The organism is Natronogracilivirga saccharolytica, from assembly GCF_017921895.1.
GTDB classification, from domain to species: Bacteria; Bacteroidota; Rhodothermia; order Balneolales; family Natronogracilivirgulaceae; genus Natronogracilivirga; species Natronogracilivirga saccharolytica.
In genome coordinates this window covers 1-57,671 of record NZ_JAFIDN010000001.1, presented here as the reverse complement: position 1 = coordinate 57,671, position 57,671 = coordinate 1, and the positions used below count along the sequence as shown (strand labels likewise).

Below are 57,671 nucleotides of genomic sequence, written 5' to 3'. Positions count from 1 at the left end.
CATGGTAGTGATCTTCTGTTACCGGCCCGTCTCCTTCATGAAGAAACAGTTCTACAAAACGGGTTCGGGGAGCATAACGGCCCATGTCGCTGCTCAGCTGAAAGGCAACGGCATTACGGATCAGGGTACGATCATCCCAGGGGGCATGCATGATCCAGTTGTTTTCAGACGGCAGGCCCAGAATGGGTTCGTTCCGGTTTTCATCCTGCTCATCGATCAGCCGCACTCCGAATTGTTTTTTGGGGAAGGTGAGTGAGCTTGTACCCCGGTAGTTGGATTCTGAGCGACTGTGAAGGTGGAGTTCGTCCGACAGCAGCCGGGCTCTTCCATCATCATCGAGGTCTATAACGGAAAAATAGATGGTACTCCGGTGCAAACCTTCCGGATGCATGACGTCATCGAACTGATTGACGACAACCAGCGGTAAATTGGAATCGAAATCTGCGATATTCTGATGTAGCTGTGTGAACACTTTGGTTACAGGTTTGCTTGGATCATAACCTTCACGAAAGGCCCGGGCACGCACCATCACCGATCCCGATATATGGACGGGATCTCCGGGCTGGAATTCATTGGAGGTCTCCGTTGGCACTTCACCGTTTGTAGTGTAATAAACCGTGGCATCCTCATGGGCGGAAAGTTCAAGTCCGAAAGGGTTTTCATAGGTGCCTGCAGGATGTGAAAACTCCGGTGGATTCGTAGGAGTTTCAGCCTTGCTATTAAATGGAATGAATACCGATAAAAGTAAAAGAGGCAAAATTTGCAGTCGCATAATAATAGTATTCTTAAGCGAATTTACTGAAGTTTCTGTGGCTGATGAGGGTGCTTTAATTACATCTGTTTATAATTTTTTTGGATTTACATCGACAAATGCTCGGTGAATCGCTTAAGCAAAATGCCATGTCCAGATGTAATTATGCACTTGTGTGTCCGGTCACATGCCCGGTTATGGGCATTTTATATGTTATAATCGCCAGTTCAAAGGCAACACGGTGTATAGTCATTACACAAGAAGGAATAAAAGTCGAATCGACTTTTATCAGTGATACTGACTACTTGATCAACTGCATCGTGCGTGACTGCTGATAAGAGTCGGTAACTATTCGGTAAATGTAGGTGCCGGAACTCAGAGAACTTGCATCAAATGAAATGGTGTGATTACCCGCCTGGAAATTGTCATTAGCAGCTACGGCTACCTGACGTCCAAGCATATCATAGACCCGGATATTCACATGTTCGGCTTCAGGAAGATCAAACGAAATATTGGTCGTCGGGTTGAATGGATTAGGATGATTTTGGTGCAATGCAAAACGTGAGGGTATATCCTGCAGGTCATCAGCTTCTGATGATGTCAACTCGGCATCCTGATACACACGAATCCAATCAACAATCATTTCCTGGGGAAACTCGGTTGTTCCGTCGGGGCTGCCAGGCCATATTCCGCCGACCGCCACATTCAACAAGAGATGGAATTTCTCATCAAATGGCCAGTTATGGGGTTCTAAATTGCTTGGTGTCACAAACGTGAAGAAATTATCATCCACGTACCAGGTGATTCGATCCGGCATCCACTCAATAGTAAAAACGTGAAAATCATCACTGAACTTTCCCTCACTCAGGGTATAGTAATGACCTCTGCTTTGATTGTCGGGCCAAGGAGGACCGTAATGAACAGTACCATGAACAACATCAGGTTCGTGACCAATCAGTTCCATTATATCGATCTCTCCGCTTTGAGGCCACTCACCATAAACTTCTTCTGTTGGCAGCATCCAGATGGCAGGCCACAGTCCTTGACCCTCCGGTAGTTTTGCCCGGATTTCAAACTTTCCATATCGAAAATCGGCCTTGCCCTTGCTCCGGATTCGAGCTGAGGTATAATTCATCCCACCACGGTTTTCCTCACGGGCAACAATATGAAGGTTACCATCTTCAACAAAGATGTTCTCTTCACGGTCGGTGTAATACTGTTCTTCGTAATTACCCCATCTGTTTAGACCGTACATGGAACCTGTTCCGTACATGTATTCCCATTTTGTTGTGTCAAGATCCTGGGTTTCAAATTCATCAGTCCAGACCAACTGCCAGTCCTGTGCTAATGACGATAAGGGAGTCAGAAAAAACAATGCTACGATCACAAGAAGTGGAGATGAAGAAGTTTTATTATTGCTCATGCTGTCGAGTCTGGCTAAATGAGAGATTCTATTTTATGATTCTATTTTATAAAGAGTTACTAGAAATAAGTTAACGCTTTATAAAAGCAACTTATGTTTTGTTTGAAAGGAAATATGCTCATTATAAAAACTTTTTGCAATAAATTTGCCCTATTTTCTTCTGAAAAAGAAATGTGAGTCTTTCCCGTTGTATGTTACAGGGAGTGTGATTTACATTGGTTGATATTTCTTTTCTGGCAGTAAAATTCAACAAAAATGATAGGTTAAAGAGGAATTGAGGCAATCCAGGATTTATTCCTGCTGTATTTGAAAAGCAGTGTTCTACCGCTGATATAGAAACGCAATACAGGTGAAAATTTGTTGTTTTTTTAAGAAAAAAAATTGCTTTTTAAGCTGAACGTTTGTACACTTCATTAGTGAATGATGCTAATATGCCAGTATGGTTGTGAGCACATTTGACAAACTACCCAACGAAAACATTGAATTGATGAAATAATGAGGTTGCTATGAGTAAAATAAATACTGTTCTATTTAAGTGCCTGTTTATCGGGTTGCTTATACCGATGTATATGTTCAGTAATGCAGGTGCGCAGGTGATACCAGCACCGGAAGAAGAAGAAGAATTTCACCTTATCACTTTCCCGTATACTTTCAATATGGATGATGATTTCCCATGGGGCGAACGGGACGCGGACGACACGCTGCAGGTTACATTTATGCCTTTTGAAGGTGCCGCACTGGAAAGAATTGAGAACCCGGACAAGTCAGGTGTGAATGAGTCTGATTATGTTTTGCAATATGAAAGAACGGATGGTGGACAGCCATGGGCTGGATTCTGGTATGACCTTGACGAACCTATGGAAGTAGGCGAGGTGCAGGACTATATCTTCAGAGCAAAAGTCTGGTCACCGCGGGAAGACGTACAAATTACGGTGAAGCTTGAGGGTGACGGTTTTGATACCGGTGATTTGCACATTCCCATACCCGGAGGAGTAAGCGAAGAATGGGTAGAAGCGGAATGGAACCTGGAAGAATTAGGAGTTGAGGAAGCTCCCTATTTTAAAGTTGTTTTATTTGTTGACTTTGTAGATGAAGATGGTGAAATGCTAACACCTGGTGGTGGACCAGACCATACGTTTTTCCTGGATGATTTCCAACTGGTGAAGGTTGACGACACCAGCAGCGAACTGGTTGGTTCAGAAAAGCCTGAAACACTTCAACTGAGCCAGAACTATCCGAACCCGTTCAACCCGACAACACAAATTGATTTTGCGTTGCCGGAAGCATCCCAAGTTACACTGGAAGTATACAATATGCTTGGTCAGCAGGTTGCAACTTTGGAAGACGGTCATATGTCAGCCGGTCAGCACACGGTTACGTTTGATGCGTCCAATCTCAGCAGTGGTGTATACATTTACAGACTCCAGGTTGGAGATAAAGTGTTGACTCGCAACCTTACACTTGTCAAATAACCTCTCCTGTTATAGTTTGGCAATTGAGTACGGGGCGTAAGTGGTAATACTGCTTGCGCCCCATTTTTTTGGTGCGCCCGGCAGGGCGCATCCATATTACCTCTTTGCCTCCTGGCGGGGTACACCAATCAATCGGCAGCAATGATTATGCACGGGAGAGGCAAACTTGAAATGAGCAGCATTTATATTCAGTATAAATGTGCAGCTTGCTTAATCACAGAAAGATTATTACTAGCTGTACCGGAAAAAAAGGTTACAACAGTTCTAACGGCAGTTCTCGGATTTTCTCACACTTCAATTTTAGTTGAAATAGATTCTCTTTCAACAATTGATACCGGTATGAGGCTCAGAACTCCATGCTGCTGACCTTCTTTTGGATGCCGGTTTTTTAAAGACCGGATACTGGCAGTACCCAATTGTTTAAAATCAGTGCGGACAGAGGAAATAGTCGGGTTATTATTCCGGCACATGGGCAGATCATCGTAGCCCAGAATGGCAATGTCATCCGGGATACGGACATTATTGGCCACCGCGGTATCGATAAATGCGGAAGCCATCAAATCGTTGCAAATAAAAATTGCTTCCGGTTTATTTCCGCTCTCCACCAGGTCATAAAAGCTTTGGACACCGGAGTTGAATTCAAAATTTCCGTCGCATTCCCAGACCAGATTCATCTCAGGAACGCTTGAGACGAAATCATTGAATCCGTTGTACCGGAACCTGCTTTCTGCTTTCCTTGCAGGGCCTTTAACAATGCCAACATTTTGATAACCGGCTTCATGAAAAAGTCTGGCAGCCTGGTGTCCGCCGCTGTATCCGTCAAAGGTGATGGTTGCAAGCAAGGGATTTTCGATCATTGCATTGGAAACCACGTGAAAATGGTCCGGGATTATTTTCATAAGATCCTCATAATCCTGACGGATCAATTCCGGTATGAAAATGATCGCTCCATCAAAATATTTTTCGGCAATAAGATCCGACATGAACTTCTTAATATTCTTGCGAGGCTCGGCTACATTCAGCAAGGCAATACGAACCTTTTCTTCCGCAGCAGCTCTGTCGATTCCGTAATAGTAGGAAGCATAAAACTCGCCTTCATGAAAATCCGTTACCAAAGCAATATTCTGCTGTTTCCCCGGAATATCTTGCCCTGCGATACGCGATACGGGATAGTTTAATCTCTTGGCAGCCTGAATTATTTCATCCCTTGCTTTTGGACTTATTTTGCCAACATTGCTTAAAACCCGTGAGATTGTTGATATGGAATAGCCCGTTTCCCGGGCAATGTCTTTTAAGGTTACTTTCATTTATTCTTCTGTGTGTGGCTGGCTGAAATAAATTTCAAATGCTATGCAATATTATTGCATAATAAGACTCAATTGCAATGGAATCAAGTATATTTTGTGACAATATTGTTAATAATTTAAAAGGTTAATCCCCGCACGTGATTTAATAAAATGCTCTGTTCAAAATCAAAGGACATTACCAGAACCATATTACAACACCTGTAGTCAGTATCATCAGAACAGCAGCATAAAAACGATAATCCATGTAAGCGGATCCTGAAACGCTGGTATCAGTTTTGATGTCTGTGGTTTTGTTTTCTTCATCAGAACTGGGAGTCTGTGATGATTCTTCTTCGGTCTGCGCACGGAACTGATCTGCAAAGCTTTCACTTAATCCCGGATGTTTGTCAATCAGGCTTGTAATAATCATGGTCAGGGAACTGAGGCCAAACAGAATGGCAGCTACATACAGAAAATGAATGTAAGGTATCAGCGCCAGAGCATGAAGCAACATGATAATTAAAGCGGATAAGCCGCCGACAATCAGGGACATGAAGGCTGCCAAAGGTGTGGCACGTTTCCAGTACAATCCGAACAGGAAACAAACCACAACAGGCGGGATCAGGTAGGAAAGTGCCGCCTGCAAATATTCCCACAATGTCGGGAAACGGTCAATATAAGGTGCCCATAAAGAGGCAATAAGAACAAACAGCAATGTAAAAATCCTGCCAATCCGGACCAGTTCTTTTTGGTCTGACCTGGGCCGGATTTTTTTATAAAAATCCATTGTAAGCAGTGTTGAAGCGGAGTTCAGTGCAGAATCGATGCTGGACATCAACGCGGCAAGAAATCCTGCAAGAACCAAACCGAGAATGCCGGCAGGAAGAAAATCCAGCATCAACTGAGGCATCACCATATTGGGATTGTCAAGCTCAGGATAAATGGACAAGGCCATGATGCCGGGAAAAATCATGATAAAAAGCACGGGAACTTTAAGAAATCCTGCAAATATGGCTCCTTTTCGGCCGTCATCTATGGAACGCGCTCCCAGGACACGCTGTACTATGTGCTGATTGGTGCACCAGAAATAAAAACTCAAGAGGGGTAATCCCAGAATCAGCGCCGGCCAGGGAAGCACCTTATCGTCCCGGCTTCTGATGAGGTTAAATGAATCCGGATGAGCTGCTTCTTTAATGGCCTCCCATGAGCCGATATGGTTAAAAAGAATTATGGTAAGTATCAGTGAACCGACAGTAAGCAGTATACCTTGCAGTACATCAGTGAAAACAACGGCTCTGAGTCCGCCGGCAATGGTGTACATCCCTGCAGAGATGGCAATAATCAGAATAGCGGTTCCCATATCCACCACGGGAAACAAGATTTGAATGAGGATTCCTCCTGCGTAAAGCGCTCCGGCAGTGTCAATGCCAATATTAACCAGTATGCTCAGGGTTGAGAAATAATAACGGGACCTGAAATCAAACCGCTTCTCCAGAAGCTCAGGCATGGTATACAGTTTTGCCCTTAAGTAGAGTGGGACAAAATAAATGGCAAAAATGACCAGCAGGATGATCCCCATCCACTCGTAATTGTAAACGTAGATCCCGTTTTCATAGCCACTGCTGGACAGTCCTATCAGACTGCTGCTGGACATGTTCGATGCGTAAAGAGAAATACCGATAAGGGGCCAGGTCAGGGATCTGCTGGCAAGAAAAAAGTCCGCAGGTGATTTCTGATTCCTGGAGGCAGTGAATCCACGCCAGCAAATATAGCCAACAAAGGCAAGTACAATAATCAGATCAAGAATGCCTATTTGAGAAGCCACGGATAATACACGGATTTGTAGTTGCCATGATGGTCACTCTGCGAAGAAAACATTAACCAATAGCACTTAAAGTAACTGATAAATGTTGATCATACCTGTACAGCAGTGCAATCATACAATGAATGCCTGTCAGGAAGACATAAAATATTCAATATGCCTGTCCAAACAAATATATTTGGAATGGCTTCAGACCTTTGCCGCTCATTTGTCTCCGACAAAAAAAGGAATATTTGCGACAGCCGCCCTGTTTTCTTCAGTGACAAGATATGTGAAAAGGCGGTATGGGCCTTGTTTTTCAGGAGCTTGAAAAACAATGGTGTTACCATGTTGTTCTTTTATCAGTCCGTGAATCGTCTCCGGCCGTTCTTCCGGATCACCTCCGGCTCCGATATCTGTACTTTCGGGCAAAAACTCCCAGCTAATCTCAAAGGATGCATCATGCGGATGGGTTCCCTCAACAGTTGCCTCATACGTTTCTCCGGGAGCAAGGTAGACATTATCGTGCGCTGACATGCCTTCGATTGTAAAGGAAAGTATAGAAGGTGCACGTTCCTCAGGCCATTCACCGGTCCAATTATAGTGCATGGCATCCACCACTTCGGTTATTTCGCCGGTTTCAAGGAAAAGACCGTACCATGTGGGGGTGGTTTCCTGTTTTTGCCCCCAGAGAAAAGTGTAGGATCCTATGCACTGCTCAGGGTCGGCCATAATACCTTCCCGGTATCGTGAACGGTAGACTTCCGATTTCTCTGTACTGGTTTGTTCAACAGGAACCTCCCATTCGGTCTGATCAATTTCCCAGTGTCCGGTGGGACCCCATTCGGTCACTGCATAGGCACCATCCCAGCCGATTTCCCGGATACGTTCCGGAAGATCATCGAGTCCTCCATACGTATTAATGCTCAAAAAATCGATTGAAGGTACTTTTTCCATGATCAATGCTGCCTTTTCCTTGTCGATGCCGGCTGTGACAGTGGTGACAAGATGATTTGGATCCAGTTCTTTAACCATCCGGGCGATATCCTCAACGGCATGCCATACCCTGGTGTTGGTGTACATCAGATCCACCTCGTTTCCCAGTCCCCAGGCAAGAAGGGCAGGATGGTCCTTGTACCGCAATATTTTTTTACGCACTTCTTCTTTTTGACGTGCCACTGATTCCTCATCATCGTAGTCAAACCCATGCCGTTCATGTTCAAGCCAGATTCCAAGCATTACGGTTAATCCCCGTTTATGGGCTTCATCAAGGATGCTGTCTGCATCAGATGTACTCCAGGTCCGGATGGAGTTTCCTCCTGATTCCACCAGCAAATCAAGCCGCGAAGATCCGCCGGCTCCTTTTATGAAGTAGGGTTCTCCGTCCCGAACGACTTTGTAATTGCCTTCTTCATCCTGTTCCAGTGTAACCGGTATGGGTTCTGGCGGATGTGATAAACCTGCGCCTGATACCGGCTCAGTTGTGAGAAATGTAAATATGATTGCAATTGTAAGTATTCGGGTCAAATAGAATAGATTCATGAGTTTAATATTTTTTGGTCACATTGGTCACATTGGTCACATGAGCTGCAATGAGAAACTGTCGTCAAGCGCTGTTCCCGGAATATACACTCTGAGAGGCGTATTTCATATTTCATCAGTTCCCGGTTCATTTGTTGCATTATATGAGTGACTATTGCCGAATGGTCCGTTAAATGTGCAGTGTAGTGCCTGATGCAAAATTTTGCGCTTTTTGTTTGCTGTGGCCAGCCACAGAGGATGCTATAAAATAGAATAAAATATGCAATAAATCGATATTTTTTGGATGCCTGATGTAATTTGATGATTTGTTCTGATTGGTTTTGGGGAGTAACTAAATTGCACTGGAATGAAAATTTTGCTTTGAAATAAATTGCAATCAGTGTATTCTGCAGGTAGAGAGGCTATGTGAATCTTAAATAATAAAGGATCCCGTGCAGACAATTACAGATGGTTAGCCAAGAAAGGCATTAAATCATGAAAATATTTATTTATTTCAGGCATGTGTGGATAGTAGCCCTCTTCATGATTTTGGGATTTACCACCATTCCTGCTGAAGGAAAAGGAATTAATCCGGAAACGTCTGAAAAAGCTGTTCAAAGCCGAGAACTAAATCTTTGGAGCGGGAATCGCACCACCGTCAGAAGGGATTACGAACGTGAGGTTTTGAAGGAGGTGCTCAGGGTAACAAATGATGAATACGGTGAGTGGGAGCTGATTGAGTGTGCCGAAGATCTTCACGGTGATGACGAGTCTCTGGTTTTCAGAGAATTTGGGCATGATTTGACTGTGACTACAGCTGGCAATCCCAAGTTTGAGCATGAACGAAAGATTATGGTGCACAAATCTGTGATGATGGGCATTCTGGGCTACCGCGTCCTGATTGTCAGGGAAGAAGAAGCAGAGCTGTTCGCAAATATTGAAAGTGAGGAGGAGCTTCAAAAGCTGCGTTTTGGCGTCCCTTATACATGGACCGATGCCGGGTTGTTCAGAGAAAACGGGTACAACGTGGTTGAAGGGGGAAGCTATGAAGATCTTTTTGAACGTCTTCATAATCATGAGTTTGACTTCACTGCGCTGGGCGCAAATGAGGTTGAGAACGTATTCGATTACAGAAAGGAAGAGACAGAGGGCCTGGTCATGGTTGACCACCTCCTGATTTACTATCCGTTTCCGATGCTGTTTTATGTGAATCCGGATGAGCCTGAGGTGGCGGAGAGAATCAGAAAAGGGATGAAAATATTAGCTGAAAGAAGTACTCTGGATGAGATATTTCTGAAGTACAATGGTGAGCTGATTGATCGGTTGAATTTGTCTGATCGAACCGTGATACAACTGAGAAATCCCCTGCTTCCCGAAGAAATGGCTGATTTTGAGAGCAGCCTGACGAACTGATTACTTCAACAAGTGCATCAAAGGCACCGCCGGCTGGTTTTCAGAAAGCCCGATACTGAATTCAACCCCGGGCAGGACCTTTGTCTGTTAATAAATTGGCAGGCCGGCATCTCTGAACAGTGTATCCAGCAATGTTATGCTGATGAATATGACCAGGAATAAAACGGACAGAAGAAGAACGATGGAGTTGAATCTGGTGTCCCAGTAAAGGTTCATAAAAAACATGGCAACCAGTGCTGCTTTGACTATGGCAATTGCCATAGCAGCAATCACATCAAATGGTGCAGGAATGTCGAACCAGGTTACTGCCACGGTGAAGAATGTCAGCACGAGCAAAGCTGCTGCAACACTCATGAGTGTTGCTAAAGTAGAAATGTGGTGTGTACTCATGATCAGGAATTTGCTTTTCGTTTTGCCATTTCTGTTTGACTGTTAATCATTTTATGCAAACCGGAAAATTTTGAAGAATAGCAGACGGAATCATTCGATGAGGTACAGAAGGGGAAAGAGAAAGATCCAGATGATATCAACCAGGTGCCAGAATAAGCCCGTGTTTTCTACCGGGGTGTAGTAGCCACTGTGAACCGATCCCTTTTTAGCCTTGATAATCATCCATCCGATCAGTCCCATTCCAATAACCACGTGAATTCCGTGAAGTCCGGTCATCATGTAATAAATGCTGAAAAAATTCACAGCCATTTCATGACTGATCCCGTCATATGAGTATGCACTACCCGGGAAAATTCCTTTTTCAAACTTCTCCATGTATTCAAAATACTTGATCACCATAAAGGTGGCGGCAAGTGCAATGGTGGCGGCAAGATAGTTGATGCATGCCTTGATCTTGTCAAGCTGAACCGCTCTGATGGCAAGGGCAATGGTAAGGCTGCTTGCGATCAGCACCACGGTGTTTGTTGCACCCAGAGCAACATCAAGTTCATGAGCCGCCTGATAAAAAAGGTCAGGATGCCATGACCTGTATACGATGTATGCGACAAACAGACCGCCAAACATCAGGATCTCCGTAGCAAGAAATATCCACATACCCAGCTTGGATGATTCAAACTGTTGATCTTCATCCACAAAATGATGCTGCAAATGCGATTTTTTTTCAGTCGCTATACTCTGATTCCCCATACATTTTCCAAGTTGATACTGACTGTTATTGTTCGGACTGGTTTTGGTTACAGATTACCTTCGGCGGTCGTGTTTACGTTAGCTATCATCACGGAGTTTTTTCAGCAGTCACCTGTTCCTCATGTGTTTCATCTTCCCTGGCAACTCCCATGCGGAATTCACGCATGGGTTTGTGGTGGTCATACGGACCATGAAGGATTACGGGTGTGTATTCAAAATTGTGATGCGCCGGGGGTGACGATGCCATCCATTCCAGCGACCGTGACTTCCATGGATTGGAAGTGGCCCGGGGCCCTTTGAACAATGACCAGGCCAGGTACACAGCCATGATGACAAAGCCCAGGCCAAGAATGTAGGAGCCGATGGTTGAGAACTGATGCAAACCCTGAAACTGATCGACATAATTGAAATACCTGCGGGGCATACCCTGGCTCCCCATAATGAATTGGGGCAGGAAGGTCATATTGAAGGATACGAAGATGATTCCGCAGGTGATTTTTCCCCAGAATTCATTGTACATTCTGCCCGTCATTTTGGGCCACCAGTAATGCAATCCTCCAAGCAGGGCAATTACAGTTCCTCCCATCATCACATAATGAAAATGAGCCACAATATAGTAGGTATCATGCAGGTGTACGTTGACGGACAATGCTCCGATCATGATTCCGGTAAGTCCGCCTATGGTAAACAGGAAAAGGAAGGCAAGTGCATAAAGCATGGGAGTCTTGAGGTCAATAGACCCTTTGTACATTGTTGCCACCCAGTTGAAAATTTTGATTCCGGTGGGTACGCCAACGAAGAAGGTCAGGAAAGAAAAGACCACTGATGACAGTTCAGACTGACCCGAAACAAACATATGATGCCCCCAGACCAGAAAACCGATAAATGCAATGGCAAGACTGGAGAGCGCGATGGCCCAGTATCCGAATATGGTTTTGCGGGAAAAGGTGGATATCAGTTCGGAAATGATACCGAAAGCGGGCACAATCATGATATATACAGCGGGGTGGGAGTAGAACCAGAAGAAATGCTGATAAAGTACGGGATCACCGCCCATTGTAGGATCAAAAATGCCGATACCAAATATCCGTTCCATAGCAAGCAGGAGAACGGTTATAGCAAGAACAGGGGTGGCAAGGATCTGTATGATGGCCGTTGCATAGAGCGACCAGAGAAACAGGGGCATTTTACTCCAGCTCAGGCCCGGACTTCTGAGCTTGTGCAGCGTAACAATGAAGTTGATACCAGTCAGAATGGAGGAGAAACCCAGTATGAAAATGGCCATTGTCATGGACACCACAGCCATATCCGTTTGAGTGCTGTAGGGAGTATAGAAAGTCCATCCTGTATCAACAGCACCACTGATAATCGAATACAGGGCAAAAACGGCACCGATCACATATATCCAGTAGCTGGCAAGGTTGAGCCTCGGGAAGGCAACATCCTTGGCACCGATCATCATAGGCAGGAAGAAATTCCCAAGGGCTGCCGGAATGGAAGGGATGATGAATAAAAAGATCATAATGGCCCCGTGAAGGGTAAAGATCTGATTGTAGGTATCCGCATCAATTATGCTTTCTGCCGGAGTGAGCAGTTCGGTTCTGAGCAGAAGGGCAAGAACCCCGCCAACAAAGAAAAAGAAAGCTATGGATCCCAGGTAGAGCAGACCGATTCGCTTATGATCAAGAGTAATAAGCCACGAAAGAATACCTTTCTCAGCATTGAGATACGTATGCTTCGGATTTTCTTCAACCGGAAACTCCCGGATTTTAAGAGTATTTGCAGTGCGTTCTGCCATAGGTTTACTCATCTTTCAGTTCTTTGATGAATGCGATCAGTCCGTCTATCTGGCGGTCACTTAGCCTTCCCTGGTAGGAGGGCATATTGGCCGGGTAACCTGCTGTAACCTCTGCCTGGGGTTCAACTATGGATCTTCTGATATAATCTTCATCAGCTTCCACAACCGAGCCGTCTTCAAGTTCGCGTTCCGTACCAAACAGGCCGGCTAATGAAGGTCCCACACGATCCGTTCCGTCCAGCGAATGACAAGCATTACATCCGGCATTGGTATATGTTGCCTCACCAAGCTCGGCAAGGGGCATATCCTCATCGACTTCCAGACCCGTTTCGAGCCACTCTTCAAAATCTTCCTGAGTCAGAACATGAACTGTGGCAAGCATGTCAGAATGTCCGGTGCCGCAATATTCCGAGCAGTACAATACGGATTCACCGGTTTCGGTGGCTTGAAACCATGTGGTAGTGTACCGGTTGGGAAGAACGTCCATCTTGATCCGGAAGTCAGGCACATAAAGGGAGTGAAGGACATCATCAGACCGCATTATGAACTTGACCGGTCTGTCCACCGGTACAAAGACTTCGTTTACTGTGGTACCACCAGTTGGATACTCAAACTCCCAGAGCCATGATGCGGCAGTGACATTAATTTCATACGCGTTTGCGGGCGGGCTGGACAAAGTCAAAAAACCCCGGAACCCCCAGCTGAATACAATCAGAATCAGGAAAATAGGGATGACGGTCCATGTAACTTCAAGTATACTGTTATGCGTGATAACCGGAGTAACATCATCTTCTGATTTTCTGCGGTATTTGATTACAAAGATGATGATGGTAATCATGATTCCGGCAAACAGAATAAATCCGGCTATGTTGATAAAGCTAAACAGGCTGTCCACTTCAGCAGCTACGGTCGAGCGCTGCGGGGGAAGCATGTATTCTATGATTCTGTTCATATGATCTTTTTGATCGAAGCTGATTGATTACGTTGCATATTCCGTTCTGGACTTTCGCTCCCGAAGGAAGAAAAAACCAAGAAATCCGCCAAGCAGTACCAGTGTTATAACTCCTCCGATTTTCATGATATTCACGGCAACCGGCACATAGGATCCTGACTGGGAATCATACTGAAAGCAGTAAAGTACCACACGGTCCATCGGGCTGCCGATTCGTCCGTCAGCGGCGTCGTAGAGCGCGTTGCGCAGCATCAGTTCCGGATAATCGATACCGTGCAGATAGCGGGATATTTTTCCTTCATCTGAAAGAAAAATGAGTGAAGATCCGTGCATGTACTCCTGAGTCTGCTCATTCCATTCGTAGTAAAATCCAACCTGGTCGCCCAGTCTTCGCACTTCTTCCTCTGATCCCGTCATGAAATGCAATCCGTCGGCGGCATCCGGATTGCCGAGTTGTTCCAGATAGTTTTCCTTGTTTGCACGGGCAAGTTCGGGAGTTTCTGTGGGACTTATACTGACGGCAAGTACATCAAACTCGTCTCCGGGCTGCCAGGAAAGCTCGCTGAGTCCTTTCATCAAACCCTGAAGGATCAGATTGCAGAGCATGGGGCATTCATAGTAAACCATGGCAAGGATGACGGGCCGGTCATTATGAAGGTAGTCAGCGAGCTGCACTTCCTCACCGTACTGATTGGTAAGTGTGATATCGTCGGAGACGAATTCACCCAGTTTTTCAGTTACACCAACATTTTCAAGTTCTTCCGGTGGAACGTCGTGTTCCTGGGCCGATGTTATTTGTGCCCGAGTAAGCAGTATCACAAAGATCAGCAGTGAAAAAACATGCAGACTTGAAAGCAGTCGGGGTTGCAGGTTGTGAGATCGTTTGATTGTGTAGTTTGCCAGTGCAGACATAGCGGCAGTTTCACTCCTGGTTATCATTGGTATGTTGTCTGACTATCAGTGTCATGGCACTGTCAATGGGGATGCGGTACCGGCCTTCTTCTTCATCGACCATGCTAACGGAGTGCAGCCGTTCCTGATCGCGCTCCCGCATTTCCTCAAGTTCATGAAACTCAGCTTCAATGGCAGCCTGCTGGCTTGAAAGAAACTGATTATATGTATACATGTTGTACACCCCGTACAAAATAATCGCGACGATTATTATGCCGAGAACAATCCAGAAGGAAACAGTACGTAGATTAACATTGTCAAAAGAAACTCCATACTGGATGGAGTCTTCGAAATCTTTCTGATATTGATTTCCGGGATCCGACTCGTTATTCATATTATAAAAGCGCGGAGCGCCGCATTATTTATGGTGTCAATATAAACAGCATGAAGATACGTATTCATTCCAAAAAAACTACATGCAAATTGATTTAAATCAATGCTTGTTAAGTGATTCAATCAACAGCGGGTCATTTTTGGGAACCATGCTGTGTTTGGCAAACTGCCTGAAAAAGAGTCCGGCAGATATTCCGAAAAATGCGAGAAGAAGGGTAATATCAAGCCAGTGAAAGGAAAAAGCCCCTTCGTGAAGAATCGGCATGACTATCCAGAACATCTCAAGGAACTGGAGAAGAAGTATCCATACGGATACTCCCATAAGCAGTCTGTAGTTCGTTTTGGCTTTTTTTCCAAGCAGGAGCACAAAAGGAAGAACAAAGCGGCCGATAAGAAACAGCCAGGCTAGCACGATCCAGCTGCCTTCGAAACGGTAGTAAAACCAAAGTGTTTCCTTGGGCAGATTGGCATAATAGATCAGCAGAAACTGGCTGAAAGCAATGTAAGCATAGAATACGGTAAACCCGAATAAAAGGCCTCCGAGATCCTGTATATGTGACTTGTTGATCGTATTGGTCAAAAGGCCTTTGCTGAAAAGGTAAAGAATCACAACCAGGACTGCGGCAAGCACGGCCTGGAAGCTCATAGCAAAATAGTAGACTCCAAACATGGTAGAGAACCAGTTCTGGTCAAGCGACATCAGCCAGTCGAAAGAAGCAAAAGCAACGGTAAAAGCAAAAAGCAGCAGGCCGGGTGCACTCAGAACCCGCTGTTTTCTGTCCAGTTCCGGGTCAGCTGATCTGTCCATACTGACTGAATTTTTATATAGTTTGTAGCCAAGATATGCCCAGACAGAGAAATAGATGACATTCCGGATGATAAAAAAGGGCATGTTCAGGTAAGGCCTTTTGTATTGGACCAGTTCATCGGTTGCGATCATCTCGGGTCTGCTCCATTCATACAGAAACTGCATTCCGAAAAGGACAGGCAGGAAAAGCACGCCAAGCCATATCAACTGAAGCGACATGGTTTCGGGGATACGTCTCAGTACAACACTCCAGCTTGACCGGGTGACATGCTGGATCATGACAAAGAACAGAGCACCAAGAACAAGGCTGGCGATAAATGCAAAACTTGTGAGATAAGAGAAGAAAAACTGCTCGGTGTTGACAACCAGTCCGATGAGGCTAAGCGCAACTCCAAGTACGCCAACGGCGATAAACCCGGTGCTGATGCGATTCTCTGCTGGAAAAGTCAGGCGGTCGGTCAGTGTTGTCTGTTGATGATCCATACTCATGTTCTAAACGATTAGTCATTTTCGGTAAACTGTGCGGGATCGATGCCAAGATCTCTTAGCTCTTCTTCTCCGGCGTCCTGGCTTAATTGCAGGGCGCGAACGTAAGCGACAATGGCCCAGCGGTCTTCGACTTTGATCTGATGACGGTAGGAGTTCATTGTCCGGACACCGTTGTATATGGCACTGTAAATTTCACCGTCAGGCATGTCCCGTGTATTGTCGGACAACAGGGATGCTGCAACGTAGCCGTAATCAGATACCGGCCCCCCGCCGTCTCCCACACCGCCATGGCAAACCGCACAGTAAACATCATACTTGTGTTGTCCGCGCATCAAAAAGGATCGGGTTATATCAACCGGCATTGTATCGACATAGCTGCCGTCATCATTGATGCCCTGATAGTAGGCAGGGTCATCTTCTAAAAGACCGCGGGCAACGGTTCCTTCGACGGGCATGCGGGCTGACCGTCCGTCAGCAAAAAAAGGATTTTCCTGCTGCGTATTGAACCGCTCCTGCCAGTACATGTTGTACTGTGTATGAATCGGCGGCTTGTCGGAGGGTTGACCCCGGCAGGCACCCAAAAGAGCAGTGAGAAAGAGCAGATATAATATATTGGTCGAGATATTCTTCATGGCATGATGAGATAATGCAAAAGTCAGGAGTCCGGAATGATTTCGGTGTTTGTTGCACCCAGTTTTTCGAGGAACTCAGTGGTCTTCTTTTCGGCAAAAATCGGATCTCTGGCCTCGATGCACAGGAAAAATCCGTCATCACTGGCCCGCTCAATGTGGTTTGAATTGAACAGGGGGTTATGCAGCCGAGGAAGCTTGTTGAGGAAAAACATCCCCATGAATGCACCGAAAGAGGATAGCAGAATTACCAGTGCAAATGCTACCGGAACAAATGCGGGGAAATTCAGATACGGTTTTCCGCTGATATGAACGGGATAGGCAATATTCATGGACCAGACCTGAAGGGCTATGCCGCCCGCAAGACCGATGATGCCATGAATCAGCACAATCCATCCCAGTTTGGAGGATTTGAGTCCCATGGCATCGTCCATCCCGTGAATCGGAAACGGGCTGTAGGTGTCAAAATGTTTGTACCCTGCTTTATTGACTGCCGAGGCGGCATCCATGAGATCAGCAGGATTCTTAAACTCAGCCAGAACAGCAAAAGGGTTTTTACTTGCACTCATAACTAATCTGATTTTGAAGCATTACCATTGTTGGATCTGTAGTAGGCCGGATCAGCCTGAGGCATGACGCCCTTGACTTCGGAAATCGCAACCATTGGCAGGAAGCGAAGGAAGAGAAGGAAGAAAGTGAAGAACATACCGAATGTACCGACATAGGTCAGGACATCTACATATGTCGGTGTAAAGTATCCCCATGAAGAGGGAAGATAATCCTGGGCAAGCGAGGTCACGGTGATCACAAACCGTTCAAACCACATGCCGATATTTATGACAATGGACAGAATAAAGGTCAGGGTTATATTACGCCGGAATTTTTTCACCCAGAAAAACTGGGGAGAGACCACATTGCAGATGATCATAGTCCAGTAAGCCCAGGCATACGGGCCGAATGCCCGGTTTACGAAAGCAAACTTTTCGTATTCGAAGGCGCCGTACCAGGCGATAAAGAACTCCATCGCATAAGCAAAGCCTACCATGTTGCCTGTGACCAGTATAATGATATTCATCTTTTCGATGTGATCCACAGTCATGATATCCTCGAGACTGTAAAGCTTGCGGGCAATGATCATCAGCGAAAGCACCATGGCAAAGCCGGAAAATATGGCCCCGGCGACAAAGTAGGGCGGGAAAATGGTGGTGTGCCATCCCGGGATGACAGAGACGGCAAAGTCAAAAGAGACAATCGTATGCACGGAAAGTACAAGCGGGGTGGCCAGGCCGGCCAGAATCATGTACGCTTTTTCATAGTTTTGCCACTGCCGGTTGCCGCCTGTCCAGCCAAGAGCCAGCGTTCCGTAGACAAATTTTGATATTTTGCCTTTGACCCTGTCACGCATGGTCGCAAGGTCCGGCACCAGTCCCACATACCAGAAAAGGGTGGAAACGGTCAGGTACGTGAATACGGCAAAAACATCCCACAAGAGCGGACTGTTGAAATTGGGCCAGAGCTGCATTGAGTTGGGCAGCGGGAAAATCCAGTAGATGGTCCAGATGCGGCCGACGTGTATGGCCGGGAAAAGGCCGGCGCACATCACGGCAAAAATCGTCATTGCTTCGGCGAAACGGTTGATGGCGGTTCTCCATCCCTGCCGGAAAAGAAAAAGAATGGCAGAAATGAGTGTTCCGGCGTGTCCGATACCAACCCACCATACGAAGTTGGTGATATCCCATCCCCAGCCGACAGGCTGCTGCAACCCCCAGACACCAATACCCTGCCAGATCAGCCAAATGACCATGGCCAGCATGACGGCCATGACAATGTTGGAGATACCAAAAGCAATGTACCACCAGAGCGGGGTTCGCTCCTGGGGAATATCCGCGATCAGTTTGGTGATGCTGGCAAAATCGTGATTGCCCTTCACCAGTTGGTTATCCTGCACAGTAACGGTATTCTGACTCATGAAAAAAGATACTTATGTTTTCGTAATGCAGATGGCTGTTGCTGTCAGGTTACAGCCTGATTATCGTTTGGGTTTCGGATTTTGGCCAGATAGGTTGTTCTGGCACGAACATTCAGCTCTTCAAGCATCATGTAATTCCGGTCTTTGCGTTTTTCGATGGAGACCTTGCTTTGATCGTCACTGATATCACCGAAAGAGATTGCATTGGCAGGGCAGGCCTGCTGACATGCAGTCACAACGGTTCCGTCCGGCGGCTTGATCGAATCACCCGTTTCGTTCTTGGTATCGATTTTGGCTCTGCTGATTCGCTGCACACAGTACGTGCATTTTTCCATCACTCCGCGGAACCGGACCGTAACGTCCGGATTCATTGCCATTTGAATGATCTCGGGATCATCACCGGATGTCAGATACTCTTTGGAGTAATTGAAAAAGTTGAACCTGCGCACCTTGTAGGGACAGTTGTTTGAGCAGTACCGGGTGCCGATGCACCGGTTATACGTCATCTGATTCAACCCGTCATCGCTGTGCGTAGTAGCGGCGACTGGGCACACCTGTTCGCAGGGAGCATTGTCACAATGCATGCATGGCACGGGCTGATGTACAACTTTAGGATTGTCGGTGTCATCACCGTTGAAATAGCGGTCTGTCCGGATCCAGTGCATTTCGCGTCCCCGGCGGACTTCCCGCTTGCCGATCACCGGGATGTTGTTTTCGGCCTGGCAGGCAATGGTACAGACACCGCATCCGACACAGGAATTCAGGTCGATGGTCATTCCCCACTGAGGTTCGTGATCGGGAAACTCCTTGTCGGAAAACAATTGCACGGCATGTTCCCTGCCTTCTTTCATCCCCGGAGTGTAAACGGCATCCTGGGCGAAGGTGGGATTCTCGCGGTAGTAGTCAATGCTTGCTTCCCTGACGTGCGGACGGCCTTCCAGACTGTGATGATCCTGGGTGCTGGCTATTTCATAGGTTCGTCCGACAGTCGACACATCCACATCCTTAATAAACAGCCGGTATGTACTTGAGCGAAGAGAGTAGGTGTTAACTCCTACTTGGTCAGCCACTCTTCCGATTTGTTCGCGTCCGTACCCGGTGTAAACAGTGATGCTGTTGTCAGCATGCCCGGGCAGGACCCATGCCGCAATCTCAATCTGATTTCCATTTTCATCCGTAATGGAGATAACCTGCTGCTCCGGGTCGCCGAAACGTCGTTCGGGCGGCACACCGATGCGTTCAGCGGTGTTGGGAGAGATCAGAGCCACATTGTCCCATGTGATTTTCGTCATGGGATCCGGCAGTTCCTGAAGCCATCCGTTATTAGCAAAGCGGCCGTCATGCAGTTTCGGGTCAGGTTTTAAGACCAGTTCAATTGCATTTGCGGGTATTTCAGCCGGCATGGCAAGAAACCCGGCGGCTTCGGCGGAGAAATTGGCATCCAGTGAAACATCGGCCGGGGTGAAACCGGTGTCTTGCTGCAGCCCGTCGTGAAGAACCCTGTTCCAGTTGCTTTCAAAAGCATCCGTAAAGAATTGTTCTTGCCAGGTTTTTCTTACAATGCTGTGTCCGGACTCATCCTCTCCGTGAACAACAGCATGCAGAAACTCAACTTCGCTTTTTCCATCGAAGAGTGGCTGTATCAAGGGCTGAATAACCGATCGTGCTCCGCTCCAGGAATACCCGTCGCCCCAGGTTTCGAGGAAATGGGCGCGGTTGACATGCCAGTCGGATGCGCGCGAAGTTTCATCATAATGGAGGGAAAGGTGAAGCCGGTTCTGAACCTGCTCCAGAGCATCGTTGAACCGGAGGTCTGATGGTGCCGTAAATACGGGATTGGCTCCCACCATTATCACTGTGTCGATGTTGCCGGCGTTCATTTCTCCGACAAGTTCGCTGAAGCGTTCGTTCTGATCATCTTCTTCAAGATGCGGAACTTCGAGATAATCTATCGTCTCACCGGTGTTGCCCAAAGCGAAATTGATGGCGGCCACAGTGGCATGTACGTCGGGATCATGTTCGGATCCGGCGGTCAGGATGCTGTTTCCCTGATGGGCAAGCAGTTCCTCGGCAAGTACGCTGATCCAGCTGTGATCACTGAATTCATTACCATATCCTGAAAAGGCCTCAAGGTCATCCAGGGAGTCAGCAAGTTTGCCGGCCAGTGCAAAAACAAAAAGTGGAATTTCGGATGATTTGATCCGCAGTCTGTGATCGGCATTTGATCCGGTCAGGGAGTAATTGCTTTCTGCTACATAAAGTCTCGACGGTTTGCCGTTCTGATCTTCAGGAATGGCTTTGCTTTTTGCAAAATCGCCGATATGGACAATATCATTATCACTATCCAGCATGAAGTCATCATTCAGCGACACCGTAATCCTGGATTTACCGAAATGATGCAACGGTCGCAGGCGCCGGCCGAAAGCTTTATGTATCCCGCTTAACAGGGACTCATCATTGTAGGGTTCAAAGGTGACCCACCGGGCATTCGGGAATTTGTCCAGTGCCTCCCCGCGCAGTCTGAGCAGCGATGGTGACGAACTGGCTTCAGAGATGAATGCAATGCTGCGGTCGGTGTCGGAAAAATGGTCATTGCAGAAAGAGACAAAATCGTCCCAGCTTCTGTCAGATCCGTCCTGCCGGATTTTTCTGGACCGGTCCTGGTCATACATATCCAGAATAGCGGCCTGCATGCGGGAGTTGGTCCGGCCTTTGCTTTCAGGATGCAGATCGTTGCCTTCAATTTTTGTGGGACGTCCCTCATGAGTTTCAACAACGATCCCGGTCAGATTGCCTTTGAAAGGAACGGCAGTTGCGTAGAATAGCGGCTTTCCGGGAACAAGATGCTCCGGCTGCCGGGTATAGGGCATGATTTTTTGAACCGGCTTGCGGCAGGATGCCAGTCCGGCAAGAGCTACAGATGCTCCCATGATCTGGAGGAAGTTTCTTCTTGAAACTCCGTCGGTCAGTTCCGTGGCATTTTCGGGAAACTCTCGTTCTGCAAATTTCCTGTACTCTTCATTTTGAGCCAACTCGTTGAGACTTCGCCAGTACGTTTGTTGTTGCTCTTTGGACATATGTTAAGAATCGTTCGGTATCGTAGAAGTATTGATTATCGGTGACAAGCGTTGCAATAGACGGAGGCGTCAATATTGCGCTTCTCTATGATCATCTGGGCAAATTCATAGTGATCGTCAGGCGGTTCCCAGGCCATATTGGTTACCTCTTCAACAGGCCGCAGGTTCGGCCCCGGGTCGTTGTGGCAGTCGAGACACCACCCCATGCTCATGGATTCGGTTTTCATGACCACTTCCATCCGGTCAACACGTCCGTGGCAGGTGGCGCAGCCGACACCTGCGTTCACGTGGATGGAGTGGTTAAAGTAAGCGTGATCAGGAACATCATTTACCCGTATCCACTCTACTGGGTCACCGCTTTCCCAGCTGTCAAATAACGGTTGCAGTTTTTCGCTGTCTGTGGCTACATATTCGTGACAAGTCATACATGTTTCAGTGGATGGGATTCCGGCAGCTGCCGATTCCCAGGCAGATCCGTGGCAGTACTGACAATCCAGACCGAGTTCCGAAACATGGAATTTATGACTGTATGGAATGGGTTGATTCGGTGCGTAACCTACTTCCAGATATTCAGGGGAGCCGAAATACCAGAAGCCAAAAATAATACCCGTGATTATGATAATCGTAGCAAGATGTATCCGCTTTGGAATATTGTTGACCCATTCGGGAAAAATCTGCGCCATATATACAGCATTTATATTTGAATAGAAGGATACCTGTAATCAGTTCGGGAATGACAAGGCAAGCCGGGTGACAGGACCAGTGGGTGTCATATATATTACATTGACCTTCATTCCAATTTTGCACGAATTGCTTTGTTCTCGGCAGGTATGGATACGCACCATATCCGATGAAAAACAGAAACGTACATCACTGATTGGCAATAAATATAGCTGAAATTGGAAGCTAAAAAAAAGAAAAAAATGAAATTTCACATAATCTTAAGAGTTCAGGAATAGATTTGTTTTTTTTTTCTGTTTTAAAGGCAGGGGAGTAAACTGTTCCGGCCTCTGCAGTTACATCAGTACTCACATATGCATCGGTATTTAGCTGAACTTATTCTAAATTGCAGCTGTTCTAAATCCCTGATATTCAATCCTGTCAGTTTCTTTATCCCCAATACTCCCGATAACGATCAACCGAAACGCGCTCCATGATTATTACCATTACAGACCTCCCGCAGCTTAATGCTGTTCTGAATTCCATTGCAACCATTTTTCTCTTTGCCGGTTTCATATTCATAAAAAAACGGAATATTCAGGCTCATATGAGAATGATGTGGTCTGCATTCATCATGTCCGCTCTTTTCCTGATCAGCTATGTCATTTTTCATTACCAGGTTGGCTCCGTGGGTTACGATGGCACGGGATGGATTCGTCCGGTCTACTTTGCCATTCTGATCAGCCATATAATTCTGGCCATAGTGAATCTGCCCATGATACTGCTTACGATGTACCGGGCTGTCAGAAAAGATTTTGAGCGGCATAAAAAAATTGCCCGCTGGACCTGGCCCGTCTGGATGTACGTTTCTGTGACCGGGGTGATCGTCTACCTGATGATGGAATTCTCCGGGAGCTATGACAAGCTCTATTACCTGCAGTAATTATTCTTCCGGCGGTATAAAGAAGGCAAAAAAAAGCCCCCGGAAGAGAGGGGGGCTTATAAGGCGAATCAGATATCAAGAGAACCCATGAATTCCTTTCCGGGCTCAGGTACGATTATCTTCGTTTTCTTGTTACCGTATTTTTCTACCAGGGAAATAAACTCTTCCGGTGTTCCCGTGAGTATTGGCATGGTGCCATAGTGCATGGGAATGGCAAACCGGGGTTCCATTATGTTGCATGCATAGGCCGCTTCGGCCGGACCCATAGTGTAATAGTCACCCACGGGCAGAATAACCATGTCCGGGCGGTACAGCTTTCGGTACATTTTGAAATCGGGCATGATATTCGTATCACCGGCATGGTAGATTTTGAAGTTCCCAAAATGGAGAATGAATCCGGCGGGTTCTCCGGCATACTTGCCGTTCCAGGAATTTGAATGATTGGCATTGGTCATTGTTGCCTTGAAAGCGCCGAGGTCAACAGTTCCCCCCTTGTTCATTTCAACTGCCTGTTCTTCCGGCAAACCATCCTCTTTCAGCAGTGCCGACAGCTCAACGATGGAAACTACCTTTGCGCCGGTTTTTTTTGCTATCGGAATCGCATCGGCGGCATGATCCATGTGTCCGTGAGTCAGCAGTATGAAATCTATCTGATCGGGTGATTTCCAGGAATCAGGTGTCTTTGGATTGTCTGTGAGGAAAGGATCGACAAGAACTTTTTTTCCTGATGATGTGCCAAACAGAAACGTTGAATGACCTAACCATCGAGCTGTAATCATTGCGCACCTCTTTTGTTTTATGATTGTGGAATACTTGTAAAAATCGCCTGCTCTTAATCAAAAACAAGAAAAAAAACACTACCGTTTGCCATAAGATAATCTTATTTTAGAGCCGGAAACAGAAGTATGATTTTTCAGCCTGATACGGTGCCTGGTTATGCGTGCCGAATCCTGTTCTGGTTTGACAGCACAATCTGACTCCGGGATTATCAGGTATCAGGCATGACTACCGGTGTTAATATAAACGGTTATATAACGTCATTTTTAACAGGCAGCAGCGGACTGACTGCCTCAGAAACCTTCACTCAAAAATATTACAACTTATGTCTCAACCAAAGCGTTTAGCCATCCTTGTGGCTGGTGGACCAGCTCCCGGAATCAACAGTGTTATCGGATCTGCAGCTATCAGGGCCATTCAGCATGGATATGAAGTGCTCGGACTGAAAGACGGATTCAAGTGGATCATGAGAGGCGATACTTCTCACATCGAGCATTTGACTATTGAAAAGGTAAGCAGGATCCATCTTCGCGGCGGTTCTTTCATCGGAATTGCCCGTGATAATCCCACAAAAAAGAAAGAGGATCTCGAAACTGCCATCAACACGCTCCTGAAGCTGGGTGTTGACAAGCTGGTGACCATTGGCGGTGATGATACGGCATTCAGTGCCATGACACTTGAGAAGCATGCTGATGGCAAGATCAGTGTCGTTCATGTTCCCAAAACCATTGATAACGACCTTGATCTGCCGCACGGAATTCCGACATTCGGCTTCCAGACAGCACGACATATCGGTGTTGAGATTGTCAAAAACCTGATGGAGGATGCAAGGACCACTTCCCGCTGGTACTTCGTGGTTTCCATGGGACGCAAGGCAGGACACCTGGCTCTCGGTATCGGCAAGGCTTCCAGTGCCACTCTCACACTGATACCCGAGGAGTTCAAAGAGGAAGAAATTCCGCTTGGCAAGCTGACGGATATTCTGGTTGGGTCCATTCTCAAACGCAAAGCCCTGGGGCAGCATAACGGTGTTGTTATTCTTGCCGAAGGTCTGGTTGAACGTCTCAGTACCAAGGAGCTTGAAGGCCTGGCTGAACTCGAGCGCGACGAGCATGACAATCTGCGTTTTGCCGAGCTTGACCTCGGAGAGATTCTAAAAAACTCCGTTAAGAAGCGTCTCGAGGAACTCAGCCAGAAAACTACTATTGTATCGAAAAACATCGGTTACGAATTGCGCTGTGCCGATCCGATTCCGTATGATATGGAATACACAAGGGATCTTGGGTTTTCTGCTGTTGAGTTCATCGTCAAAGGCGGTACTGCTGCCATGGTATCCATCCAGGGCGGCCACTTTGTGCCGATGTATTTCAAGGATATCCTGGACAAGGAAACCGGTAAAACCAAGATCAGAATGGTTGACCGCACCGCCATGTCATTTGCAATTGCCATGCAGTACATGATCCGCCTGGAAAGCAATGACTTTAAAAACGATGAGATGCTTGAAAAACTTGGTAATGCAGCCGGTATCAGCGGCGCGGATTTCAAATCGAAATTTGAGTATGTCACTGAGTTCGAGGTAGAAACCGATGAAGTGAGCAAAAGCATTAGGAATAACTTTCCCGAAAGTTTCTAATAAGCTTATCAGCTTTTTTTGACATCTCGTTTTTGATGTATCAGATCAGCGCGGTTTCCGGATAATAATGCCGGAGGCCGTGCTTTTTTTTTTTGCAACCGCAAGTCCTGACCGCAGATGTATTATGGGAAAAGTGATTCATCATGAATGACGTCAGATAGATAATTTGCAATAAAATCTGCATCTTGTAAATGGCGACTGGCTGACAAATGCCTTGCACAGCGCTTTATTTTCTGATTAATATCCACCACTCAATCGGGAGTAATTATGGCAGAAAAGATCAAACTTCATCCGGTAACACCACACCAAAAACGCATTTACTCCATAGCCGATCACATTAAGAATGATGATATACTGTTGCTGCCGACGGATACACAATACGCCCTGGCCTGCCTTTATTCGAACAAAAAGGGGATTGAACGCATCAGGCAGATCCGTCAGCTGAAAAATGATCATCTGCTGACTCTTATATGCGATTCACTCACCGGAATATCAAAATTTGCCAAACTTGGTGACAATCAGTTCAAAGTGATAAAAAAACTGATTCCGGGGCCATATACTTTCGTTTTGCCGGCCACCAAGGAAGTACCGAAATTGCTGCTCAATCCCAGGCGCCAAACGATCGGGTTCCGCGTGCCGGACTATCCGATTTGCCAGAAACTTGTGGATGAACTTGGAGACCCGCTTATAGCCACCACCGCCCGCCATCCCGATTATGAAGACGGTCATGGGAACGGAACTACAAGCCGAAAGGAGCTATTCAGACGATTTGAAAAGCAGATTGATCTGATTGTTGACAATGAGCAGCAGCTGTCAAATGAACCTTCTACCATTGTGGACATGTCTGATGCTGATCCGGTTGTCATCAGGGCAGGAAAAGGATATGACGAGTTCCTTTCTGTTTGCGCTGTTGCTGATCTGACTCCGGTTGAAGCCTGATATCTCAGATCTGTTTCAGGCTCGCGGTATAGTCCGGCCGGATTATCCCTTTTTCCGTGATAAAAGCATCAACAAGCTCGTGCGGGGTGATGTCAAAGGCCGGATTATACACCGGAGCTTTTTCCGGTGCGGTAACCTGATCGCCTATGACTCGAAGCTCATCATCCTGGCGTTCTTCAATGGGAATGTCATCACCTGTCGGAGTATTCAGGTCGATGGATGACTTCGGTGCCGCTACGTAAAAAGGGATACCGTGATGCTTTGCCAGAACAGCAAGACTGTATGTGCCGATTTTATTGGCAACATCACCATTTGCCGCCACACGGTCCGTCCCCACTATGACAAGGTCGGGTTTGCTTGATTTCATGACCCATCCGGCCATGGAATCTGCAATGATGTGATAATCAATTCCAGTTTTCTCAAGTTCCCAGGCGGTAAGTCTGCTTCCCTGCAGCAAAGGGCGGGTTTCATCCACCCACACGTGAATTTTTTTACCTTTCAGGTGGGCATGATATATGACAGAAAGTGCCGTACCGTACTTTCCGGTTGCCAGACTTCCCGTATTGCAATGGGTGATAATGGCGGCATTGTCAGGAATAAGCTCCTGGCCGGCAATTCCAATATCAGCGCAGATTTGCTTGTCATTTTCGTGAAGGTCCCTGGCCAGATCCAGCAGGGCGGATGTGATTTTTTCCGCAGGTTCTCCCTGCATGCTGTCAGACAGACTAAGAGCCTGGTCCAGTGCCCACTGCAGGTTTACAGCAGTGGGTCGTGCCGACGACAGGTATTCGCAGATTCGCTGAATCTCTGAGTGAAGATCAACTATTTCGATCTCCGGCAGATCTTTGGCTCCAAGGTAAACTCCGTAGGCTGCTGCAATACCTATGGCCGGAGCTCCGCGTACCCGCAGGGAACGGATCGCCTCCCACACTTTTCCTACTTCGAAAATATCCTGATAAATTTCCCTTCCGGGAAGAAAAGTCTGATCGATAATGCGGATGTGGTCTTCCTTCCACTGAATCGGTTCAACTATGTGCAGTTCCGGGTTCTTGTTATTCATGCTGTAACATATGCTGAGTGTGGGAATTAAAATGTTCTGCGTTATTATGCTCTCGGATGATACGTGCGGTGCACTTCTTCGAGAAACGAACGGTCTATGTGCGTGTAAATCTCGGTAGTCAGGATGGAGACATGGCCCAGCATTTCCTGTACTGCCCTGAGATCCGCACCGCCCTCAAGCAAATGAGTCGCAAATGAATGACGCAGCGTGTGCGGATGTATGGATTTGGTTATGCCGGCTTCTTTTGCGGCACCCGTTACGATATGCCACAGGCTCATACGGGACAACGGCTTCCCTCTGTAGCTCAAAAACAGGCGGTTTTTTGCTGTATCGGGATTTTTCATCAGAAACGGGCGTGCATTGCGAAGATAATCACTTATGGCTTCAAGAGCTTTTTCACCAACGGGGACAAGCCGCTCTTTGTTACCTTTTCCGATTACTTTGACAAGCTGGAGTTCATTAATGAGTTGATCGGTTTGCAGTTCAATGGTTTCCGACGCCCGGAGCCCGGTTGCATACATCAATTCCAGAACAGCTGCATCTCTTAATCCCAGCCGGTCACGGCGGTCGGGAGCCTCAATCACAGCAGCAACTTCATGCTGATCAAGTACATCCGGCAGCTTTCTGCCTTTTCTCGGCAACTCAATCAGTTCGGCGGGATTTGCCGGACACCATTGCTCAACAACGGCAAACTGGTGAAAACCACGGATGGATGAAATATTTCTGGAAAGGGTGCTGACCGAAAGCTGCATGGAACGCAACTCCAGTAAATATGTCTCAATGTGACCGAGAGTTACACCTGAGAGGTCGCCGATTCCGATATCGCGTCCGATAAAGGTCAGATAGCGCCGCAGGTCATTGTCATATGACTGCAGGGAGTTTTCAGCCAGTCCTTTTTCAAGTTTAAGAAAGTAAAGATACTGTTCTCTCTGTTTTTTAAAATACGTCATTTGTCTGGATATGCAGGCACAAGCCCGGTTTACTCAGCCCGGTTACTTTTTGATTTACCGGCTGAATCATCAGCACTCTTCTCTCCGGTCTGGCCGGAAGCGGCCTCCTCCTGTTTGTCAGGGTATTTCACCCGGCCATGATACATGCCCTGAAGGATACGTATGAAAATATCTTTAATAATTTTCAGGTCTTTCAGAGTAAGTGCGCAATTGTTGAGCTGGCCTTCGGAGAGCCTGTCATCAACCATTCGGTTGACCAGGTTTTCGAGCTTTTGGAAGGAATGGTCTGACATGGATCGCGAGGCTGCTTCGACTCCGTCAGCCAGCAGGATGATACCGGTTTCTTTGGAATCGGGTATCGGTCCATCATAGCGGAAATCTTCTTCCTGAATTTCCTGATCATTGCCGGACTCATTCATGGCTTTTTCGTAAAAGAACCGGATCAGTGACGTGCCGTGATGGGTGCGTATGAATTTGATGATCGTTTCGGGAAGCTCGATTTCTTTGGCCATTTTAACACCGGCATCCACATGATTTTTTATGATCAGTGCACTCATCCTGGGTTTCAGTTTATCATGTACATTCCCTGAGCGTTGATTTTCGACGAAATACTGTGGTTTTTCAAGTTTTCCGATGTCATGGTACAACGCGCCTACACGGCAGAGCAGTGAATTTGCCCCGATGCCGGTGGCTGCTGCTTCTGAGAGATTGGCTACCTGGAGGCTGTGGTGAAAAGTGCCGGGAGCTTCCAGCATAAGTTGTTTGAGGATAGGGCGGTTTGTATCACTTAGTTCCAGAAGCGTTACGTCCGTAGTGATACGGAACGTCTTTTCGACCAGCAGAATAAGCGGGTAGGCCAGCCAGATACCGACGGCATTTCCGGCAAGAAAGAGCAGATTATCCGCATATATGCTCCATCCGCCAACTTTTGTGAGTGTGAAACCAAGCAATACCAGGGCATAGGAGAAAAAGATGAGAGCCGGGGTAGTCAGATAGAACTGGCTGCGGTCTTTGATATCACGGACGGAATAGACTCCGATGCTGCAGGCCGTAATGGTGGCCACTACAAACTCGAAACTGCTTCCAAACATCAAACCTGCCAGCATGGCCACCATGGTAGTAGCCATCAGTCCGACCCTTGAATCGAAAATGATGGTAAGCAGTATAGGTGCTATTGCAAAGGGCACGACATAAGGTGAAAGTTCATCAACGCGGGCAACAAAAGCGCCGATGGTATAGACCAGGGCAATAGTCAGAAAAACCAGAAGCAGCATCGGGTTTTCATCAAAAATTTTGCGCCGGTACAGATATATATAGAAAAAGAAAATCAGGAATACGGCCAGCACCAGCAGTGACTCGCCGAAATACTGTTTCCACAGCTCAATATCACTTGCTCTTTCCGCACGTGCCCGCGCAAGGCTTTGCAGCATGTTGTGCCGTTCGGGTGTAATGATGTCTCCGCGCCTGATTATGACCTGCCCGGCGGATACAGCTCCTTTGGTTGGGGAGATGGCCTCAATTTTTTCCTGAACCTGTTCTTCTGTATCCTCTTCACTGAACCTTAAATTGGGTTCTGCAATACCGTCGAACAACAGCAATACCGACTGAACAACTTCTCCGTCAAACCTGCGCGCCAGACGGGTTTCTGCAAAATTCCGGGCATCATTCACGGTGCGGATCAGATCCAGGGAAACAGTCCGCTCGGTGCGTTCCCGCAGATCACGTACCGTGATTTCGTCTGTCTGGATGTCATCTTTCGGGATATCGATGACCCCGTCCGAGTAAAGTTCGCGCAGCAGATCAGCCAGTTTGTTTTGTATCTGCTCGTGGAATGCGGGAGTATCGCCGGGGCTTTCCGTCAGTTCGTGATAATGCTCAAGAAGGGGCTCCCAGTCATTTGTTTCCAGGTTGATTTCGGACCTGTTTCGAAGGCGTGAGAAGTACAGGCTGTCATCCCGGGCCTGGGCCGACTCCATCGCTCTGGATTCCTGCCAGTCTGAGTAGGCCTGCAGCACCGGCAGCATTTCCCGGAATAATTCATCAAGGCGATTAAAAGCGCCTGATTCGGCATTGTGATCGACCTTGAAAATGGGAGGCGTATACTGCTGGATTTCCCGGATTTCTTCACGAATCTCGGCATCGTCTTTTATCAGACTAAAGGTGAACGGTGCGGTCAGATCATCATCCCGCCAGGGGTCACCTATGTTATATGCCGTTTCATGAAAGGTTGATTTGGGATAGAGTCCGATTACCAGCGCCAGAAAACCGATGCTCAGCAAAAACTTGAATACGTTGTTCTTGCTGAAGAGCCCGGGAACCTTGTCCTTTTTCTGTTTTTCAACAGTGAAAGGAACAAAAGCCTTTTTTTTGCGCTGCAGCCCCAGTTTGTCTAAAAATCCCATAGCAACAGGAGGAAAAATGTCTTGAGAGAATCACCCATCAGCGGAAACCAGCCGGCGAATACCGTCGGCAATTGCAGCTACAGTGAAGAAAATACTTACGCCAATCAAAGTATACCATGGATATGCAATATTCCCTAAAAATATGATAGCCGCCATTGAAAATACGCATACCATCAGAGCTATGGTAGCACTGATTCGGTGAATGGATGTAAACCGGCCAGTGAAAAATGCTCCCAGAAGGCCTCCGTAAGTGAATCCGGCAATAGCCAGTCCAAGTTCAACAACCGGGTTTTCGGTATCGGAAAAAGAAATGGCAAACAGTATGAAAACACCGGTCCACATCAGCGTGAATCCGCGGGATATGATCATCGAATTCGGAAGCTCGGACAGTTTCGGGAATACGTCAAACAGGGTAGAAGAGGACAAGGCCGAAAGCGAACTGCTCAGAGTACTCATTGCCGCGGCGAACAGACCTGCAATAAGCAGTCCGGCAATACCTACCGGGACTTCTTCATTGATGAATTTCAAAAGCACCTCGTCGGCCTGGGTAAGTCCAAGTTCACTGATGGACAACCCCTGATAGTAGCCGTAAATGGTCATCCCGACAATCAGGAAAAGAACAAACTGAACAAGCACGAGAAAACCACTGGATACGATGGCAATCCTGGCTTTTTTCAACTGTCCGCATGCCAGGAGCCGCTGGACCATCAGGTGATCGACACCGTGTGACGCCATCGACAGGAACATTCCTCCCAGCACGGCACCAATAATATTGTATGGAGTGGTGAATATTTCGGTGAACGAATGCGGAAGGGTAATGACCTGCATTTTATCTGCTTCTGTAAGCATGGGAATCAGCGGGTCGACAAGTTGTGTACCGGCAAACCATATCACAAAGGCACCGCCAAAGGTATAGACGGCAAGCTGAAGGACATCGATCCAGATGACAGATTTCAGTCCGCCGTAATATGTGTAAGCCAGTGTCAGGGCGGCAATGATGGAGATGGAAATGGGATAATCCAGCCCTGTGATCACTTTTATGGGAATGGCTGCGGCAAAAAGGCGGACACCGTCAGCAAGCAGGCGGGTAACAAGAAATACGATCGAGATTAGTCTTTGAAAATTGGGGCCGAAGCGCTCCTTGAAAAACGTGTATGCTGTTTTCTGCTCTCCTTTGAAGTAGGACGGGAGTATGAGCCAGGCGATGATTATGCGGCCCAGTATGTAACCGAATACAATCTGAAGGAATACAAAACTTCCGAGATAGGCAACGGCCGGGATCGATATGACCGTGAGCATGCTTGTTTCGGTGGCAACAATGGAAAGTGAAACTGCCCACCAGGGAACATTGCCGTCCGTTTTAAAGTAAGAGGTGGAATCGGCAGGCCGTCCTCCAGCCTTGATTCCAATTACAACACAAAGCAATAAATACAGAATGATGACCAGCAGGTCAATTAATGAAAGTCCCATGTAATGCAAAAATTATGTTTATGATGCCCCGGCGCTGCCGGTCGAAGAGGGTACAAAGTGTTACTCTTCCATCTCAGAGGCAAGAGTAATGCCTTCATCGGTATCAGCGGCAATGGTAAATGCGTTGTCGAGCTGGGAAATGCTCAGCAGGCTCTTTATACGCTCAGGAACATTGCATAATACAAGATTGCGGTCAAGATCCCGGTAGAGTCTTTGTGCAAGCAGCAATGCCCCCAGGCCACTTGAATCAGCAAAACTGATAGCACTCAAATCCAGAATAAGGTGACCGGAGTCACTGGTATTGGCCAGAACGATGAACTGGCTTTTGAGTTCCGGAGCCACCTTGCTGTCAAGCCGCTCCGATTTCAGGGTCATTATGGAATAATTGTCTTCGGTCTGAATTTCAAACTTCATCGATAACCTCTTTGGGTATTCTGATCAATGGTTAACATGGAATATTTCTGGATCCGCTCCCGGAGCATAAAATAACAAATCCGTTGACTTTCTCATCTTTTTTCAATGAATCTGATGAATTCAGATTCATCCAGAATCCTGATACCAAGTTTCTTTGCCTTGTCAAGTTTGCTGCCTGCTTCATCACCGGCAACGACATAGTCGGTTTTTTTACTGACAGACGTTGAGACTTTTCCGCCGTTCTTTTCAATCATTGACCTGGCATCGTTGCGTTTCAAACCCGGCAGTGTTCCGGTGAGGACAAAAGTCAGGCCTGACAAGTTTCCGGTATTATCTGACGGGCTCTCCGTTTCCATTTGCAATCCGATTTCACGCAGCTGTCTGACCATTAAGCTGTTGTCAGGATTGGAGAAAAAGGAGCGGACTGACGCGGCGATACGCGGTCCGATGGAATCAACCTCGCAGAGATCTTCTTCCGAGGCTGCTGACAATTTATCAATATCAGAGAATGCCTTTGCCAGATCACGGGCTACAGTAACACCTACAAACCTGATGCCAAGAGCATAAAGGACTTTTTCAAATGGCTTCTCCTTGCTTTTGTGAATAGCATTGACAAGATTCTCAGCGCTTTTTTTACCCATTCGCTCCAGTGGTATCAGGTCTTCTTTTGAAATACGGTATAAATCGGGAAATGTCTGCACGAGTCCGGCAGCAACCAGCTGACCGACTACGGCACTTCCCAGACCTTCGATATCCATTGCGTCACGGGATGCGAAATGTTCGAGCCGGCTCCGGATCTGCGGCGGGCACTGGTTGTTGGTACAGCGCCAGGCAACCTCTTCGGGAAGCTTTACCAGCTTTGAATCACATGCCGGACATTTTTCCGGCATTTTGAAGGGCGCATCGCGATGTTTGTCTTCCTGCAAGATCACGTTAATGACCTGGGGGATGATATCTCCCGCTTTTTCAACGGTCACCTGATCACCAACACGAATGTCTTTCCGCTGAATTTCCTCTTCGTTGTGAAGCGTCGCTCTTTTGACCGTGGTTCCTGCCAGTGACACAGGCTCAAGTTCAGCAACCGGTGTTATGGTACCCAGCCGGCCAACCTGCAGGGTAATTTCGCGGATGCGGCTTACAGCCTGTTCGGCTTCGAATTTGTAGGCAATAGCCCATCGCGGTGCTTTTGCAGTCTGACCAAGGATTTCGCGGTAACGCTCTTCGTTGACTTTTACGACTACGCCATCGGTTTCATAAGGGAGGTTTTTCCGTATTCCGGCCCAGGAGGAAATCACATCGTGCACCTCATCTATATTTTTGCATCGCTTGCGGTGTTCACAGACCTGAAACCCGGCCTCCTCAAGAATATTCAGTTTTTCTTCCTGCGTGCGCTGCCTGTTGTCATCGTCGATAAGAAGATCGTAGGCGAACATACGTATCGGACGACGAGAAACCGTAGCGGGATTTTGCAGCTTCAGCGTTCCGGCAGTAGCATTGCGGGGGTTGGCGAAAACACTCTCACCGTTTTCGGATCGCTGATTATTCATTTTTGCAAACGCCGCAACTTCCATATACGCTTCACCGCGTATTTCGACTTCAGGTGCAATTTCTGCAGGAATTTCAAGCGGTACGTCGCGGATAGTGCGAATATTGGGGGTAATATCATCTCCTTGAGTACCGTCACCTCTTGTTGCTCCAAGGGTCAGGCGGCCATTTTCGTAACGAAGTCTGACAGCCATGCCGTCATACTTCAGTTCGGCCATATAACTGTAGTTTTCATGGCCCAGTATGTTTTTTACCCTGCGGTCAAAATCATTAAGTTCGTCACTGTTGTACGTGTTGGAAAGACTGAGCATGGGAACCGGATGAACAACCGTAGGAAACTCTTTGGTTGGCTTTCCTCCAACCCTGCTGGTCGGGGAACTGCCTGCATCAAAACCATACTCTTCTTCAAGCTTACGCAGTTCATCAAGAAGCAGATCATATTCGCGATCCGACATCAGCGGTGCAGCTTCCTGGTAATAAGCATCATTGGCCGCTTCCAGAAGGGATCTCAGTTCCCTCACCCTCTTGCCTGCCTTCTCATTATTCATAGGAAAAACTGTTGTTACGGTGAAAAACGAGGACGGTCTAAAATCGAGACGGGAAGGGGCATGTTTTCAAAGATGTCGGAATCGGGTTCAGCAAACTGGTCGTTATCCGCCAGATCAGCTCTGGTGAGACGAACCCGGGTTCCGTCCAGATAAAACTGACTGAAATCCTCGATGAGATTGCCATTGAAGATCAGGACCATTCGTGAAAGTGTTCCCTGAAATGTGATTTCATCAGTAAAATCGAACCGCATCAACTGTCCCTGTTCGACCCAGTACGGGCGCAGCGGCAGGCTTCCGTTGTCTTCTTGTTCAGTAAACAGGTCAGAGTGCACCCTGATCGGTTCGAGATTTCCGTGAAGTGCATAGGCATAAATAAACAGAGTGTCGTCCTCAACCGAATCTGTGAAAAGTTCGTCGGTGATCGTGCTTTCATCCATTTCTGCAGCTGCATCATCATCCTGATCTTCAACCGGCATTCCAAGCTCGCCGATTGTTTCGTCGGATGTTTCAGGTCCGGAGATGTCATCCGCAACCGGCTCTTCACCGGCGATGCCGGGATCATCAGGCGCGACCTGTCCGTCAGGTTCAGGGGCTTCATCAGGCGCCGGTGGTTCGGCTTGATCGGATGGTTCCGCCACCTGTGGACTGTCACCGGTTCCGCTTCCGGCTGCGGCCGTTGATTCTTCCGGGTCGGCACCCGTGTCATCCGTATCACCTGCATGGCTGCCGGATTCATTTTCTGCAGTAACCGCGTTCTCTTCTGCTGCAGGAGCACGGGTAAGCGGATCCTCTTCCGGCTGCCAGAACCAGTAAATGGATCCTGCGGCAATTGCCAGGGCCAGTAAAATTGCAATTATAACCCAGAAGAGGCGGTTTCTTTGCGGTTTGTAGACAGCAGTTTTAACTCTTGAAGCCCAGTCAATGTTTTTGAGGTCGGGCGGTGCGGATTTTTCATCTGATGATGAAGATGCCCCTGCTGCTGACTCCGTTGCCATTGTAGAAGTGGATAGTGGTTTTTTCAGACTTTTGTCTTCCCATTCAACATCATCGATTGTTTTTTCCTGAGATTCAGGGGTAATGGTCTGGGACTTTTTCAGGCCCTCGTTTTTTTTCCTGTCATCGGCTGGTTGCGGCGAGGATTCTTCAGAAGCTGATCCGGTATCATTGCGGTCACTTTCATCCGCTGAACCCTTTGCCTGCTGTTCCGGCTCTTTATCATCAGCTTTTTTATCCGGTTTGCCCCAATCTTCTTCGGCGGTATCCTTTTTTTTGTCTTCTGAATCCCTGCCGCCGCTGTTGCCGGCAACATAGATCTGATAAAGCCCGTCATTGTACGTGCCGATTTCATGTTCATCAAGGGCATTGATCATGTCGGAATCAGCAATTCCCACGGCTTTTGCGTAGGTCCGGAAATAGCTTCTCAGGTACGTTTTGTTTTTCGTCGTTCCGGAAAAGATCGACCCGTCCTCGATTGCTTCAATGGTTTCGATCGGGAGTCGGCATTTGTAATAGACATCCTGCCTGCTCAGTCGCTTTGACTTTCTGATTTGAACAAGGTCGTCGGAAATGTTGGACATTTGGGTTACCTGGAATTATTGATTTTGCATAAAGGCTGATAAAAAATGTCGGCAGAAGATTTGTTTCATTGCCCCATAAACCACTGGATCCTTCTGTGTGTCATGAAATCCGGCATATTACCCGGAATGTGTTCATGCTGCAACAGTATATGATCTGTCTGAATATAAGAAATATTCGCCGTGTTGTAAGGAACGCAGATAATTCAACTCTAATTACCGAAAGGTATGAAAACTGAGAAAAAAAACGGAGTGTGCTGAATTGATTGGATATTTTAAAACTCTGGGGTCCGATATATTCGATTTACTGTACCCGGTAAGTTGTCTTGTGTGCGGAGACAGGTTGTTTCATGATAACAGCCATATTTGCACATACTGTCTCGATTATGCTTTTGAACCAGCAAATGAAGAGTACAGGGAGTCTTGTGACGGGTTAATCATACCGGACTGGATTACTATGCAGGACTCACTTTGGGAGTTTGACAAGGGTGGATACCTGCAGGATGTCCTGCATCATCTGAAATACAGTGGGGTGTCTGAACTTGGCAGGGTCCTGGGACGAAAATTAAGCCTCAAGCTGAGGAAAAATCCGTTTTTTGACCTCGATGAGGAAGTGCTGCTTTTGCCGGTACCGCTTCATCCGTCACGCCAGAGGAAAAGAGGCTATAATCAATCAGCCATGATAGCGGAAGGAATATCTAAAGCAACCGGAGCTGAAATAGTTGACCAGTCGGCAATAAAACGCATAAAGAATACCCGGACTCAGACGGGGCTAAGTTCTGCATCAAGAAAAAATAACATAGCAGGAGCATTTCAGCTTGCCAAACCTGAAGTGTTTCAGTCCGGCAGGGTTCTTATCATCGATGATGTCATCACAACCGGTGCTACCATGCTTGAATTAGCCGGAGTTGTCAGACCTTTATGTGATCACATTGGACTTGCTACGGTTGCAAGGGCATAAAAGATTTATTCTATGCCGTCGTTAATGGCGTTGAGACAATAGTGATCTCCTGTTTGGTGATCTCCTGTTTGGTGATTACCTCGGATAGCAATAATTTATACGCCGGATATATCCTAATGCAGATTCAGATTCATATTTCCAAATGAGTGTATCAAGGCACCCAGACAGCCATTTTATAGAAACGCCCCGCGGAATTTTCACTTCTGCAGGCAACTGGTTTCATATTACCTCGAAGGCCCTCCGGAGCTATGCCCCCGGCTTGCTGGAAAAGCATACACTCGAAAAAATGGTAAAAAAAGCCGAAATCTGGATCAGAAGTGCAGATAATATTGGTATTGTATTATTCATGACATTGCTGTACTACCAGGGGCTGTTGCCTGCAGTTGTACTCACACTTTTCTTTGTTCCAATCTGGCATATAAATAAAAGCAGTCTGGTGAGTCTGACACTGACCAATATTCTATGGTTACTTGACAAAGAGATTCTGGTGGTATTGATTTCCATACTGGTTTTAAGCTGGATGGGAATTACCGGGCAATACGAATCCGTGGTTTTCGGTATTATCATGTTCTGTTTCCTGAAATTCGGGTGGATTCGCTACCTTGTGGAATGGCTTCACGGAAAATTGTTTGAGGGAACGCTGCTGCTCAATGACCGGGTATTAAAGATGATCATACTCAAATATGCAATTAAAGAGGATGTACCCGTAAAAGAGGTCGGTGCCATGGAAAAGGAGATACTGTCACTGATCGAGCAGCAAAAAGAGGTAGCAAGAAAATTTAAAAACAGGAAATAAGACAGCATGAGTGAAGAAGTTCGGCGGATGTTTGCATCCATATCGGGTCGCTATGACCTGCTCAATTCGGTATTATCACTGGGTGTGCATCACAGCTGGCGGAAAAAAGCCGTAAAGTTCACCGGGGCCAGACAGGGAATGCATGTACTGGATTGTGCGACGGGCACCGGTGATCTGGCAATAGAATACAAAAAGGCAGTCGGATCCGGCGGCACCGTGGTGGGAACTGATTTTTGTGCAGAAATGCTCTCCCCCGCCCCCGAAAAGGCCCGCAAACAAAATGTTGATATCCGGTGGGAAGTCGCCGACGCCATGGACCTCCCGTACGAAGACGACTCGTTCGACATCAGCAGCATCGCCTTCGGTATTCGCAATGTTGATGATATCCAGACTGCACTGGCAGAAATGGCGCGGGTGGTCAGGCCGGGTGGAAAAGTAATGGTGCTGGAGTTTGGTCAGCCCTACGGTTTGATGAAGTATCCGTTCCGGTTGCACAGTAAATATGTTATTCCTTCACTGGGAGCATGGATCAGCGGCAACAAGGATGCATACCAGTATCTTCCTGAAACCAGTGCCGCATTTCCGGCAGGAGAACAGTTTGCAGCGGAGATGAAAAAAAACGGAAGATTTCAGTCCGTTGAATTTATTCCGCTCATGCAGGGGATTGCCTACATTTATTCCGGAAAAGTATTGTAATTGTCATCTGTTGTTTCCCGTGTTGTCCGGTATGCAGATTTGTGATGAGGGTATTTTCAGCCGGTTTTTTTGAGCAGGGACAGCATCCCGGACACATTGTATCCGAAATGCAGGGTGCATTGGTTTCCTTGTGACAAGTTCTGTATTTTATCCGATCACATTCCTCAACAAATTGATGAACATGAGAATTGAAGAAATCAAGTCGCTGCTGCCGCATCGTTACCCGTTCCTGCTGGTAGACCGCGTACTGGAGCTGGGAGAAAAAAATATCGTAGCCATCAAAAACGTCACTTCGAATGAAGAGTTTTTTAATGGTCACTTTCCCGGTGCAGCCGTCATGCCGGGAGTGCTGCAGGTGGAAGCTCTGGCTCAGGCCGGCTGTCTGCTGACACTAAAAAACAAAATTGATAATCCGGATGAAGTAATCATCGTCTTTTCGGGTATAAAAAATGCGCGGTTCAGAAGACCGGTAGTGCCCGGTGACCAGTTGCGGCTGGAGGTAGAGCTCGTCAGCTCACGCCGGAATTTCCTGACCATGGGGGGAAAGGCAACTGTGGACGGTGACATGGCTTGTGAAATTGAGGCAACCGCAGCTATTGTGCCCAAAGATAAATTATGAGTACACAACCACCATCAGCATCCGCATCCCGAATTACCACAAGAACCGTAGTTGAAATGAAGCACCGTGCTGAGAAAATCAGCATGTTAACGGCATATGACTACACCATGGCAAAGATTGTTGATCAGGCCGGTATCGAAATCATACTGGTCGGCGACTCAGCCAGCAATGTCATGGCCGGACACGAAACTACACTTCCAATTACCCTTGATCAGATGATTTATCACACACTTTGTGTGGTTCGCGGAGCTGAACGCTCTCTGGTTGTTGCCGATCTGCCTTTTATGAGCTATCAGGTTACTGATACGGGTGCGCTGAAAAGTGCCGGACGCATGATGAAAGAAGCCGGCGCTCATGCTGTCAAGCTTGAGGGTGGCGCATACATCGCATCTACCATTAAAAAAATTGTTGACGCCGGTATACCGGTCATGGGCCATCTCGGTCTTACTCCTCAGAGCATCTACAAATTCGGCACATACAAAGTCAGGGCAACGGAAGAGGAGGAGGCCCGTCAGCTCCTCGATGATGCCAGGAAGCTTGAAGAAGCCGGTTGTTTTGCTGTTGTCCTGGAAAAAATTCCATACAAGCTTGCCGAACAGGTTACTGCTGAACTTTCGGTTCCCACCATAGGGATAGGTGCCGGAAATGCATGTGACGGACAGGTTCTGGTGACTCATGATATGCTTGGACTTAACAAGGATTTTTCACCCAGGTTTTTGCGGCGATATGCCGATCTGCACACGGTAATGACAGATGCCTTCCATAAATACAAATCAGACGTAAAAAAGGGATTGTTCCCTGACACAAAAGAGCAGTATGAGTAACAGTTTATATGATGCCGAAAGGCGCATCCTTGTATGCAACGACGACGGAATTTTTGCACCCGGAATACGTGCTCTGGCCGAAGTAGCTGCGGAGTTCGGACAGGTTGATATCATTGCACCTGACCGCCAGCAAAGTGCGGTAGGTCATGCAATCACCGTATCCGATCCGCTCAGGGTTACGTCATTTCAGATAAACTCCAGGATGGAGGGACAGGCTGTGAACGGAACGCCTGCAGACTGCGTGAAACTGGGCCATGACAAACTTATGCAGAAAAAACCAGACCTGGTACTCAGTGGTATCAACCATGGTTCCAATGCGGGGATTAATATCATTTACTCGGGAACCGTCAGTGCTGCAACCGAAGCAACGATTCTTGGTTATCCGGCGATTGCCGTCAGCTGCATGGAATTCAGTGAATCGGCTGATCTGAGCGGAGCCCAGGAGGCGGCGCGCCGGGCTGTCCGCTATGTCCTGCAAAACGGACTTCCTGCAGGCGTCACACTGAATGTGAATGCACCCGGAGGTCCGCTGAAAGGTCTCCGCTGGGCCAAGCAGGCCAACAGCAGGTATGTTGAAGAATTTGAAGGCCGCGTTGACCCGCATAATAAACCCTATTTCTGGATAACAGGAAGACTGGAGATACTTGACAAAGGCGAAGATCTGGATCTCAACCTGCTAAAAAAAGGGTTTGGCACCATCACACCGATACAGTACGATCTGACCGCCCACTCGTTTTACGGCAAACAGGGAAGTGAACTGGAATAAGCTACAGTTTTGCTTCAACCAGCAGGTTCATAACATCTCTCCAGAAGTGCAGCCACTCCTTTCTGTGCTCGCGCATCAGTCCCAGCTTGATGAGTTCGAGATGTGACAGATACGTCGGGCGGATATGATCACCGTAAACGGCACTTTCTTTACTTACGAACCCGTCATTCACACCTTCATTTTCGTAGATAATATTGTTGAAATACCTGAGCGGAGTGTTGATTTTGTGACTGGTCCCTTTCCCGCAGGCAGACGAAAAGGAGAAATAGGGGATGCCGGGGACATCGGTAATCTTCTTGTTGAAAGACTCGTTGATATGCTTCCTGGTGAGTTGGTGCAAGGCACCGTCAGCGTCACTCGGAATATCGGGATATACTTTGTTGCCCATCATATTGGTGATATTTAATAACTGATCGCGTATGATTTTCGGAGTATTCAGTGCCGTCTCCGCAAGCGAGGAACCCCGGTGAGGAGTGCATATGGTTGTGACAGATGCAACGACATCAGCCAGATTGTGTTTATGCACCATGTGACGAATGTCAAGCCCGCCCATGCTGTAGGCTATAATGTTTACCCTGGGTGCCGATGTTTCAAGCATTATCCGCCCCAGAATTTTCAGCCACTCTGCTGACCGGACCTCAATTCGGGCATACGGCACGATGTTTGGCGCAAAAGCCATGACCCCGTGCTTTCTCATCTGCATGCACACATGGTGAAGCGGGGAAGGTGTGACAAACCCGGCAATGGTACCGTATCCGTGACAGAGAAGAACAGGATATCTGACCGGATACACATCCGGTTGGGGTAATGTTTTGACCATCCTTGCGATTTACCGTGTTTTGTTGATTAATTAATTTGTCAGCAATAAAGCACAGCCGAAGCACAACAGCAGTTCAGCACAGCCGGCGATTTGCAGAAAAAACGGATACCGGTCAGTCATGTGAAACAAAAACAACACCACCCCGCTGAATGCGAGGCACCCACTCCTCCAGCCACTCAAGCGACCTGTCCGTACCCCGCACCAGCATGCCCGGCCCGCCCGCCTTGCGCGCAAGGCGGGAAAAAGCAAGCATCCTGCGGTCAAACTCAAACCGGTCATCCGTACTCACTATCTCCATGTCATCCGCAAATGTCACCCCTACACCCAACTCCCGGACCCTCTCCAGATTCTCCCTCTCAGCACCATCAAGCCCCGCACCTCCATCCGTGCCATCCTGCCCGTCCGGCGCATCCGCCCGCCACGCTCCCTGCCCATTATGACCAAATGCCAGCAGCCTCACATCCCCGTGCCGTAAAGAAACGGCTTCAAGCGTGCGCTCCAGCCCGCTGTCATCAAATGACACAGGCTCGAACGTCCTTCCCGAATCATTCTTCCAGATCCATACCGGCGATGCGGTTTCTGACAGGGATGCCGCCCATCGCGACAACGACCGGCGCGATGAAGACCGCAGGACAATACCCACGGGGATATCCAGCCTGCGCAGCTTATCAAGCTGAGAGGATCGTGGCCGCTGATCAAAATAAACCATCAGTCCGGCAGGATGCGGGACACGAATGTACTCCTGATCCGTTCGAAGTGTCAGCGTTCTGATGATCTTGTCCTGATAGACCAGTTGCAGCGTAAGCTCTCCGTCCGGTACATCGGCATATCCGATGGTCTCAATTCGCAGCGGTTGCAGCTGTTTCCGGAGTTCTGCATGGTAGTGTGTCGCGGAAACCTGCACAGGCAGATCAACAGAATAGTGCTTTCTTGTGAAATCGTCGGTCACAGGGTACTCTGTGGTACGTACCCGGCCGGAACTGACATTGAACAAAGCCAGCTCCTGCACGATTAATGAGTCGGCCTGCGCCAGTGACCGCAGCCGTTGCGGCGACTCACCGGGGTAGAACAAAAGAATAGCAAGGGCGGCAAGGCACGAGCCGCTCAGCAGCCAGATCAGCAGTTTTTTTCTTTTCAATACCGTGAACGATGAAAAGTTCATTACCCTTTTGTCCGCAGATTATCCGCTGATGTGCCTATGCAGCTGCAGGTTTTGTTGTTGATTGATGAGGCCGGATTACTGTCATCCGGTGACTTGTGATTCAAATATTTGCTGTAAAAGCTGGCGTGCGACACTTTTTTTGCTGCCGCTAAGAGACTTTTCCATGTGCTCTCCCACCAGAACGACATTATTGGTATCGACGGCAAAGCCGGAACCGTCCATGGTGAGATCATTTCCAACAATCCAGTCGGCTTTTTTCCGGATGCGTTTTTCCCGTGACCTGGGCACCAGATCACGCGTTTCCATGGCAAACCCAATCAGTATCTGCCCTTTCTTCCGGTTTTCTCCAAGCCATTGCAGGATATCCGGCGTGCGTTCAAGAGTGATACTGAGTTCGGCACTGTCCTTGCTGACTTTGTGCTCGTGTTTTTGGGCAGGCCGGAAGTCGGAAACGGCCGCCGTCATAATGACAATATCGGCATCGGCATGGGCTTTGACCTGCCTGAACAATTCATCGGTAGAGCTGAAGGCGTGCCTGGTTATTGTTGCGTCCACACCCCCGGTATCGACGGACCCGGCATGCAGCAATGTGACACGTGCTCCGCAGGACCGGGCGGCGGCGGCCATGGCAAGCCCCATTTTTCCCGTCGAGGGGTTGGAGAGAAAACGGACCGGATCGAGGTGTTCGCGGGTGGCGCCGCAGGTGACCAGTACATGCTTGCCTTCAAGAAAACGGGAGGGTTCGGTGATGTGGTCCGATAAAATTTCTTCCATGCGGCCGATAATGCGGTCCGGTTCCGGCAGCCTGCCGATGCCCTGCATGCCGCTGGCAAGATAACCGGAATCGGGTTCAAGCAGATGAAAACCCATGTCACCGGCCTTTTCCAGATTGGAACGTGTAGCGGGTGACCGGTACATTTCACCGTCCATGGTCGGACAAATGAGTATGGGGCAGCGGGCGGCCAGGACGGTAGCCGTAAGCATGGAATCCGAAAAGCCGTGTACAATTTTGGCAAGACTGTTGGCGGTGCATGGCGCAATCACCAGCATATCGGCCCATTCCGCCCAGTGAATGTGGCGTGTCCAGTTCTCGCTTATTTGTGAAGGGTCTTCAGGAAAGATGTGTACGGGCACGTCGTGCCGTGTAATGGCGGCAAAAGTGTCTCCGCCGACAAACCGGGCAGCAGCCGCAGTCATGGTCACGCGTACTTCCGCACCGGCTTCCTGCAGTTCGCGTACCAGATAAACCGCTTTATAGGCGGCAATGCCACCGGTTACACCGATGACGATATTTTTGCCGCTTATCATGACATTCAGGAGTTCTCTTCGTCGTTTTCGGTGCCGCGGTAGTAGATCTTCTCTTCAATCAATTCGTTTACGGCACGCTGGGTAGGGTGGGGGCGTGCTTCGTATTCCTTGGTAATGCGTTCCTGCTCTTCGTTGAAGGTGTACTCCTCTTCCTCCTCAAATCCTTCAAAGTACTTGAGCTTTTCGTCAAGCTCCATTTTCTCCTGGGCTGCGATCTGACGGGCACGCTTAGAGAGGATGACAATACCTTCGTATATATTTCCTGTAGTGCTTTGAATCTTTTCAAGATCCAGGGACTTGACTGCCATATGATTTGCTATCAGTGGGTTTTTGATTGATTCATAAAGGAGTGTACAAGCGAATGGAGTTCTTTGTAACAGCGTTCGAGATCGTCGTTGACTATTACATGGTCGAACTTGTCGGCATATGTCAACTCCATTCTCGCACGGTCAAGGCGAAGCTGCAGGGTCTCATCACTCTCCGTTCCACGATTTTTAAGTCGTTCAATCAGTACTTCGTCGGACGGTGGCTTGATGAAAACGGCCAGGGCTTCATCTCCGTATTGCGACTTGATATTCATCGCTCCTTTTACTTCGATGTCGAACAAAATAAAATATCCTTTTTTCAGCTCTTTTTCAACTTTGCTGATCAGCGAACCGTAACGCCTGCCGCCATAAAACTCCTCCCACTCCAGAAACTCATTTCTTTTTACTGCGGCATCAAATTCCTCAGGTGAAATGAAAAAATAATCCTTGCCGTGAACTTCGTGTGACCGGGGCGGACGTGTTGTGGCGGACACGGAAAACTTCATATCGGGAAAGTCGTTAAGCAACCGGCGGGCAAGGGTGGTTTTGCCGGCACCGCTGGGGGCTACGAGAATAATGATCTTTCCTCTTTTGACCTGGTCAGTTTCTGAAGGTTCCGGATTCTTGCTTCCGGATGATGTTTTGTTTTCCGTCACGCGATATTCTGAATTTGTTCCCTGATGTTTTCAACTATTTCTTTCATTTCCACAACCGACCTGGAAATTTCCGGGCTATGTGCTTTTGACCCGATGGTATTGATCTCACGATGCATTTCCTGCAGTATGAAATTAAGTTTTTTTCCCTGCGAGGCAGTGCTTTGCAGAGATTCGCCAAAATATGTAATATGTGAATCCATCCGTACCAGCTCCTCGGATATGTCCAGCCGGTCAGCCAGAATGGCAATTTCCTGCTCTATGCGATCTTCATCAACCCGGCTGTCATCAAGCAGCTGGGTGAGGCGTTCCGACATTTTTTTCCTGGCTTCTTCGATGCGGCTTTTTTCGTTTGCCGAGACGTCTTTGCAATGTGTTTTCAGCATCTCGATACGTTCTTCAAGGTCTTTCTGAAGGTTTTTCCCTTCGCTGCGCCGCATTTGCACCAGCTCTTCGACGGCTTGCTTCACTGCTTTTTCAGCAACCTGGTACTGTTTCTGCATCAGTTCGGAATCTTTTGCTGATACATCAAACAATTCATCGAAAACGAGCAGGTGATCAAGTGTTACCGGTTCACTGATTCCGGCAACTGATTTTATTTTTTCAAGAGTTTTCAAACGTGTCTTGAGGATATCTTCTCTTACAGGAACCGGGTCGGTATCGTCGGCGTGGTACTCAATGTCTATTGTCATGCTGATTTTGCCGCGTGAAATTCCTTTCTGGACAATATCTTTGATTTGCTGTTCAAAGGGCTGCAGCTGTGGCGGAAGTTTTGGCGTTACTTCACAGTAGCGGTTGTTGACTGACCTGATTTCTGTGGTAACACGAATGCTGCCGGAGGTGTGTTCTCCCCGGCCATATCCGGTCATGGATTCAAGCATGATAAAATGGTATTGTAGGGTTACTTATGGCTGCGACGCCAAAAATAATCAGTTTCCGATAATTTTTTGAATATCAGCAGCCAGTTCTTCTGCCTTTTCACGGTTTCCTGCTTCGGAGTAAATCCGGATAATGGGCTCTGTGTTGGATTTTCTCAAGTGAACCCATCCATCCGGGAAGTCGATTTTCACGCCGTCGAGTGTGTTCAGTTTTTCCGCGGAATAGTGTTCTGCAACTCTTGCCAGAACATCATCAGCATCCAGATCCTGCAGCAATATTTTGGTTTTGGTAATGACGTAATCAGGCATTTCCGACCGGATCAGCGAGGCTGGTTTGCGGGTTTCAGCCATATGCTGAAGCATCATCGCAATGCCCGCAAGTGCATCCCGCCCGTAATGCAGATCCGGGTTAATTACCCCGCCGTTGCCCTCTCCGCCAATGACAGCACCGGTCCGCTGCATCTCTTTGACCACATTGATTTCGCCGACGGGTGAACGATGGCACTCCTGCCCGTATTTTGCTGCTATGTCATCAACAATTCTGGATGACGACAGGTTTGTTGCTACAGGTCCGGGTTTCTTACCAAGCATGAAGTCAAAGGCAATGGCCTGTGTGTATTCTTCACCCAGCAGCTCACCGTTTTCATCAACTATGGAAAGTCTGTCAGCATCCGGATCGGTTACAAAGCCAATGTCATAGCTGCCGTTTTTAATCAGCCCGCAGATTTCTCCAAGATGTTCGGGCAGCGGTTCGGGATCGTGGGGAAAGCGGCCGTCCGGTACACAATTCATGCAGTGGACCTGTTCGACGCCGAGCCGCTCCAGAAGCCGCGGGATGGCCTCCGAACCCGCACCGTTCACGGCATCCACGGCGACCTTGAACCGTGCTTTTGCAATCTGTTCCTTGTCGATATATGGCAGCCCGAGTATGGCGTCGATGTGAGCCTCAAGAATGGTTTCATTGCACCAGACTTTGCCGGTTCCGGTGTAATCGCGATAGCGGATGCTGTGGTTTCGTGCGATGCGGATTACTTCGCTGCCTTGTTTTTCATCCAGAAATTCGCTTTTTCCGTTAAGAAGTTTCAGTGCGTTCCATTCAGCGGGGTTGTGGCTTGCCGAAATAATGATGCCGCCGGAAGCTTTTTGCTGCAGTACGCCCATGGCAACCGTGGGAGTGGGCACGATTCCCAGATTTACTACATTGCATCCGGTAGCCTGCAGTGAAGCGGTCACAATGCGCTCACACAACTCGCCGGTGACCCTGCTGTCGCGTCCGACAACAACGGTTCCGCCGTTCAGCCAGGTGCCAAATGCCGAAGCGAAGAGAGTCAGGTTTTGAGGAGTCAGATCACTTCCGAAAATTCCGCGGATTCCGGAAATGGATACCATCAGGGACATAAACAGAGAGTTGGAGATTGAAAATTTTTGTTTGTCATTTCTGTGTCCGGATGCCTTGCCGGTAAACAGTGCAGAAAGCCGGGTGCCCAAGTATACAAAATATCTGATCAAAATATGTTCAGTAAGCCCTTGATGAGCATTTTGTTGGATGTATTTCAGACAAATAACCAGAAATAATTCGCAGAATATTCATACTTCTTGATTACTTTTTACGTGTTATATCACATACCCAGGTGTCCTGGCGGTGCTAATGTAGAGTTATTATAAATAGACTGTGCCGGTCTGCTGTCCGGCGAAAAATAATGACAAATACTTTATATTAAGCCCGAATTTTTAAATCATAATTACTGCGAAAAACAAGTATTTATATCTATGTCGAAAGCAGCCACCTTCCTTACGTCTCAAGTGGGCAGAAAGATTGCAACAGGAGTTACCGGTATCGGTCTGGTTCTGTTCATTATAGTCCACTTGCTGGGTAACCTTGCCTATTTTGCGGGACCCGAAGCAATTAACACCTATTCCCACACCCTTCATCAGATGGGGCCGATTCTCTGGATTGTGCGGCTCGGCCTGCTGGCGTTCTTCCTGTACCATGCCTGGCTGGGAATTTCTATCTGGCTGGAAAAGCGCCGGGCGCGTCCGGAGGGATATCAGGTTTATGCAAGCCGCGGAGGTGCCAGCAAGCAGAACTGGAGCTCCCGTTCCATGATTATCACCGGTGTGCTTTTGTTGCTTTTTGTAATCACACACCTGAACACCTTCGCCTTCCATGACTTTTCCTATATCGAACATGGCGGAGTGGAGATGCATAACGTGCACGAACGTCTAACAGAAGTTTTCGCACAACCGCTTTATACCGTGTACTACGTAGCGATCATGATCCTTCTGGGCATGCATTTGCGCCACGGTGTCTGGAGTGCATTTCAGTCTCTCGGCTGGATGTCACGTAACACCAACCCGATAATCTACAGTGTGGCCCTTGTGCTTGCTGTAATCATTGCAATCGGGTTCATCGGTCTCCCTGTCAGTATTTATTTTGGATTGGTTTAATCGGAGTTAGCTATTATGACTGCAAAAAATAACGGAATATTGAATTCAAAAGTCCCTGAAGGAAGTCTGCAGGACAAATGGGACAATCATATTAACAGTCTCAAACTTGTCAACCCTGCGAACAAGCGAAAGTTTACGGTCCTTGTTGTCGGAACCGGACTCGCCGGTGCATCGGCTGCCGCATCGCTGGCCGAACTGGGATACAATGTAAAAGTATTCTGCATCCAGGATTCACCGCGGCGTGCGCACAGTATCGCTGCTCAGGGCGGGATCAACGCAGCCAAAAATTATCCCAACGATGGTGATACCATCTGGCGGTTGTTTCACGACACCATAAAGGGCGGGGATTACCGCTCCCGTGAGGCGAATGTATACCGTCTTGCCCAGGTCAGCAATGACATCATCGATCAGTGCGTGGCACAGGGCGTCCCGTTCGCACGGGAGTATGGCGGACTGCTTGACAACCGCTCTTTCGGCGGAGCTCAGGTCAGCCGAACATTTTATGCCCGGGGCCAAACCGGACAGCAGCTTCTGCTTGGTGCCTATTCGGCCATGATGAGGCAGGTCAGCACCGGCAAGGTAGAAATGCTTTCCCGCCGCGAAATGCTTGACCTGGTAAAAGTAGATGATAAAGCCAAGGGCATTATCGTGCGAAACCTCACTACGGGTGAAATCGAACGCTATGCCGGTGATGCCGTACTGATGTGCAGCGGAGGTTACGGCAATGTTTTCTATCTGTCCACCAATGCCAAAAACTCCAATGCGACGGCTATCTGGAGATGTTACAAGCGCGGGGCTCAGTTTGGCAATCCCAGCTTCACCCAGATTCATCCGACCTGTATCCCGGTATCCGGCAAGTATCAGTCCAAGCTTACCCTGATGAGTGAAAGCCTCAGAAATGACGGACGTGTCTGGGTATCCAAAAAGAAAAACGACAAACGCCACCCCAACGACATCCCCGAAGATGAAAGGGACTATTTCCTGGAGCGCAGATATCCGAGCTTTGGCAACCTGGTTCCAAGGGACGTAGCTTCACGAAATGCCAAGTATGTATGTGACGAAGGCAGGGGCGTCGGCAAAACCGGTCTTGCGGTCTATATGGACTTCAAGGATGCCATCAATAACTTTGGTGAGGAAACCATTAAGGCTAAATATGGCAACCTGTTTGCCATGTATGAAAAAATTACCGGTGAAAACCCGTATGAAGTACCGATGCGTATCTATCCCGCCGTTCACTTTACGATGGGCGGACTCTGGGTGGATTACAATCTGTCATCGACCGTACCCGGACTTTATGTGCTTGGTGAGGCAAACTTTGCTGACCACGGCGGCAACCGACTGGGAGCCAGCGCATTGATGCAGGGACTTGCCGACGGCTACTATGTCATACCCAATACTCTGGGTGATTATCTGGCTGAAAACCTGCATGCCGATAAAGTAACCACCGAGCATGAATCATTTGACAAAGCGGAAAAAGAGACCAGAGACCGGATTAACAAGCTGCTGAATGTAAAAGGCAAAAAGACGGTACTGGATTTCCACCGCGAGCTGGGTGATCTGATGTGGGACAATGTCGGTATGTCACGCAACAAGGAGAATCTGGAAAAAGCTATCAAGCGCATAGCCGAACTGCGGGAAGAGTTCTGGAAGGATGTCAATATTCCGGGTGAGAGCACCACATACAACAAATATCTGGAATATGCCCTGCGTGTAGCCGACTTTATGGAACTTGGTGAGCTGATGGCACGTGATGCACTGGACAGGGAAGAGTCCTGTGGCGGGCATTTCCGCGAAGAGCATCAGACCGATGATGGTGAGGCGGTACGTGATGATGAAAACTTCAGTCATGTATCCAGCTGGGAATACAAAGGTGATGACAAAGAGCCTGTAAAACATAAGGAAGAGCTCGAGTTTGAGTTTGTCACGCCCACCCAGCGAAGCTACAAATAACCCCCTGACCGTCTGAATGAGAAATTTTTTAAACCCAAGCTTTAGAGGAATAAATAATGAGTGATCAAATCATGACCATTCACCTGAAGATCTGGAGACAAAAAGACCGCAACTCTCCGGGCAAACTGGTGGATTATACGGTGGATGATGTCAATCCGGACATGTCATTTCTGGAAATGCTCGACTGGCTCAATGAACGCCTGATGAATGAAGGTGAGGAGCCCATTGAGTTTGACCATGACTGCCGCGAAGGCATTTGCGGATCCTGTAATCTCGTGCTCAATGGAATGGCACACGGTCCCATGCCCGGAACTGCAGTTTGCCAGCTCCATATGAGGAAGTACAAAGACGGCGATACGATAGTAGTGGAGCCATGGCGCGCCAAGGCATTTCCGATGATCAAGGACCTCGTTGTGGACCGGGAAGCTTTCGACCGCATCATGTCTGCGGGAGGATATATTTCCGTGAATACCGGGGCACCTGCCGACGCCAATGCGTTGCCGATCAATAAGTTTGATGCTGACTTGGCGTTTGATTATGCAGCATGCATCGGATGCGGAGCCTGTGTGGCCGCCTGTCCCAATTCTTCGGCTTCACTGTTTACCGGCGCCAAAATCGCCCAGCTGGCTCATCTGCCTCAGGGCCATCCGGAACGTAAAAAACGCGTGGTTAAGATGGTCGACAAAATGGCTGAGGAAGGCTTCGGAGACTGCTCAAACTTTGCCGAGTGCGAAGCCGTTTGTCCGGCTGAGATCTCGATAACAGCTATTGCCGAAATGCGGCGTGAATACGTAAAGGCTTTGAGCGAGATTGAGTAATTTGTTGGCCTGACAGGTTTCAGGTGTAAAGACAGCACAGATCAGCGAATACAAACGCAGCATATCTTCAGGGTATGTTGCGTTTTTTGTTACAGGCTGTTTTTTGTCAGCCGGAACAGGGTTACTTTTTACAGCACATTTCCCTATGCTATTCTGATCAAAAGCTTATGTCCTGATTTTCATACTCCCGGAAGTACCATGAACAACGATGACCTGTTTTTAAGAGCAAAAGCCAGTCTGAAGTCGCACTGGGGGTTTGATGATTTCAGACCCGGACAGGACGAGGTCGTGCGTTCCGTGTTGTCGGGTAATAATACGGTGGTACTCTTCCCGACAGGAGGAGGGAAGTCGCTCTGTTACCAGGTTCCTGCTACCGTGCTTGACGGAATAACCATTGTTATATCACCGCTTGTGGCACTGATGCAGGACCAGGTCTTTCAGCTGCAGAAAAAAGGCGTTTCTGCAACATTTATTAACAGCACCATCTCCGGCAGCGAAGTAGAGCAGCGGCTGATCAATGCACGCAACGGAATGTATAAACTGCTGTATTGCGCACCGGAACGTCTCGAGACAACATTATGGCAAAACATGATGCCGGATCTGACTGTTTCCATGATTGCCATAGATGAAGCTCATTGCATTTCTGAATGGGGGCACGATTTCCGGCCTGTGTACCGCAGAATACCCGATATGATGGCTTCTGTGGCCGATAATATCCGCTGGCTGGCACTCACAGCAACAGCAACTCCGGAGGTCAGATCCGATATCATAGGTGCATTGAAGCTGGACAACCCGGAGGTTATCTCCAGGGGGTTCAACCGCCCTAACCTCAAATGGTGGGTCATCCGGGAAGAACAAAAAAAACGAAGACTCAGGGAAATTTTGACCAAAGCATCCGGCAGCGGTCTGATTTATGCCGGAACCCGGGCAGGATGCGAGCATCTTTCTGACTGGCTCACCCGTCAGGGATGGCATTGTGAGCCTTATCATGCCGGGCTGGGCTCTCAGGAGCGGGAAGATATTCAGAATCGATGGATTGACGGAACATTGCCTCTGGTTGCAGCTACCAATGCTTTCGGGATGGGCATAGACAAGCCCGATTGCAGGTTTGTAATCCATTACGATATTTCAAAGTCGATGGAAGCGTACTACCAGGAGGCCGGCAGGGCAGGAAGGGATGGCAAGGAAAGTTATCCGATTCTGCTGGTCAGACCGGCTGACCTTCAGTCGGCAAAAAAAGCAATTAAAGACTCCTGGCCCGACCGGAATCAGCTTTCACTGACCTATAGTGCCGTTTGTGATCACTGGAACCTTGCCGCCGGATCCGAAATGGATGATGTCCGGAAAATTGATATTGAGCAGGTTTGTAAACGTTCCGGATTGTCACCAAGACTGGTGTGGTCGGGAATCCGTATCATGGATCAGCTTGGTGTTTTAAAGCTGGCCAGGACGGAGGAGCCCAAGGCAGGCATCCTGATTTTGTCATCACGGGACGGCCTGCAGGACAGACTGTCCCGTATGGATAAGCCGGCAAAGCGTGAATTCATTGATAATCTGTCCCGGATTATGGGACCGGCCGTTTACAACCGGATGGTGTACATTGAAGAGCGGCATCTGCGCAATCATCTTCAGATCACTGGAAAAATGCTTGCCAACGGACTTGAAATCCTTCAGAAAGAGGGGATTATCAAATATGAACTAATTCGAAATGAACCTGTCGGCAGAATTCTTGAAGCTCGTTATCAACGATTTCCTCACAATGATAAAGAGATCCTGGCACACCGCAACCGGCTGCTGAAAAAGTTCGATTACATGACCGGATTTGTGGAAACAAAAAGCTGCCGCAGCCGCTACATTCGCATTTACTTTGGTGAAAAAGAGGTGCCTCTCAGATGTGGAAACTGTGACAACTGTTTGCAGACCCGGGAAAATCACGTCACAAACGATGATATCAGAAAAGTTGCATCGCTGCTTCGTGAGGAGCCGATGGGGTTTAAGGTATTACAGAAAAAAACCAGATGGCAACGGTCTCATTTGAAAAAAGTACTGGCGCACATGATGAGGGAAGAGCATATTACACAGCTTGAGGATGATACGGAAAGCTATTCCATTTCATCATAAGGATTACTCATGATGAAACGTCATCATGCTATTTTCATAAGGAATCTTCCGGTGTGCTTCTTTCCGCTTCACGGGATTTTCTGACTTCGTTGAGATGATCTGTAATCTCCTTGCTTGCTTTATCAAGCCGGCTTCTGACCTCCCTGTATCTGAGCGACTGTGCTTTCATGTCACGATGATAATACTCATGTGAATTTTGAAATTGGTCACGGTCTATCCCGTAATGTTCAAGGACGGCTTTCTGCCCCTCTTCAAAGACCTCCTGATCATCTTTGATCTCCTTTAATGAAGCCAGCAAGTGCATTTCGACAAGTATATCGACGTAGGTATCCTCATCGATGAGGTTGTCAGGGGCACTCCGGTCGCATCCCGCACCTGAAACCAGCAGAAGCATCAAAATGGGGATAGTATACAATATTATGTTTTTCATGCGGTGAGACCGTGTGCAGCAGAAATCAAACCAGCTGCAGGTGTCACCCCGATGGTTTCGGGATGAGCGGCCTGAGCGTGATTTCGTCGATCAGAAAGTTGTCGGGTGTTTCAAGAATATGTATCAGTGTATTGGCAACGTCTTTGCCCTGCAACATATTGGAATGTGTTCCCCCATGATCGTCAAAAAACTCTGTGGCAACAGATCCGGGATATATGCAGGTTACTTTGATTTTATCATTGCGGAGCTCTTTCATCAGGGCTTCACTGAATCCGCGAAGACCGAATTTGGATGCGTTGTATCCGGATAAATTCGGGTTGCCGATAAGTCCGGCCACTGAAGCGATGTTGACAATATGCGCAACATCATCCTTTTTCTTCATGAATGGCACAATGAGGCGGGTGATCCTGAATACAGAGGTAAGGTTCGTATTGATCATGGTATCCCAGTCTTCCGGTGGCATTTCATCCACAGCTCCGAAAAGCCCCAGACCTGCGTTATTGACCAGAATATCCGGCTGGTGATTGTCAGAAAATGTTTCTTTGATCCAGTTTTCCACCCCCTGATGATCATTCACATCAAGGGTTACAGGAACGAACAAATCTCCAAGCTGCGATTGTATTGAAGACAGCTTATCGGATCGTCTGGCCAGACCGTAAACACGGCTCCCTTTTGATGTCAGTGCTTTAGCGAATTCGGCACCGATACCGCTGCTGGCTCCGGTTACAATGGCAACTTTTCCTTTTAAATGCATAATGGGCCTTGTTTAGTTTGAAAATTTTCTGCTTTCAAGGATTTCAGTAAATATAAGGCCCATTATCCGAATATCGTTCGCCGAATGCAGAATCGTTTGTGCAAAAATGGGTGTGACTGCCGTATTCTCCTATCGACCAGCAATCCGGGGGTCGTCTGCTTCATCGATATATTCAATTCCCCATGGCCCGTTGCCATGCAGCTGAATAACCGTTTCTTCTTCAACATATCCGAACATGGGGTCACCCGGTGGCATTATGGCTAGGCTTCCCTGAGGTAATTTCCGCGTTTTGTCACGATCGAACTCTTTTCCGTGAGCAAAGTGCAGCGTCCCGGATATAACAGTTACCCTTTCGTATTCCGGATGAATATGCGGTTTGATTTTGTAACCGGGCTCCATTTTGAGCCGGAACGTGAACGGCTCTTCTTCACTCAAGTCACCTTCTATATGGGCAATTTTGGCTCCTTCACCCATCGATGCAACAGGCTCCCATTCCAGTTCATCAGGAACAAGCATGAAATGCCCGTCCTGGTCATGCTGCTCATGTGCATGAATAGCAATCATAAAAAAGGCCGGAACCATGACAGTCAATAACAATTTCTTTTTGGTATACATACTTTCCTCCTGCATTTATTTGATTAGTATGTTTCAAAATCAGAAACATATTCAGGAAAATCTGACTCTGTCAGTAACTCCATTTATCCCAGTAGGGGTATAAGGTACAAATAAACAAATACATGCTTTTAAGTCAATGATAATAATTCGTATGTGTTTGTCAGTACACCGGCGGGACAGGTATTATAGCGGGGTGATTATTCTGACACTTTTTCCATCTTTTACAGCATGAACATCCGAAGTCAGGTCCTTGAAAACCTCGCCGTCGGCGTGAAACGGTACCGGATCAGATGTCTGAATCCGGACATTACAGCTCCTGCGGATAATGATATCCGGATGATTGTCTGCCCCATAAATCATAATCCGGAGCAGCAGCCATATCCGCTTACATTTTCGTACATCTCTGATCATGATCACCGTATAATTCCGGCCGGAAGGATCAGCTCCGGGGGCAATTTGTATTCCACCCCCTTCAAAAGGGCCGTTGGCAATGGTAGTCATCAATAATCGCTCAGTTATGACTTCCTCGCCGAGGGACACCTTCATTTGAACGCCCCTCCATCTGAATATGGAAATAAGTATGCCGGCCATGTACTTAAAACGTCCTGCAGGAAATCTGATGCGATTTGCCAGCCCGGCTACGTGCCCGTCGTAACCAATCCCAAGCGTATTGATAAAGCGGCACTGAGCTTTCTGTTCAGGGTCTTGCTGATTGAATGATTTTGGGCTTTTTTCCGGCCAATAAGATACGTTGCCTGCAAAAATATCACGAATCCGGGAATGAAAATCCTTGCCGTGACGTGCTGGTCCGGCTGAGCCGCCGGCGATACGGCTGATATCTGCATTGTCCGGATGCCCGGTTTGCCTGCTGTTACCTTTACCAAGGAACTGTCTCAGCAGTCCAGCCGCTTTTTTTTTATTACAGGGTATTTTCAGGCTGCGTGCAATGTCATTTCCGCTACCCGCCGGAATGATACCCAAAAGAGTGCTGCTTCCGGCAATGGAGCAGGCCGCGGTACTGATTGTTCCGTCACCCCCTGCAACAATAATTACCCGGGATTTTCCTGCTGCCTCCATTGTCATTTCCCGCACTTTCTGCAGTGAATCCGGGAACAGCATAGTGCATGCGGGTTCGAAGTCTTTGAGCAGTTTCCGGATCCTGTATTGTGAGTATGTTCTCCTTTTAAGGCGAATGAAAAGACCGGACTTCAGTACCGGTTCGGGACGCAGTATGACAGATATGGAGGACGAGTGAGATATGGCTTTTCTGGCTTGGCGGGTTAAATAGTACCAAAACATGATATACCTACAGAAGCCGTCGAAGCACATCCTGATAACCCGGATATGCCGAAAGTATCTGGTCTCCTGCCATTTCAAAATCCTCGAAATCAAATCCGGGTGCAACGGTACATCCTGCCAGAGAATAATCTTCCCGGACGGTTTCATCTGATCCCGTTTCGCTTTCATCGACTGTTACCCCGAACCAGGTTCCGGCAGGTACCATGTACTGGTACCGTTCACCTCTTTCTGGATTGCTTCCCAGCCGGACAGCATTATAAGAGCCGTTGGAGCCGAACATGTGTATGACCAGGGGAAGGCCGCGGTAAAAATGCCACACTTCGTCAGACTTTATCCGATGAACCCGGGAGCGCTCTCCAATGGTGAGCATGAAATAAATGGCAGTACTGAAGGTGCGGGCACCTTTGAAACGCTCGGGAAGATGTTCGGCTTTAACGAGCTCAGAAGAGCGATAGACCTCGCGATAGTACCCGCCTTCGGGATGCGGTTTCAGTTTAAGCTTCTTATACCAGTAATCACCTGTAAATTGTTGAGAAATGTTATCGCTCATTATTCCCGGATCTTTTTTTGGGGTGGAATGTGTTGGTATTTAAGATCATTGCTGTCCACTTAAAATAAGTTAAGGGACAATTGGTTGTAATTCGGTTCTTTGACAACTTGATAGTTCACGTTTTTAAGCAACTCATCAACGGGTGTTTTATCTAAAAGTGATATACCCAGAAC

The 57,671-nt window shown here is 47.8% G+C and carries 52 protein-coding genes (1 of these 52 running past the window's edge); 15 read left to right on the top strand and 37 right to left on the bottom strand.

Annotated features, from left to right (window positions below; all coding sequences use genetic code 11):
• Both NATSA_RS00260 and NATSA_RS00255 read right to left on the bottom strand, forming a co-directional pair.
• A protein-coding gene (locus NATSA_RS00260; RefSeq protein WP_210509323.1) for a CotH kinase family protein crosses the window boundary here: on the bottom strand, nucleotides 1-772 show its 5' portion. The gene continues 1,820 nt to the left of window position 1, outside the view; the window shows 772 of its 2,592 coding nt (coding positions 1-772); it begins with the start codon at nucleotides 770-772; the stop codon falls past the left edge of the window.
• A 280-nt stretch (nucleotides 773-1,052) separates the two neighbouring features.
• Nucleotides 1,053-2,174, bottom strand: a complete 1,122-nt coding sequence (locus NATSA_RS00255) for a family 16 glycosylhydrolase (protein ID WP_210509322.1) — start codon at nucleotides 2,172-2,174, stop codon at nucleotides 1,053-1,055.
• A gap of 593 nt (nucleotides 2,175-2,767) precedes the next feature.
• Here NATSA_RS00255 and NATSA_RS15645 point away from each other — a divergent pair.
• Nucleotides 2,768-3,646: a T9SS type A sorting domain-containing protein gene (locus NATSA_RS15645; protein WP_336244661.1), complete on the top strand. Its 879-nt coding sequence runs from the start codon at nucleotides 2,768-2,770 to the stop codon at nucleotides 3,644-3,646.
• Between the two features lie 287 nt (nucleotides 3,647-3,933).
• Here NATSA_RS15645 and NATSA_RS00245 read toward each other — a convergent pair whose 3' ends face one another.
• The 3 genes from NATSA_RS00245 to NATSA_RS00235 form a co-directional block, all read right to left on the bottom strand.
• Entirely contained in the window at nucleotides 3,934-4,953 is a 1,020-nt protein-coding gene (locus NATSA_RS00245; RefSeq protein WP_210509320.1) for a LacI family DNA-binding transcriptional regulator, read from the bottom strand.
• Nucleotides 4,954-5,128: 175 nt separating this feature from the next.
• Nucleotides 5,129-6,757 (bottom strand): sodium:solute symporter, encoded by a 1,629-nt coding sequence (locus NATSA_RS00240; protein ID WP_210509319.1) that lies wholly within the window; start codon nucleotides 6,755-6,757, stop codon nucleotides 5,129-5,131.
• Nucleotides 6,758-6,958: 201 nt separating this feature from the next.
• Nucleotides 6,959-8,275 carry a glycoside hydrolase family 2 TIM barrel-domain containing protein gene (locus NATSA_RS00235; RefSeq protein ID WP_210509318.1) on the bottom strand — a complete coding sequence of 439 codons (1,317 nt, stop codon included), beginning with the start codon at nucleotides 8,273-8,275 and terminating at the stop codon, nucleotides 6,959-6,961.
• A gap of 474 nt (nucleotides 8,276-8,749) precedes the next feature.
• Here NATSA_RS00235 and NATSA_RS00230 point away from each other — a divergent pair, with 474 nt between their 5' ends.
• Nucleotides 8,750-9,667 (top strand): type 2 periplasmic-binding domain-containing protein, encoded by a 918-nt coding sequence (locus tag NATSA_RS00230; RefSeq protein WP_210509317.1) that lies wholly within the window; start codon nucleotides 8,750-8,752, stop codon nucleotides 9,665-9,667.
• Between the two features lie 87 nt (nucleotides 9,668-9,754).
• Here NATSA_RS00230 and NATSA_RS00225 read toward each other — a convergent pair whose 3' ends face one another.
• From NATSA_RS00225 to NATSA_RS00170, 12 genes are all read right to left on the bottom strand, one after another.
• Nucleotides 9,755-10,057, bottom strand: a complete 303-nt coding sequence (locus NATSA_RS00225) for a cytochrome C oxidase subunit IV family protein (RefSeq protein WP_210509316.1) — start codon at nucleotides 10,055-10,057, stop codon at nucleotides 9,755-9,757.
• Between the two features lie 90 nt (nucleotides 10,058-10,147).
• The gene (locus tag NATSA_RS00220) at nucleotides 10,148-10,804 is read right to left on the bottom strand and encodes a cytochrome c oxidase subunit 3 family protein (RefSeq protein WP_210509315.1); all 657 of its coding nucleotides are present in this window, start codon (nucleotides 10,802-10,804) and stop codon (nucleotides 10,148-10,150) included.
• A gap of 88 nt (nucleotides 10,805-10,892) precedes the next feature.
• On the bottom strand, nucleotides 10,893-12,602 hold the full coding sequence (gene ctaD, locus NATSA_RS00215; protein ID WP_210509314.1) for a cytochrome c oxidase subunit I: 1,710 nt from the start codon (nucleotides 12,600-12,602) through the stop codon (nucleotides 10,893-10,895).
• A gap of 4 nt (nucleotides 12,603-12,606) precedes the next feature.
• A complete protein-coding gene (coxB, locus tag NATSA_RS00210; protein ID WP_210509313.1) occupies nucleotides 12,607-13,554 on the bottom strand; it encodes a cytochrome c oxidase subunit II in 948 nt (315 codons plus the stop codon).
• Between the two features lie 27 nt (nucleotides 13,555-13,581).
• Complete coding sequence (locus tag NATSA_RS00205) at nucleotides 13,582-14,466, bottom strand: SCO family protein (protein ID WP_210509312.1); 885 nt, start codon at nucleotides 14,464-14,466, stop codon at nucleotides 13,582-13,584.
• Nucleotides 14,467-14,476: 10 nt separating this feature from the next.
• Nucleotides 14,477-14,839: a hypothetical protein gene (locus NATSA_RS00200; protein ID WP_210509311.1), complete on the bottom strand. Its 363-nt coding sequence runs from the start codon at nucleotides 14,837-14,839 to the stop codon at nucleotides 14,477-14,479.
• Between the two features lie 99 nt (nucleotides 14,840-14,938).
• A complete protein-coding gene (locus tag NATSA_RS00195; RefSeq protein ID WP_210509310.1) occupies nucleotides 14,939-16,129 on the bottom strand; it encodes a hypothetical protein in 1,191 nt (396 codons plus the stop codon).
• 17 nt (nucleotides 16,130-16,146) lie between these two features.
• Nucleotides 16,147-16,767: a c-type cytochrome gene (locus NATSA_RS00190; protein ID WP_210509309.1), complete on the bottom strand. Its 621-nt coding sequence runs from the start codon at nucleotides 16,765-16,767 to the stop codon at nucleotides 16,147-16,149.
• Nucleotides 16,768-16,790: 23 nt separating this feature from the next.
• Complete coding sequence (locus NATSA_RS00185) at nucleotides 16,791-17,333, bottom strand: DUF3341 domain-containing protein (protein WP_210509308.1); 543 nt, start codon at nucleotides 17,331-17,333, stop codon at nucleotides 16,791-16,793.
• A 2-nt stretch (nucleotides 17,334-17,335) separates the two neighbouring features.
• The gene (gene nrfD, locus NATSA_RS00180) at nucleotides 17,336-18,733 is read right to left on the bottom strand and encodes an NrfD/PsrC family molybdoenzyme membrane anchor subunit (RefSeq protein WP_210509307.1); all 1,398 of its coding nucleotides are present in this window, start codon (nucleotides 18,731-18,733) and stop codon (nucleotides 17,336-17,338) included.
• 44 nt (nucleotides 18,734-18,777) lie between these two features.
• Nucleotides 18,778-21,810: a TAT-variant-translocated molybdopterin oxidoreductase gene (locus tag NATSA_RS00175; protein ID WP_210509306.1), complete on the bottom strand. Its 3,033-nt coding sequence runs from the start codon at nucleotides 21,808-21,810 to the stop codon at nucleotides 18,778-18,780.
• A gap of 35 nt (nucleotides 21,811-21,845) precedes the next feature.
• Nucleotides 21,846-22,493, bottom strand: coding sequence for a cytochrome c3 family protein (locus NATSA_RS00170; RefSeq protein WP_210509305.1), 648 nt, complete (start codon nucleotides 22,491-22,493; stop codon nucleotides 21,846-21,848).
• 470 nt (nucleotides 22,494-22,963) lie between these two features.
• Here NATSA_RS00170 and NATSA_RS00165 point away from each other — a divergent pair, with 470 nt between their 5' ends.
• Complete coding sequence (locus NATSA_RS00165; RefSeq protein ID WP_210509304.1) at nucleotides 22,964-23,413, top strand: DUF420 domain-containing protein; 450 nt, start codon at nucleotides 22,964-22,966, stop codon at nucleotides 23,411-23,413.
• Nucleotides 23,414-23,481: 68 nt separating this feature from the next.
• Here the strand turns inward: NATSA_RS00165 and NATSA_RS00160 are convergent, their stop codons facing one another.
• Nucleotides 23,482-24,192, bottom strand: a complete 711-nt coding sequence (locus NATSA_RS00160; RefSeq protein WP_210509303.1) for a metal-dependent hydrolase — start codon at nucleotides 24,190-24,192, stop codon at nucleotides 23,482-23,484.
• 323 nt (nucleotides 24,193-24,515) lie between these two features.
• Here NATSA_RS00160 and pfp point away from each other — a divergent pair, with 323 nt between their 5' ends.
• Together pfp and NATSA_RS00150 are read left to right on the top strand one after the other, a co-directional pair.
• Nucleotides 24,516-25,823 (top strand): diphosphate--fructose-6-phosphate 1-phosphotransferase, encoded by a 1,308-nt coding sequence (gene pfp / locus NATSA_RS00155; RefSeq protein ID WP_210509302.1) that lies wholly within the window; start codon nucleotides 24,516-24,518, stop codon nucleotides 25,821-25,823.
• Between the two features lie 267 nt (nucleotides 25,824-26,090).
• A complete protein-coding gene (locus NATSA_RS00150; protein ID WP_210509301.1) occupies nucleotides 26,091-26,762 on the top strand; it encodes an L-threonylcarbamoyladenylate synthase in 672 nt (223 codons plus the stop codon).
• Between the two features lie 4 nt (nucleotides 26,763-26,766).
• Here NATSA_RS00150 and mtnA read toward each other — a convergent pair whose 3' ends face one another.
• From mtnA to NATSA_RS00115, 7 genes are all read right to left on the bottom strand, one after another.
• Entirely contained in the window at nucleotides 26,767-27,822 is a 1,056-nt protein-coding gene (gene mtnA / locus NATSA_RS00145; RefSeq protein WP_210509300.1) for an S-methyl-5-thioribose-1-phosphate isomerase, read from the bottom strand.
• 44 nt (nucleotides 27,823-27,866) lie between these two features.
• Entirely contained in the window at nucleotides 27,867-28,772 is a 906-nt protein-coding gene (xerD, locus tag NATSA_RS00140; RefSeq protein ID WP_210509299.1) for a site-specific tyrosine recombinase XerD, read from the bottom strand.
• Between the two features lie 29 nt (nucleotides 28,773-28,801).
• Nucleotides 28,802-31,174 (bottom strand): HD family phosphohydrolase, encoded by a 2,373-nt coding sequence (locus NATSA_RS00135; protein ID WP_210509298.1) that lies wholly within the window; start codon nucleotides 31,172-31,174, stop codon nucleotides 28,802-28,804.
• A gap of 30 nt (nucleotides 31,175-31,204) precedes the next feature.
• Nucleotides 31,205-32,644 carry a sodium:solute symporter gene (locus NATSA_RS00130; protein ID WP_210509297.1) on the bottom strand — a complete coding sequence of 480 codons (1,440 nt, stop codon included), beginning with the start codon at nucleotides 32,642-32,644 and terminating at the stop codon, nucleotides 31,205-31,207.
• Between the two features lie 60 nt (nucleotides 32,645-32,704).
• Nucleotides 32,705-33,058, bottom strand: coding sequence for an STAS domain-containing protein (locus NATSA_RS00125; RefSeq protein WP_210509296.1), 354 nt, complete (start codon nucleotides 33,056-33,058; stop codon nucleotides 32,705-32,707).
• Between the two features lie 92 nt (nucleotides 33,059-33,150).
• Nucleotides 33,151-35,151, bottom strand: coding sequence for an NAD-dependent DNA ligase LigA (ligA, locus tag NATSA_RS00120; protein ID WP_210509295.1), 2,001 nt, complete (start codon nucleotides 35,149-35,151; stop codon nucleotides 33,151-33,153).
• A 14-nt stretch (nucleotides 35,152-35,165) separates the two neighbouring features.
• Complete coding sequence (locus tag NATSA_RS00115) at nucleotides 35,166-36,728, bottom strand: helix-turn-helix domain-containing protein (RefSeq protein WP_210509294.1); 1,563 nt, start codon at nucleotides 36,726-36,728, stop codon at nucleotides 35,166-35,168.
• Nucleotides 36,729-37,182: 454 nt separating this feature from the next.
• On the opposite strand from NATSA_RS00115, the gene NATSA_RS00110 reads away from it, so the two are divergent.
• The 6 genes from NATSA_RS00110 to surE all read left to right on the top strand — a co-directional run bounded on the left by NATSA_RS00110 (nucleotide 37,183) and on the right by surE (nucleotide 41,387).
• Entirely contained in the window at nucleotides 37,183-37,686 is a 504-nt protein-coding gene (locus tag NATSA_RS00110; protein ID WP_210509293.1) for a ComF family protein, read from the top strand.
• Nucleotides 37,687-37,828: 142 nt separating this feature from the next.
• Complete coding sequence (locus tag NATSA_RS00105; protein WP_210509292.1) at nucleotides 37,829-38,482, top strand: hypothetical protein; 654 nt, start codon at nucleotides 37,829-37,831, stop codon at nucleotides 38,480-38,482.
• 6 nt (nucleotides 38,483-38,488) lie between these two features.
• Nucleotides 38,489-39,178, top strand: coding sequence for a bifunctional demethylmenaquinone methyltransferase/2-methoxy-6-polyprenyl-1,4-benzoquinol methylase UbiE (ubiE, locus tag NATSA_RS00100; protein ID WP_210509291.1), 690 nt, complete (start codon nucleotides 38,489-38,491; stop codon nucleotides 39,176-39,178).
• Nucleotides 39,179-39,359: 181 nt separating this feature from the next.
• The gene (fabZ, locus tag NATSA_RS00095; RefSeq protein WP_210509290.1) at nucleotides 39,360-39,797 is read left to right on the top strand and encodes a 3-hydroxyacyl-ACP dehydratase FabZ; all 438 of its coding nucleotides are present in this window, start codon (nucleotides 39,360-39,362) and stop codon (nucleotides 39,795-39,797) included.
• Nucleotides 39,794-40,621: a 3-methyl-2-oxobutanoate hydroxymethyltransferase gene (gene panB, locus NATSA_RS00090; protein WP_210509289.1), complete on the top strand. Its 828-nt coding sequence runs from the start codon at nucleotides 39,794-39,796 to the stop codon at nucleotides 40,619-40,621. Before fabZ ends, panB begins: the two co-directional genes overlap by 4 nt.
• Nucleotides 40,614-41,387 (top strand): 5'/3'-nucleotidase SurE, encoded by a 774-nt coding sequence (surE, locus tag NATSA_RS00085; protein WP_210509288.1) that lies wholly within the window; start codon nucleotides 40,614-40,616, stop codon nucleotides 41,385-41,387. Before panB ends, surE begins: the two co-directional genes overlap by 8 nt.
• 1 nt (nucleotide 41,388) lies before the next feature.
• Here surE and NATSA_RS00080 read toward each other — a convergent pair whose 3' ends face one another.
• From NATSA_RS00080 to glmM, 7 genes are all read right to left on the bottom strand, one after another.
• Nucleotides 41,389-42,207, bottom strand: a complete 819-nt coding sequence (locus tag NATSA_RS00080; RefSeq protein WP_210509287.1) for an esterase/lipase family protein — start codon at nucleotides 42,205-42,207, stop codon at nucleotides 41,389-41,391.
• Between the two features lie 112 nt (nucleotides 42,208-42,319).
• Nucleotides 42,320-43,369, bottom strand: a complete 1,050-nt coding sequence (locus NATSA_RS00075) for a hypothetical protein (protein WP_210509286.1) — start codon at nucleotides 43,367-43,369, stop codon at nucleotides 42,320-42,322.
• A gap of 81 nt (nucleotides 43,370-43,450) precedes the next feature.
• Nucleotides 43,451-44,677: a bifunctional phosphopantothenoylcysteine decarboxylase/phosphopantothenate--cysteine ligase CoaBC gene (gene coaBC / locus NATSA_RS00070; protein ID WP_210509285.1), complete on the bottom strand. Its 1,227-nt coding sequence runs from the start codon at nucleotides 44,675-44,677 to the stop codon at nucleotides 43,451-43,453.
• 5 nt (nucleotides 44,678-44,682) lie between these two features.
• Nucleotides 44,683-44,985: a DNA-directed RNA polymerase subunit omega gene (locus NATSA_RS00065; protein ID WP_210509284.1), complete on the bottom strand. Its 303-nt coding sequence runs from the start codon at nucleotides 44,983-44,985 to the stop codon at nucleotides 44,683-44,685.
• An 11-nt stretch (nucleotides 44,986-44,996) separates the two neighbouring features.
• Nucleotides 44,997-45,638 (bottom strand): guanylate kinase, encoded by a 642-nt coding sequence (gmk, locus tag NATSA_RS00060; protein ID WP_210509283.1) that lies wholly within the window; start codon nucleotides 45,636-45,638, stop codon nucleotides 44,997-44,999.
• Entirely contained in the window at nucleotides 45,635-46,516 is an 882-nt protein-coding gene (locus NATSA_RS00055) for a YicC/YloC family endoribonuclease (RefSeq protein ID WP_210509282.1), read from the bottom strand. The genes gmk and NATSA_RS00055 overlap by 4 nt, the downstream gene beginning before the upstream one ends.
• A 48-nt stretch (nucleotides 46,517-46,564) precedes the next feature.
• Nucleotides 46,565-48,022 (bottom strand): phosphoglucosamine mutase, encoded by a 1,458-nt coding sequence (gene glmM / locus NATSA_RS00050; protein WP_246481530.1) that lies wholly within the window; start codon nucleotides 48,020-48,022, stop codon nucleotides 46,565-46,567.
• A gap of 261 nt (nucleotides 48,023-48,283) precedes the next feature.
• Here glmM and NATSA_RS00045 point away from each other — a divergent pair, with 261 nt between their 5' ends.
• The 4 genes from NATSA_RS00045 to NATSA_RS00030 all read left to right on the top strand — a co-directional run bounded on the left by NATSA_RS00045 (nucleotide 48,284) and on the right by NATSA_RS00030 (nucleotide 53,850).
• Nucleotides 48,284-48,961 (top strand): succinate dehydrogenase cytochrome b subunit, encoded by a 678-nt coding sequence (locus NATSA_RS00045; protein WP_210509281.1) that lies wholly within the window; start codon nucleotides 48,284-48,286, stop codon nucleotides 48,959-48,961.
• A gap of 15 nt (nucleotides 48,962-48,976) precedes the next feature.
• Nucleotides 48,977-50,911, top strand: coding sequence for a fumarate reductase/succinate dehydrogenase flavoprotein subunit (locus NATSA_RS00040; protein WP_210509280.1), 1,935 nt, complete (start codon nucleotides 48,977-48,979; stop codon nucleotides 50,909-50,911).
• A gap of 71 nt (nucleotides 50,912-50,982) precedes the next feature.
• Entirely contained in the window at nucleotides 50,983-51,729 is a 747-nt protein-coding gene (locus NATSA_RS00035) for a succinate dehydrogenase/fumarate reductase iron-sulfur subunit (protein ID WP_210510038.1), read from the top strand.
• Nucleotides 51,730-51,927: 198 nt separating this feature from the next.
• Complete coding sequence (locus NATSA_RS00030) at nucleotides 51,928-53,850, top strand: RecQ family ATP-dependent DNA helicase (protein WP_210509279.1); 1,923 nt, start codon at nucleotides 51,928-51,930, stop codon at nucleotides 53,848-53,850.
• Nucleotides 53,851-53,884: 34 nt separating this feature from the next.
• Here NATSA_RS00030 and NATSA_RS00025 read toward each other — a convergent pair whose 3' ends face one another.
• From NATSA_RS00025 to NATSA_RS00005, 5 genes are all read right to left on the bottom strand, one after another.
• On the bottom strand, nucleotides 53,885-54,280 hold the full coding sequence (locus NATSA_RS00025; protein WP_210509278.1) for a DUF4296 domain-containing protein: 396 nt from the start codon (nucleotides 54,278-54,280) through the stop codon (nucleotides 53,885-53,887).
• Between the two features lie 43 nt (nucleotides 54,281-54,323).
• Nucleotides 54,324-55,034 carry an SDR family oxidoreductase gene (locus NATSA_RS00020; protein WP_210509277.1) on the bottom strand — a complete coding sequence of 237 codons (711 nt, stop codon included), beginning with the start codon at nucleotides 55,032-55,034 and terminating at the stop codon, nucleotides 54,324-54,326.
• A 129-nt stretch (nucleotides 55,035-55,163) separates the two neighbouring features.
• Entirely contained in the window at nucleotides 55,164-55,598 is a 435-nt protein-coding gene (locus tag NATSA_RS00015; protein WP_210509276.1) for a cupin domain-containing protein, read from the bottom strand.
• Between the two features lie 234 nt (nucleotides 55,599-55,832).
• A complete protein-coding gene (locus NATSA_RS00010) occupies nucleotides 55,833-56,948 on the bottom strand; it encodes a diacylglycerol/lipid kinase family protein (protein ID WP_210509275.1) in 1,116 nt (371 codons plus the stop codon).
• 7 nt (nucleotides 56,949-56,955) lie between these two features.
• Nucleotides 56,956-57,498, bottom strand: a complete 543-nt coding sequence (locus tag NATSA_RS00005) for a cupin domain-containing protein (protein ID WP_210509274.1) — start codon at nucleotides 57,496-57,498, stop codon at nucleotides 56,956-56,958.
• Nucleotides 57,499-57,671 lie beyond the last annotated feature (173 nt).

What these genes read in the sequence shown, in the direction of transcription:
- NATSA_RS00020 (WP_210509277.1), bottom strand. Translation starts at nt 55,034, where the DNA reads ATGCATTTAAAAGGAAAAGTTGCCATTGTAACCGGAGCCAGCAGCGGT.
- NATSA_RS00135 (WP_210509298.1), bottom strand. Translation starts at nt 31,174, where the DNA reads ATGGGATTTTTAGACAAACTGGGGCTGCAGCGCAAAAAAAAGGCTTTT.
- NATSA_RS00195 (WP_210509310.1), bottom strand. Translation starts at nt 16,129, where the DNA reads ATGGATCATCAACAGACAACACTGACCGACCGCCTGACTTTTCCAGCA.
- NATSA_RS00035 (WP_210510038.1), top strand. Translation starts at nt 50,983, where the DNA reads ATGACCATTCACCTGAAGATCTGGAGACAAAAAGACCGCAACTCTCCG.
- surE (WP_210509288.1), top strand. Translation starts at nt 40,614, where the DNA reads ATGAGTAACAGTTTATATGATGCCGAAAGGCGCATCCTTGTATGCAAC.
- NATSA_RS00125 (WP_210509296.1), bottom strand. Translation starts at nt 33,058, where the DNA reads ATGAAGTTTGAAATTCAGACCGAAGACAATTATTCCATAATGACCCTG.
- NATSA_RS00185 (WP_210509308.1), bottom strand. Translation starts at nt 17,333, where the DNA reads ATGAGTGCAAGTAAAAACCCTTTTGCTGTTCTGGCTGAGTTTAAGAAT.
- NATSA_RS00200 (WP_210509311.1), bottom strand. Translation starts at nt 14,839, where the DNA reads ATGAATAACGAGTCGGATCCCGGAAATCAATATCAGAAAGATTTCGAA.
- coaBC (WP_210509285.1), bottom strand. Translation starts at nt 44,677, where the DNA reads ATGATAAGCGGCAAAAATATCGTCATCGGTGTAACCGGTGGCATTGCC.
- NATSA_RS00080 (WP_210509287.1), bottom strand. Translation starts at nt 42,207, where the DNA reads ATGGTCAAAACATTACCCCAACCGGATGTGTATCCGGTCAGATATCCT.
- fabZ (WP_210509290.1), top strand. Translation starts at nt 39,360, where the DNA reads ATGAGAATTGAAGAAATCAAGTCGCTGCTGCCGCATCGTTACCCGTTC.
- NATSA_RS00040 (WP_210509280.1), top strand. Translation starts at nt 48,977, where the DNA reads ATGACTGCAAAAAATAACGGAATATTGAATTCAAAAGTCCCTGAAGGA.
- NATSA_RS00065 (WP_210509284.1), bottom strand. Translation starts at nt 44,985, where the DNA reads ATGGCAGTCAAGTCCCTGGATCTTGAAAAGATTCAAAGCACTACAGGA.
- NATSA_RS00255 (WP_210509322.1), bottom strand. Translation starts at nt 2,174, where the DNA reads ATGAGCAATAATAAAACTTCTTCATCTCCACTTCTTGTGATCGTAGCA.
- NATSA_RS00165 (WP_210509304.1), top strand. Translation starts at nt 22,964, where the DNA reads ATGATTATTACCATTACAGACCTCCCGCAGCTTAATGCTGTTCTGAAT.
- NATSA_RS00055 (WP_210509282.1), bottom strand. Translation starts at nt 46,516, where the DNA reads ATGCTTGAATCCATGACCGGATATGGCCGGGGAGAACACACCTCCGGC.
- NATSA_RS00160 (WP_210509303.1), bottom strand. Translation starts at nt 24,192, where the DNA reads ATGATTACAGCTCGATGGTTAGGTCATTCAACGTTTCTGTTTGGCACA.
- NATSA_RS00015 (WP_210509276.1), bottom strand. Translation starts at nt 55,598, where the DNA reads ATGATTGCTATTCATGCACATGAGCAGCATGACCAGGACGGGCATTTC.
- NATSA_RS00030 (WP_210509279.1), top strand. Translation starts at nt 51,928, where the DNA reads ATGAACAACGATGACCTGTTTTTAAGAGCAAAAGCCAGTCTGAAGTCG.
- NATSA_RS00110 (WP_210509293.1), top strand. Translation starts at nt 37,183, where the DNA reads ATGCAGGACTCACTTTGGGAGTTTGACAAGGGTGGATACCTGCAGGAT.
- NATSA_RS00075 (WP_210509286.1), bottom strand. Translation starts at nt 43,369, where the DNA reads ATGAACTTTTCATCGTTCACGGTATTGAAAAGAAAAAAACTGCTGATC.
- NATSA_RS00225 (WP_210509316.1), bottom strand. Translation starts at nt 10,057, where the DNA reads ATGAGTACACACCACATTTCTACTTTAGCAACACTCATGAGTGTTGCA.
- ubiE (WP_210509291.1), top strand. Translation starts at nt 38,489, where the DNA reads ATGAGTGAAGAAGTTCGGCGGATGTTTGCATCCATATCGGGTCGCTAT.
- nrfD (WP_210509307.1), bottom strand. Translation starts at nt 18,733, where the DNA reads ATGAGTCAGAATACCGTTACTGTGCAGGATAACCAACTGGTGAAGGGC.
- pfp (WP_210509302.1), top strand. Translation starts at nt 24,516, where the DNA reads ATGTCTCAACCAAAGCGTTTAGCCATCCTTGTGGCTGGTGGACCAGCT.
- NATSA_RS00220 (WP_210509315.1), bottom strand. Translation starts at nt 10,804, where the DNA reads ATGGGGAATCAGAGTATAGCGACTGAAAAAAAATCGCATTTGCAGCAT.
- NATSA_RS00025 (WP_210509278.1), bottom strand. Translation starts at nt 54,280, where the DNA reads ATGAAAAACATAATATTGTATACTATCCCCATTTTGATGCTTCTGCTG.
- xerD (WP_210509299.1), bottom strand. Translation starts at nt 28,772, where the DNA reads ATGACGTATTTTAAAAAACAGAGAGAACAGTATCTTTACTTTCTTAAA.
- NATSA_RS00010 (WP_210509275.1), bottom strand. Translation starts at nt 56,948, where the DNA reads ATGTTTTGGTACTATTTAACCCGCCAAGCCAGAAAAGCCATATCTCAC.
- ligA (WP_210509295.1), bottom strand. Translation starts at nt 35,151, where the DNA reads ATGAATAATGAGAAGGCAGGCAAGAGGGTGAGGGAACTGAGATCCCTT.
- NATSA_RS00130 (WP_210509297.1), bottom strand. Translation starts at nt 32,644, where the DNA reads ATGGGACTTTCATTAATTGACCTGCTGGTCATCATTCTGTATTTATTG.
- NATSA_RS00045 (WP_210509281.1), top strand. Translation starts at nt 48,284, where the DNA reads ATGTCGAAAGCAGCCACCTTCCTTACGTCTCAAGTGGGCAGAAAGATT.
- NATSA_RS00245 (WP_210509320.1), bottom strand. Translation starts at nt 4,953, where the DNA reads ATGAAAGTAACCTTAAAAGACATTGCCCGGGAAACGGGCTATTCCATA.
- NATSA_RS00005 (WP_210509274.1), bottom strand. Translation starts at nt 57,498, where the DNA reads ATGAGCGATAACATTTCTCAACAATTTACAGGTGATTACTGGTATAAG.
- NATSA_RS00170 (WP_210509305.1), bottom strand. Translation starts at nt 22,493, where the DNA reads ATGGCGCAGATTTTTCCCGAATGGGTCAACAATATTCCAAAGCGGATA.
- NATSA_RS00105 (WP_210509292.1), top strand. Translation starts at nt 37,829, where the DNA reads ATGAGTGTATCAAGGCACCCAGACAGCCATTTTATAGAAACGCCCCGC.
- panB (WP_210509289.1), top strand. Translation starts at nt 39,794, where the DNA reads ATGAGTACACAACCACCATCAGCATCCGCATCCCGAATTACCACAAGA.
- NATSA_RS00235 (WP_210509318.1), bottom strand. Translation starts at nt 8,275, where the DNA reads ATGAATCTATTCTATTTGACCCGAATACTTACAATTGCAATCATATTT.
- NATSA_RS00115 (WP_210509294.1), bottom strand. Translation starts at nt 36,728, where the DNA reads ATGTCCAACATTTCCGACGACCTTGTTCAAATCAGAAAGTCAAAGCGA.
- NATSA_RS00230 (WP_210509317.1), top strand. Translation starts at nt 8,750, where the DNA reads ATGAAAATATTTATTTATTTCAGGCATGTGTGGATAGTAGCCCTCTTC.
- mtnA (WP_210509300.1), bottom strand. Translation starts at nt 27,822, where the DNA reads ATGAATAACAAGAACCCGGAACTGCACATAGTTGAACCGATTCAGTGG.
- ctaD (WP_210509314.1), bottom strand. Translation starts at nt 12,602, where the DNA reads ATGGCAGAACGCACTGCAAATACTCTTAAAATCCGGGAGTTTCCGGTT.
- NATSA_RS00175 (WP_210509306.1), bottom strand. Translation starts at nt 21,810, where the DNA reads ATGTCCAAAGAGCAACAACAAACGTACTGGCGAAGTCTCAACGAGTTG.
- NATSA_RS00150 (WP_210509301.1), top strand. Translation starts at nt 26,091, where the DNA reads ATGGCAGAAAAGATCAAACTTCATCCGGTAACACCACACCAAAAACGC.
- coxB (WP_210509313.1), bottom strand. Translation starts at nt 13,554, where the DNA reads ATGAACAGAATCATAGAATACATGCTTCCCCCGCAGCGCTCGACCGTA.
- NATSA_RS00190 (WP_210509309.1), bottom strand. Translation starts at nt 16,767, where the DNA reads ATGAAGAATATCTCGACCAATATATTATATCTGCTCTTTCTCACTGCT.
- NATSA_RS00205 (WP_210509312.1), bottom strand. Translation starts at nt 14,466, where the DNA reads ATGTCTGCACTGGCAAACTACACAATCAAACGATCTCACAACCTGCAA.